Below are 57,671 nucleotides of genomic sequence, written 5' to 3'. Positions count from 1 at the left end.
TGCACGCACTACTTCCTGTTGCACGACCTGTCCCGGTCAAAACGCAATCCGTTTTGAAAATGCTGGAAGAATATCTACCCCAAACAGTGACACTCAAGTCAACCAATTCAATTTAGAGAAACGGAAACTGGATGCATAGCAGCAAGAGTAATCTGGCGTAGCCGTGACGGCCCTATCGATATAGTGAGAAGGTCAGGTGCAGGCTCGTCAAGGCCTGCGAGCCGCCTTGAAACGGGATGCTGCTAGGTCGTGCCCCTGCCCGATTGCCTGATGTCTGGAGGCGGAGCGGTGACAATCGACTTCAGCGCGGGGACCGCCCGAGATAACTTCGCGAGATCCGGACGTGGTAGCCTCGTCTCGGCGTCACAGGAGAAGGCCAACTCAATCGCCTGGGCGATGTCGAGCAGGTGCCGATCGCCTCGAAATGCCCCCACCAGTTGCAAACCAAACGGCTTACCCGCGTGATCGAGCCCACATGGCAACGACAGCGCGGGATTGGTCGTCATCGTGATGACGTAGGTAAGTCCCAGCCATCGATAGTAGTTCGCGAGCGGCCGTCCATTTATTTCGGCCAAGTAGGGCTACTCCCATGGAAAGGGGGAGATCGGTGAGGTTGTCGACACGATCAGGTCGTAGTTCGCGAATTGCGCCTGGAAACGCCGGAACAGACGCGTCTGTGCGGCATGCGCCCACGCGACGTCGGTAAGCGACAAAGGGCTCTGGTGCGAATTTTCCGTTGAGCTACAGTGGCGGTTTTGAGAGTGAGCAGTTGCGATGGCGAAGCAGCTCGAAGATCTGGACGCGTTGTTCAAAGGCCGGCACGTTGAACGTGAACTGATCATTCTGTGCGTGCGCTGGTACTGCCGCTACAAGCTCTCATACCGGGATCTCGTCGAAATGATGCTTGAGCGCGGCCTGCGTGTTGCGCACACCACGATCATGCGCTGGGTCCAGCGGTACGTTCCCGAGTTCGAGAAACGCTGGGCCCGCTACGCACGCAAGACAGGTCGGTCCTGGCGTATCGACGAGACGTACGTGAAGGTGCGCGGCCAATGGGTGACCTGTATCGTGCAGTTGACCGTGACGGCAACACCGTCGATTTCCGGCTCAGTCCGAAGCGCGATGTGGCGGTGGCCAAAGCGTTCTTGCGCAAGGCGCTGCGTACCCAGGGCCACGCACCGACCTGCGTCACGCTCGACGGTTACGCGGCATCGCACCGGGCCGTGCGCGAGCTGCCCGATGAGAATCCTGCGTGGCGCCGCACGAAACGCCGCTCGTCGAAGTACCTGAACAACCTGATCGAGCAGGACCATCGCGGCCTCAAGTCGAGGACCGGACCGATGCTGGGGTTCAAGAACTTCGACAGCGCAGCGATCACAGTCGCTGGCGTCGAACTCATGCATCGCATTCACAAGGACCAGTTTGACATCAGTCGGCTGCACCTCAAAGACCGGACTCCGGCTTCTATCTGGAATGCGGTGCTCGCCGCATGAAACTGGTCCGGCAACAGCTTGAGTGCCCAGCGGTGAACCGTCGAATGATCGACCGCAATCCCGCGCTCGGCCATCATCTGTTCGAGCTGACGCAGGCTCAGCGGATACGCCACGTACCACCGAACGCAGAGCAACATCACGTCCAGTGGATAATGCAACCGCTTGAGCACTTCTGCTACCGCCGGACTCAGATTCCGATTCATCGATCATGTCACGCATTCAGGGCCTGTCAGCATAGCAGGCTGCCTTATTGCGACAGATCCATAATGTAGGCCACCGGCTCGGTGATCGTCTGTTTGATCGTGTTGTCGAGCATCGCTCGTAGGAACGCTGTCTCGGAGAGATCGTCCAACGCCAGCGCTCCCACCAGAAACATCCCGCCAATCACGAGGACACGGTCCTGAAAACTCGTCATCAAGAGCAGAATCAAGGCACCAAGCAACACTGTCTCTTCGACGCGATAGCTGATCATGATATTTTCCGGCTTTCCTACGCGATAACGTGCAGCGCCAGCGCTGCCTGTCGGATTCGATTCGCGGCATCTTCCGGCGTATCAGACACCGAAGCCCAATCGTGATGCCACCAGTCAATGAGTCCAGCAGCCTCGTTCACCGATCGCGCCACAACCACGTCACGAATCTCATCCGCTACTTCATCCCACCGAGCCTCGCCCTCGTCGTCGCTCGCGCGTGCGTCGATAGCCTCACGATAGATTACTTTCGCCGCATCGATTGAGATTGCCATCGCTGTTTTCCTCTGCCTCAGCGCCCTGCTGACGTGCGATCGCGGCGCGAAGCTCGGAACGCTACTGGGACTATCAACAATCCGATGCCTGCAATTAGGAGCAAGAGCGGCAACCGGAGTCCAAGGGTGACATATCCGGACAACCATTGAAGAACCGACTCGAACACCGCGTCAGATCCAGACGGGCCGACCACGAGCAGCAAAACACCGAAGTAAATCACAGGACTGCAGGCACGAGCCAGAGCCCGAACAGGTGGCCAATGTCTTGAAGGAGTCTGAGGACAGACCACACTAAGACTATCGGTATCAACAGCACCGACAAAAGCAACTCGATCATTTCTAGTCCCTGTTTTCCTCGGTTACAGCGATGCCGGCGCCGGCACCTTTGGAGCGTCACTATCTTTTAGCCAGTCGTAGTCGCATTCCGCGCAGTAAAAATCGCTCAGCGCGCTCACCTCGTAACGCAGGTGCGCTCCACACGATGGACAGGTCACAGCGGTGTGTCACTCTCGCACATCGTCCTGCCACTCGAGGTGCCAGCTCGGAAGCGGTCCAATCGCGGTCAGCGTCGCTTGCTCTTCCGTTGTTAATCCGTCCGCTTCAGCACGCATCGCGTCTTCCTATTTGTGGGCGCTTTGTTCCGCGGGTCGTCAAATTGCCATCAGCGGCCAGCACAACGCAAGCATGAACGCGCGCCAGGATCGGGTCAGGGTCGTCACATCGGGCCATCCGTCGAACAGGCGTTTGTACCCGTAGGTTGCCCAAAGCAAGACGAAGATCAGCGCGAGCAGCGTAAGCCAACCGGGCGCGACCCCGTGAATAATAGAGCACACCCCAATAGCGACGAGGAAGCTCACACACTTGATTGTGAGAACCCGCTGTTCGTCCATTCCCACGCCTCCCAATTTCGATACGTTCACGAAGCGCTCGGGCCAACGTAATACGAGCACATACCATACGATAAAGTACAGCCCGCACGCTGACGCGACTAACGCAGCGCAGGAGAACCAGAACACGATTCTTCCTTGAACCGCTGCGGCCAGTCCAGAGAGGCCAGTGGCAACGTCGGTGTCCGGAGTGAAGTAGAGGGCGAACCCGCAGAGGATCGCTGAAGCAACGAGTGACAGGGTCATGCCTCGTGTAGCGTGTCTTTGCGCCGCAATCACGGGATCAGCTGATCGCGCATCGGTAGCAACGATGCACGACAGTACCACGTCGGCAAACCATTCGAAGAAATTCCTCATAGCCATTTTCCTGCTTAGACTTGTCGATACATTGTCCGGCCGCCGACGAGCCCGACGGCGATCGCCTTGCTCCGTCCGAAGTTGCGAGGCTCGTCACGGAGCTCGTAGCCGCCCTCATCCAACGCGAGACGGGTCATATGCTCCGCAACCGTCGCGACCTCATCGCGCACCGCGGCGAGGTCGCGCATCATTAAGTCGGCAGGCAGTGAGCCGGAGCGGTCGCTATGATGGTCACCCGCAGCACTTCTCCAAGCTGGTTGTCGTAATGCACCCCAAGACTGGTAGCAACGTTCGCTGGAGCGTTGGCATGAACGACATCCGCGACATCCACTATCTCCCGGAGCCTCAGCAGACGCGAACCCGCGACGAGGATCATGATGCCGGAAGCCCGCCGGATCCTTGGCACGCCAATGTTTGCCATCGCCATATCGACAGCATGGTGTCCGCGATCCGTTCGGTCGGAGTATCCGATCCCGATACGGGCGAGAGTACGTCCGGCGAATATTTCCCGCACATCGAGGAAGTCCGCTCCAATCGGAGCAACCGGCCCGAAATTGCCCGCGATCCCGGAAACGGTTGCGTGGATATAGGCATCGAGCAGGCTGCGCATGAGAGACCCGTCGGGGGCGGGCGGGAGGATAACAAGCGCGTCAACGCTGTAATTCATCCGGGCCATCAACGCCTGCTGGTCGACGGGCAACGAGGCCTCCAGTTCCAGCATGCCCACAACAAGCGCGGCGGCCCGTTGGGCAGCGCTCGCTACGCGCCCCGCCATCAGCAGCGCCTGTGTGTCGTCCGCGCCGGCGAGAATCAACACCAGATCGGAATCTGTGAACCGCGATGATAGCGGCGATGCGACATCCACCGTCCCGGGAAACGCCGCGTCGGAACTGCCGTTCGCCCCCGCTTCGTCCAGGTTACTTGCCCAAATGAATTCCGTATTTCCGTTGATACGTTCCTGCTCGAGCGTATGAAGCAGTCTCATTCCAGCCGCACCCGCACCGACCACGCTGATGGTCGGGTATCTGATCGATCAGATACTGCGCGTTTTCGAGCACACGGGTACCGTCGATGACAAGCGCGATCGAATGTTGCTTGAGCAGCGCCTTGACCTCGCGCAGGTGCTCGATGGATACCGGATGCCCTCCACTCGCGTTATTGCAAACTTCCATGCAGACGAAGGCGATCTCGTTCGCACGCCGCGCGATGTACTCCTTCAGTGCATCCAGATCGATGTTGCCCTTGAAGGGCTCACTCGACTCCGGACACAGCGCCTGCGGATGAGGCAGCTCGCGCGGCGTGAAGCCCTGATCGATCTGATGGAAGATGCCTGAAGGAAACAACATATTCTGCGGCACGAGGCCACGCCTGGGCCAGGCTTTGCAAAGCAGTTGTTCTGCGGTGGCACCAGCGTCGGTCAGCAAATAGTAGCCAAAGCCAAACACATCCTTAAGCACGCTATCGACGTCGAGTGGCTGATGCAGCTGTGCGCGCAGATTGGACATGCGTCGTGCAACGTACCCGGTTTCCAGCTGCGCCCAGGAGTCCGTTTTCAGATCGAACTCAACCTCCTGCGCGGCAACATTGAGCGGATTGAAACCCGCCTCGGCCAGGACGCGTGAGCGAGCCATATCTTCGATCATCATCGCGTTGCCGGTCGGCGAGCCGGCCGATAGTGGCCCGCCTGCCAATGCGCGCAGCGCACCCGGCACCGCCTGGGCCGCGGCAACCGCCACACCAACGTTATGGTTCTCCTCATCGGGGGTTTGCGCTTTCGCCGGATCGGCGACCATCAGAATGATGTCGATGACGTTATCGGCATTGCCGCTGCCGACCGGTCGGCACAGGTAGATCGTGCGGTTCTCCGGGCGGAACTTGTTCTTGAACTGCAGATTGCCTTCGTCGTTGAAGATGTTCTGCTTATGCAGGTCGTCGAGCACGCGGTCCACGTCCTCGTCCGCATTCGCACATGCTGTCAGACGGCACCCGTAGGTGCCGCCGAGGCTCAATACCTCGCATCCCTCGCTCGCAAGCGTGCCGATGATGTTGACGATCGCGTACTCGAGGCCGCCGAGCGGCATATCTGGCGGATAAAACTCCAGATCCATCAGATAACCGTTGCAGGTCGCCGACGCGATACGCGAGATCAGGATCACGTTCTGCAGTACGTCGTCGAGATAGGTCAGGAAGAGCCGGTGCTGCGAATCGAGCTGTCCCGCCAGAATCTCATCCCTGACGATGTGGATCAGTGGATTGACCATCGGTCTGGTCTCACACCAGCGGTCGATCACGTTCGCAACGTCGCGATCCACGTCGGGCGTGCTGCCACAGCGATATTCGACCGTGCGGCAAGCCCCCGCCTTCTCGAATTTCGACACCCGGTAGCGCAGCCTGCGCATCGAGCCGCCTTCGAGTGAGAAGGCACCGATGTCGAGCACGCGTTGCACCACGCCGAACGGCGTCGACGAAAACCTCACACCGCCAATCTCTTCGACGACCTCGTCGGTCAGGATGTTCAACTGGTATTGCCGCTTTTCGCAGTAGTGGTTGAATTCCGCCGCGGCCTCGGCAAAATAGTCCGCCGGGCCGGTGTACGCATAAGCCAGCACCAGATCCTTACAGCGGCTGTAGTGAAAATAGCCGCGGCGTGCACTACCGATAAACAGATTCGGCGCGATGCTGCGAGTGCCCCGCGACACGCTGCCCTCATTCCGGTGCACGGCAAACAATGATTCGATCTGCGCGTGCAGGTCTGGGAATGCGGGCAGATCCCTGGCGAGCATTCGAATGCTTGCTGGCGCGTTTGTGACTGGCATCTCGGGGTTGGCAGACCACGGCTGCGCCGCCGCGGGCGTGTCGTTGCCCATCAGCTTCTGGTCGAGTTTCGTGCCGAGCTTCGTGATCACCGCGTCACGATGCCTGTCGACGAAATAGCTGGCCAGCGTTTCGATGTTGAAATACTCGAACAGCAGGGTTTTAGGCAGCGTGCCGAAATCCTCTTCCAGCTGCTTGATCATCTTCAGGACGCGGAACGAATCGACTCCCAGTTCACCAAACGGCGTGGTGATGTCGAAATCGGCTGGTGGTACCGCGGCATCCGCAACGATCCCGGTCGCAAGCGACTTCAGATAAGACTCGGTCGACTCCAGCAAACAGTCGCGATTGAGACGATCATGTTCAGTCATTGCATAAGCCATTTAGACTATTAGGAATGCATATCGTCAGAATGAGAGCCGATGGGAACGCAAGCACTTTCTGGAAAACTCGAAATTCGGCACGCGTTAGCCCACCGCACGGACTATAGCAAAGGGGTTTTGAGACTCTTTGGCGTTCGGCGAAGCCCAGCAGGACGCTGCGAACTCGCAACGCTTCGCGTGCTACCGCAAGGCTTCGTCAGCGTTCTCATCGTCCGTCCGGGCGATCGATATAGTCCATGCGATGCCTTGACGGAGGCAGCACGACGTTTCGCCGGATGCCTCACGGTCCGGCGATTCAGCCGAATCGAACCGATATATACGGTGACAGGCCATGCGTCGCGCATAGCCAACAGCGAGATGCGAAGGTCAGCCCTTCGGTATGCGTAACAGACCTGCGTTCTGAGCCGCTTACCGTTGGCAGCGTCTTCATCAACACTGAGCCTATCTGATATGTATAGAGGCGCCTGAATGATCGAAGGTTCGCGATACCCCGCGGGCTCGACGATCCGGCTGTGGGGACCGCTTGCGTCGTGTACGGCGTTAGTCGCCGCGATGCTGTCCGCGTGCACCGTCGGCCCTGATTTCCGGGCACCAGACGCTCCGCAAGTTGCCCGTTACACAGCGGAACCGATGCCCGAACACACCGTCGACTCGCCAGGACCCGGCGGCGCGTCGCAACACTTCACGGTTGCCGGCGATATTCCCGCCGCATGGTGGACGCTGTTCCGCTGCGAACCGCTCGATATGCTGATACGCAGCGCGCTAACGGAGAGTCCGAACATTGCCGCGGCGCAAGCCGCGTTACGCGAGGCCCGCGAAAACTACCGTGCGCAATTCGGCAACAGTCTGCTGCCGAGCGTCAGCGCACAGCTAGGCGTCCAACGCGAGAAGATCAACGGGATCTCGTTTGGGCAGCCGAACTTCAACGAGGATCTCAACCTGTATAACTCGTCGGTTAACGTTTCCTACAACCTCGATCTATTCGGTGCCTCGCGGCGCACGCTGGAAGCGTCACAAGCAACCACCGACCAGCAGAACTACCAGCTACGCGCCGCATATCTGACGCTCACATCCAATATCGTGACCGCTGCGATACGCGAAGCATCGCTGCGCGCACAGATCGCCGCAATCGAACAGATTGCCAGCGATCAACAAAGCCAGTTGGAGTTGCAGCGCAAGCAGTTCGCCATAGGCGGTATCGCGCGTAGCGCGGTGCTGTCGCAGCAGACCCAAGTCGCGCAGACGCGCGCAAGGTTGCCGCCGCTACTGCAGCAACTCGATCAGATACGGCACCAACTGGCCGCGCTGGCCGGCCGGTTGCCGGCAGACGGCCAGATCCCCGAATTCCGGCTCGACATGTTCACCCTGCCGGATACGCTGCCCGTCAGCACTCGTGCACCAGCGGCCCGACATTCTCGCGTCCGAAGCACTCCTGCACCAGGCGCGCGCGCAGGTCGGCGTTGCGACCGCTGCGTTGTTTCCGCAGTTTTCGCTCACCACGGCTTATGGATCGCAAGGCGCGACGCCTGCCGATATGTTCACCGCGGGAGGCATCGTGTGGAGCCTCGGTGCAGGGCTTACCCAGCCTCTTTTTAACGGCGGCGCGCTGCGCGCAAAGAAACGCGCTGCCGAAGCCGCCTATGAGCAGGCCAGCGCCCAGTATCGCGAGTCGGTGCTGCAGGCATTCCAGAACGTCGCCGACTCGCTACGCGCGCTCGACCACGACGCAGCGGGTCTGCGCGCGCAAACCGGCGCGTGGTCATCCGCGCAGGACACGCTCACGATGACGCGTGAGCAATACCGGCTTGGCGCGGTCGGCTATCTGGATCTACTCGACGCGCAACGCCAGTATCTCAACACCACGGTCGATGTCGCACAGGCTCGTGCGGCGCGCTTCGCCGACACAGCCGCCCTGTTCCAGGCGCTTGGCGGCGGCTGGTGGAGCAACGACGAACACTTGCAGGCCGTCGCCAAACGGACCGAGGAGCATCCCCAATGAACACCACGCCTCTTCCGCAACCCCGCTCGCTCAGGAAAGGCATGATTGTGATGCTGATCAGCCTCGGCCTGCTGTTTGCACTGCTAATTGGCTTCAACGCCTTCAAGAACAAAATGATCGCGAAGTTCGTCGATGGCATGGCCACTACGCCCGCCACCGTCAGTGCAACGCATATTACGTATCAGACCTGGCAGCCGCAGATTAACGCGGTCGGTAGCGTACGTGCGGCGCGTGGCGTCGACGTGACGACCGAGGTCACGGGGATCGTGCGCACGGTGCGCTTCCACTCGGGTGACGAAGTGAAGGCAGGTGACGTGCTCATCGAACTGAATGACGATGCCGACGTCGCTCAGCTGCAGTCGTACAAGGCAGCCGCGGAACTCGCGCAGACCGTCTACAGCCGAGATACCGCGCAATACGAGATCAAGGCGATCGCGAAGTCGGTGCTCGATGCCGATGCCGCCGACCTGAAGAGCAAGAAGGCTCAGGTCGCGCAACAGCAGGCTCTAGTCGACAAGAAGACGATCCGCGCGCCGTTCGGGGGTCGCCTCGGCATCGCGACGATCAATCCCGGCCAGTACCTGAAACCCGGCGACCCGATCGTCACGCTGCAGGCAATCGAGCCACTGTACGCAGACTTTAGCGTTCCTCAGGAACAGATCGGCCGGCTCGCGACAGGCCAGACCGTTACCGTCAAGACAGCCGCCCGTGCTGGCGAATCGTTTGCCGGCAAAATCACATCGATTAACCCGATAGTCGACAGCGCGACCCGCATGGTCCTCGTGGAAGCGCGCCTCGACAATCACGACGGGAAGCTCTTGTCCGGCATGTACGCGAACATTCACATCGACGCAGGTGTCACCCAACGCTATTTGACGCTGCCGCAAACGGCGCTCACCTACAACGCGTATGGCACTACGCTGTTCGTCATTCAGCCCGGCAAACAGGCGGACGAGCAAGGCAAGGTACTCCCGGTCGCACAACAGGTGTTCGTGACGCCCGGTCCGACGCGCGGAGACCAGATCGCGATCGTCAAGGGCATCGCGGAAGGTACGCAGGTCGTGACGAGTGGTCAGTTGAAGCTCAGCAACGGCACGCCGCTCATCGTCGATAACAGCGTGCAGCCAGAGAACGACGCGACGCCTGCGCCGCAAGAACAGTAGAGGAAACGCAATGCAACTCACCGACATCTTCATCAGGCGTCCGGTACTCGCAACGGCGTTTAGCCTGCTGATCTTCGTGCTTGGCATGCGTGCGCTGGCAATGCTGAAGGTTAGCGAATACCCTCCGACCGAAAACGCCGTGGTGACGATCAACACCGCATACTACGGCGCGGCCGCCGACACCGTCGCCGGTTTCATCACGCAGCCACTCGAAGTGGCAGTTGGCCAGGCGCAAGGGATCGATTACCTGTCGTCAACGAGCCGTACGGGCATATCGACGATCATCGCGACGTTGCGGCTAAATTACGACGCGACCCGCGCGCTGGCCGAGATCAATACCCAGATCCAGTCGGTGCGCAACCAGTTGCCGCCGTTGGCGCAGCAGCCCGCGCTGACGGTCCAGGTCGGGCAGACCACCGATGCGATGTATCTGGGCTTTTACAGCGACGTGCTGCCGGGCAACGGCATTACCGACTACCTGCTGCGCGTCGTCAAACCTAGGCTCGATTCCATCGAAGGCGTGCAGACCACCGAAATGCTCGGTGACCGACAGTTCGCGCTGCGTGCCTGGCTCGACGCCGACCGGCTCGCTGCGCACAACCTGACCGCCACAGACGTCTACAACGCGCTCAACAACAACAACTATCTCGCCACGCTTGGAGCGACCAAGGGGCAAATGGTGAGCGTCGATCTGAATGCAGGAACTGAACTGCACTCGGTCGACGAATTCAAGAAGCTGGTGATCAAACAGCAGGATGGCGCACTGGTCCGGCTCGAAGACGTCGCCAACGTCGAACTGGGCGCCGATAACTACGATTCAAGCGTGTCGTTCGATGGCAAACGTTCCGTGTTCATCGGCGTCAAGGTTGCACCGGGCGCGAACGCGCTCGACGTCGCGAAGCGCGTTCGAGAGGCTTTCCCCGAGTTGCAGAATCAGTTGCCTACCGGGCTGACCGGAACGATCGTGTATGACGCGACCGGTTTCATCGACACCTCGATCAAAGAGGTCGTCAAGACACTCGTCGAAGCGTTTGCAATTGTCACCCTGGTGACCTTCCTGTTCCTCGGCAATCTGCGTGCGGTCATCGTGCCGGTGATCGCGATGCCGTTGTCGCTGATCGGTACGTTCTTCGCGATGCAGATGCTCGGCTACACGATCAATCTGCTTACGCTGCTTGCACTTGTGCTCGCGATCGGGATGGTCGTCGATGATGCGATCATCATCGTCGAGAACGTCGACCGGCAAATGAAAGAGCGTGGCCTGTCGCCGCTCGATGCGTCGCTCTTTGCCGCGCGCCAGCTAGGCGGCCCAATCATCGCGATGACCCTCGTGCTGATCGCGGCGTACATTCCGATTGGCCTTCAAGGCGGTCTCACCGGCGCGCTCTTCTCCGAATTCGCATTCACGCTCGCGGCCGCGGTCGCAATGTCGGGCATTGTTGCGCTGACGTTGTCGCCGATGATGTGCGTCCAGTTCCTGCTGGTCGACAGCAAGCAGCGGCGTCTGTCCGGTTTCATCGATCGCACGATGGAGCGGATCAAGAACCGCTACGTGAAGATGCTGAAGAAGTCACTCGATACGTGGCCGGTGTTCGTCGTGATGGGAGGACTGATGCTCGCCGGACTGGTTTACCTGTTCAACACATCGATGTATGAACTCGCTCCTCAGGAGGATCAGGGAATCGTGCTTGCGCAGGTACAGGGACCGCCGACGGCCACGATCCAGCAGATGCAGACCTACGCCGACCAGGTGTTCGCTCTCACGAAGGATATGCCTGAATATGCGCAAATGTTTCAGCTCACCGGCACACCGACCCTGAACCAGAGCATCGGCGGGATGCTGCTCAAACCGTGGGACCGGCGCAAAAAGAATTCCAGCGCGTTGCAACAGGAGATGCAGAAGCGCTGGTCGGCAATCGCGGGCGCGCGGGTTGCGGCATTTCAGCTGCCTCCCCTGCCCGGCTCGCAGGGACTGCCGATGCAGTTCGTGATCAGCTCGACCGGAACGATCGCCAACCTCAACGAAGTCGCACAGGCCGTATTGCACAAGGCACAGGCGAGCGGCAAATTCTTCTTTATCGACTCCGACCTCAAGATCGACAAGCCGCAATCGACATTCGTCGTCGATCGTGACAAGGTTGCAGCGATGGGGCTCACGCAGGACGATGTCGGCCGGATGCTTGGTGCCGCACTCGGCGGCGGTTATGTCAATTACTTCTCGATCGACGGCCGCTCGTACAAGGTCATTCCCCAGGTCAAGCAGAGCGATCGCCTGAATCCGTCACAGGTTCTCGACTACTACGTGCGCACACCGGGCGGTGGACTTGTACCGGCGTCGGCGTTCGCGCACATCCGTCGCGAGATCGTGCCCGAATCGATCAACCACTTCCAGCAATTGAACTCGGCAACGATCGCCGGCGTGCCTGTGATCGGCCTTTCGCAAGGCGAGGTGCTCGACTTCATGCGAAAAACGCTTGCGGAGGTCGCACCGACCGGTTATTCGGTGGACTACTCGGGTGCCTCCCGCCAGTTTATTCAAGAGGCCGGTACCTTCATACCGACGCTGCTGCTCGCCACGCTCATCGTCTACCTTGTTCTTGCCGCGCAATTCGAGAGCTTCCGCGATCCGTTCGTGATTCTAGTGACGGTGCCAATGGCACTTTTCGGCGCGATGGTGCTCATTAACGTCGGTCTGACCACGCTCAACATCTATACCGAAGTTGGGCTCGTCACGCTGATGGGGCTCATAAGCAAGCACGGCATCTTGATTGTCCAGTATGCAAACGTGTTGCAGCGCGAGGGCCACTCGAAACGGGAAGCGCTGGAAGAAGCAGCGAGTGTACGGCTGCGGCCGATCCTGATGACAACAGCAGCGATGGCGCTCGGCTCACTGCCGCTCGTCATCGCCTCGGGTGCGGGTGCGGCCGGACGAAACGCAATGGGGATTGTGATCTTCTCCGGACTGTCGATCGGCACGCTCTTTACTTTGTTCGTGGTGCCGGTCAGCTATATTCTCCTCGGCGTTGACCACCCGCGACGGGCACGCAAGACATCGATCGAAGGTGTCCCCGCAGTCGAGTGACCCTGTCTCGTTTCCACGTACAGCAAGTCATGCGGCGATCAACCGGGCCTCGTAGTCGACAGGGGTATGGAAGTCGATTGAGGTGTGCAGGCGTTGTCGATTGTAATAGCCTCCGATCCAGTCGACGATGTCCAGACGAGCCTCGGCGCGTGTTTCGTAGTGGACCTGATAGATTCTTTCGACTTTCAGCGTCTTAAAGAAGCTCTCCATCGGGGCGTTATCCCACGCATTAGCGCGTCGGCTCATCGAGATGTTTATCTTGAAGTCCGCGGCCAGTTTCCGGTAGGTCCGGTTGCATATTGGCTTCCGCGGTCGGAATGCAACAGCAGCCCCGGCGCCGGCTTGCGTTGCCAGCACGCGCTGCGCAGTGCCTGGCAGACCAGGTCGGCGTTGATTCTCCCGGACATCGACCAGCCTACAATGCACCGGCTCGCCAGATCCAGGATCGCCGCCAGATATAACCAGCCTTCACCGGTCCGCACGAACGTGATGTCGCTGACCCACGCCTGATTGGGCAGCCAGCCGTCGAAACGACGATCAAGCAGATTCAGCGCCACCGGCAGACGATGCGTCGAATCCGTCGTGACCCGATACGGACGCTTGTAGACCGGGCGCAACCCCTGGCGTTGCAAGCTACGACGTACGCGTTCGGCGCTCGCCGGCTGGGCCCTGGGCACGCAACTGCCGCACGATACGAGGACGCCCGTAGCTGCCGCGACTCGACCGGTGGATGGCGGCGACGGCGGCGTCCAGCGCTGCATTGGCCTGAGCGCGTTTGCTTGAACCTCGCTGACGCCACTGGCAATAGCCGCTGCGCGATACATCAAGTATTCGGCACAAGCGACTGACGCTATACCGGTCGCGGTAGATATCGATCCGGGCGTACTTCACCGCGACCCCTTCGCGAAGTACGCCGTTGCTTTTGAGAGAATTTCGATGTCGAGTTTCGCGCTGGCCAATTCTTTGCGCAGCCGGCTGTTCTCCGCTTCCAGTTCACTAATCGGGCGAGTTGCTCGTACCGCGACCGCTTCACGACCACTTGCCTCGCCAACGCCTTCGGCGCGGCGGCTACGCCGCATCCAGTTCCCTAATGTCCCCACCGGCACGCCGAGCCGGCGCGCAGCTTCATGCTGACCGACTGATTCGGCAAGCCTGATAGCCTCGACCTTGAATTCGTCCGTGTATTGCCGTTTCGGCACGGACCTTTCTGACATGCAACCCTCCGTACACACAGGAAATTAACAAAATTCCTGCTGTACGTGAAATCGTGGCATGGTCAAATACCACCAGTTCAACCTGACGTTCGACTACCTGCTATCGAAACGCACTGACGTCTACGTGCAATCGATCGTCATGCATGCGACCGGTAGCTCGGAAACGGCGGCAGTGATCGGTTTCCCCCAGGCTCGTCCAATGGAAACCAGGTGGTATTGCGCGTCGGGACGCGCCACAAGTTTTGAAGGACCTTTTCACCATGACGAACCACATAAACGCACCTATGCAATCGAACATAAACAAAACGCCAGGCCTATACGACGGCTGGCTCATGTATCACTCGGTCGGGTTGTTTCCCGATCAGGAGGCCGTGGTCCGCGGCGCACTCGCAGGGTTCGCCGAAAGCTGGTGCGCGCCGAATCACCGGCGCTGGGATGAAGGTCTGGCTGCACGCCAGCGCGTACTCGACGGGTGGGCACACCTGATCCACGCGAACCCACGCAATGTATTTGCCGCGGAAAACGTGACCGAGGCGTTCGGCAAATTCATTGGCGCAGTGAGCCCTCGCCTGAAAGGCCGCAAGGTCCTGATCGCTGCCGACTGCTTCCCGAGCCTGCATTTCCTGTTGACCGGTCTTGCCCGTACCTGTGGCTTCACGCTCGAGACCGTACCACTCGCCCAAAGCGCCGCGTGGGTTACCGACGATGCATTCATCGACGCATGGCGCGACGACGTCGCTCTCGCCGTGATTACGTGGGTTACGTCTACGGCATCGAAGCGTGCGGACCTCGGACGGCTTGTTGCGCACAGACGGAAGCACGACAGCCTGATCGCGGTTGACGTCACCCAAGGCGCTGGCATTCTCGATCTCGACGTGACGGCACCCGCAGTCGACTTCGTCGCAACGACCACGCTCAAGTGGTTGTGCGGCGCGCCGGGTACCGGCCTTGGCTATGTGTGCCCCGGGTTGCTCGATAGCGATCTCGTGCCGCAGATGACCGGCTGGTTCAGTCAGCCAGACCCGTTCAACTGGGACATCACACGCTTTTCGCTGGCGGACGAAGCTCGGCGCTTCGACACCGGCACGCCGTCGTTCCTGCCTTTTGTCGCATCGGAACCCGGTCTCGCGTGGCGGCTTTCGGGTGCCGCCGCAGGTTTGCGCGACCACAACCTGCGTCTGTCGCACGCACTGATCGACGTGTTCGACAGGAAAGGCTACGCACTGCATTCACCGCGCGACGACGCATCCCGTGGCGGCAGTGTCATGGCGACGCTGCCCGCGCACGTGGATCCGAAATCGCTGGAAACGAAGCTCGTGGAAGCCGGTGTCGTCACCGATACGCGTGGCCGTGTGATGCGTTTTTCCCCAGGTGCGCTGACACACGATTCGATCGCAGGACGCCTCGCCTCGCTGTTGCCGGATTGATCCGGGTGTCCTGTCAACGTGCCAAGTTTTCTTAAAGGGGTTTCCAGATGGAAGTCACACTCGCTACAAACCGCGAGGCCGGCCTCGAAAAGGCGCTGAACCAGCGGCAGATCACGATGATCGCCATCGGTGGAGCGATCGGCACGGGTCTGCACTATAGCGATCGGCTACGCCGGCCCGGCCGTCCTGATCAGCTACGCGATTGCCGCGATCATCGCGGTGATCATGGTGTTCAGTCTGGCGGAGATGGCCATTGCCCACCCATCGGCCGGATCCTTCGGCACGTACGCCGAGATGTACCTGAATCCATGGGTCGAGTTCGTCACGCGCTACACGTACTGGATCATGGAAATCGTCGCGGTAGGCGGCGAGGCGATCGCAGTCGGCACATACATGGGTTACTGGTTTCCAGGCATACCGGTGTGGTGGTGGTCCCTCGCGTTCGGTGCTGTGCTCCTCTACATCAACTGCCGATCGGTCACGAACTTCGGTTCGTTCGAATACTGGTTTGCGCTGATCAAGGTGGCCGCGATCATCACGTTCATTGTGTTCGGGCTTGCGGCGATCTGCGGTTTTGGCGGTCTTGCCACGTTCGGCTCGTGCGGTCATGCGGAACCGGTGAGATTACACAATCTGATCGGCCTAGCCGGCGGGTTCATGCCGCACGGCTTGAGCGGTGTGTGGATGAGCGTGCTGATTGCGGTCTTCTCGTTCTTCGGCATTGAAGTGATCGCGGTAACGTCAGGCGAAGCTCGCGATCCGGAGAAGGTGATTCCCCGCGCACTGCGCTCGATGGTGCTGCGGCTCACCCTCTTCTACATTCTCGCACTCGGCATCATGCTCACGTATCTGCCGTGGACCGAGGTCGGTGCGAAGATCGTCCAGCAAAGCCCGTTCGTCAAACTGTTCGAGCACGCTGGTGTGCGCCAGGCTGCAGGATTGATGAACTTTGTCGTCATCACGGCGGCGCTGTCCAGCATGAACACGAACCTGTATCTGTCGTCCCGGATGATGTTTGCGCTCGCACGCGGCAGGTTTGCGCCGCGCTGGCTCGGCGCGCTGACGGCACGCGGTACGCCGCTCGCCGCCACGCTGGTGTCGGGTCTCGGTGTTCTGATTGCGTCGCTCATCTCGCTCCTGAGCCCGCTCGCGTATAACTACCTGTTCGAGATCGCGCTCTTAGGCGCTGTGATGATATGGATGGTGATTCTTGTCACGCACGTCCAGTTCCGACGTGCATGGCGTGGACGCGTGCTTCCGGTGCGCATGCCGTTCTTCCCGTACGCGCAGATCCTCGGTATTGGGCTGCTGGCGGCAATTCTGATTACGATGGGTTTCGACGCAAACTGGAATATGTCGTGGATCGTCGGGGTGCCGTGGCTGTTACTGGTGTCGCTCGTGTACTTCCTGTTCCGCAAGCGGCTGGCGGCTCTTTCGGCGGTGTCGACCTGAGGGGTTCTGAGCGGTACTCGTGATACTTAGTGTGATTGCGGGCAGATGCGATGGTCGGGCATCTGCCCTTTACTTTTTTGTTACCCATTACCCGCTACAAATCATGAGCATGATCGCGATGTCACCGAGCGGGATTTCGAAGCGCGACTAAAGTGGCTTCAGTCTTTGCAGACTTTTAGATGCCGAGCAGAACGATGCGCTTCGCCGTGCGACCGTTGGACGGTTCTTGCGATTAACGGCGCAACGGGCACAGCAGTACGCATCAGGTGTGCGTGGTGCTTTCGGTCGGCCCTTCGAGCATCAGCATGATCTTGCGCAGCGCAGCCGCTGACTTCACGATTTCACTCTCGCCCAGCTGAGCAGCAAGTTCGGCCAGACGTTCAATGCGTGCGTCGAGCGCCTCGTCAATGAGCTTCTGCCCTGCCCGGGTCAACTCGACCCGTACGCCGCGACGATCGTCGGGGTCCGCGAGCCGTCTGACCAGTGCTTTTTCCTCAAGGCGGTCAATCAGCGGCGTCATCGCGCCTGAAGTGAGCAACGTTCCGTGGTTGAGTTCAGAAGGCGTGAGCGTACGTGGATAGGCGCGGCGCAATGTCGCCAACGCCTGAAATTGACCGGGCTTCAGGTTGTAACGCGCGCAAAGCGTGGAGAGCTCGCGCTCGAGTATGCCGCCGATGCGCATGATGCGCAGCAGGAGCGCCACACTGGCGATGGGTCTACCGGTGCCCTGGGCATCCCACTCTTCTACTACCGCGTCGATGTAGTCACGCTCTTTCATGGTCAAAGCCTTTAGTGTGCCCGGCGCTTTCATACGTTGACAGACGGGTCGCGCTGCAAGCGAAGATGCAGCACGACCCGCCTGTTCAAATAAGGGGCTCATGATATCAAAAAGAGCGACGCGACCGACCTAGTTGAGGTCGGCCCGCGCGGATGAAACGTGCCGATCAGCGCATCGAGTCGAGTAGCGCCCGGACGTTTCCGGCAAAGACGCGATGCCGGGTTTGCTCAGACAAGCTCGCGCATTGCTGATCGGGATCGATGAAACCCATCGGGAACGGCCAGTCCGAGCCGAACAGCACGCGATCCTCCCCAAAGGTCGCGCATGAGCATTGCAGCGCCGCGGCGTCGTGCGTGATGCAATCGACCCACAAGCGCCGTAGGGCGGCGCGAGGCGCCTCCCTGCCCAGATCCACGCCGGGGCGAGCCGTGTCGAACCCGCGCTGCCAGCGTCCAGTGACTGCTGGCACAGTCCCGCCGCCATGCGCAAGACACACCTGTACCGCCGGATAGCGTTCGAGCACACCGCCGAACACGAGCGCGCCAGCCGCCACCGCTGTTTCGTGCGGATTGCCGAGCAGATTTTGCAAATAGAATGGCTTGAGACGCGGGTCGGCGCAATCGCCCGGATGCAGGAACAGAAACGCACGCTGCGCGTTCAGCGCGGCCCACACCGGATCGAGTGCCGCATCGGCGAGGGTTCCCTCACCGACCGTCGTTGACGCCGCGTAACCTGCCACCGCAAGGTCGCCGGCGTCGCGCGCGTTCAGTATCTCGAGTGCGGCATTCGGTTGTTCCAGCGGCAGGTGCAATAGTGCCTGCAAGCGCCCACCGCTTTGCACAGCGACCTCGTGCAAGCCATCGTTCAGATAGCGAGCCCAACGCAACGCCTCGGCCTCGTCCAGATGTGGCCGGTAAGCCGGGGGCGGCACCGACACCCACGCACGAGCAATGCGTCGCATATACATCCAGCGCAGCAGCTCGCTGGAATCGAACAGCGACGACATCCCGACCGTGTGGCCGTCTACGCTTAGACGCCTGTTCGACGCGTCCCACAGCACACCGTCGAATGCCGCGAGCGCTTCGGCGCGGACAGGAAGCAGATGCGTGTGTACATCAAGCGAAATGGCATCCATTGTCGTTCACGCCGGTTCAAGGTTCGCGTTCATTTCATTGCCCCAAAACTCAGGCGACCAGTCAGGCCCCCAGATGTAAGGGCGATTGTTCCAGTCGCGCGCCACCCAGGCCTCGGTGATCTTGTCCATGTCCGAGTAGTACTCGATCCAGCTTCCCCACGGATCGCGCACGTAGTGAAAGACGTTCGATGAGATTGCATGACGCCCGGGGCCGAACGCTTCCCGGTAGCCCGCGTCGCGCATCCGGCCGGCATTCATGCCGATGTCGTCGAGAGTCGGCACCTGAAAACTCGCATGCTGGAAACCGCGGTGCGAGCTGCGGATCAACCCAAAGCAGTGGTGATCGGTCAACCCCTCGCCGGCTGCCATGAACGCAACCTTTCCAGCAGTGCGATCCGTCGTACGCAATCCGATCACGTCCGTATAGAAGCGTTCGGCCGCTTCCCAATCTGCGGTGAATATCAGCACGTGACCGAGCCTCAGCGGCAAGCATGTCTTCGCTTCCTGCCACATCGCAACGTCGATGCGCGCAGGTTGCGTACCAAGGTTCATCGGAATGCTGCCGACCTGGGGGGCGGCCTGCAGAATGCGCGGTACCAGATTGATCCAGGTGTCCCACGGATCCTTGAACCAGACGCCATCCGGAAATGTCGGGTCCGGCGGGCTTTGCTCCACGATGCCGCACGCCGCCAGATGCTGGCGGAATGCCGGCTCGCTACCTGGTGCGATCACGAACGACAAGAAATTCAATCGCTTCGTCGCACCCGTCGACAGAAACACCTCAGTCTCACGGCGCCCGGGGCTCTTCATTTGCGCGACCGAACCCTCTGTCCCGCCTTCCAGTCCAAATGTCTCGTAGAACCGCATCGCGGTCTCGAGATCCTGCACCTGCAAACCAAAGGCCGCGAGGCCCACTGCTTTAGGCGAAGTCATGGGTGCTCCAGTTTTGCTGGGTGGGCGGCAGGCTGCCAGTCGCTGCTTTGTAGAGGGCGTCCACGGTAGTACTAGCCATCGGACAGATTGCGGCAATGTGATCGTCAGGGCGAATCAGCACGAGCGTATCCGCTGGAATACCTAGCCGCTTGAAGAGCCGGCTGCCAGGATCGAGCAGCGAACTCTCCCGCAAGCCCGAATCGAGCGGTGCATCCCAACGCGATACAAGAAAATTCTGCAGCGCGGGCGACGTATTGGCTGCAATGGCCGGACGGCGCCGCGCATCCGTGAAATAGAGTGCGACAAAGCTGTCGTCAGTCAGATCGTGCAAACGCAGCGCGCGGCCACTCGCATCGTGCAGTTCCCAGTCGGGAAAGCGGTCGCCTACCTGGATTGGGGATGCAGTCGCGCCGCGCTTCACCATCGATCCGCCACCGTTGCCGGTCACGTCGAGCGACACACCGAGCATCGTGCGCGTGCACGCATTGCCCCATTTGTTGTCGCCACTCGCGCCAACTTCGGCCTGTCCCTCGCTCGACATTGCAAGGCGCGCCGACTCGGCCAGTTCACCCGATCCGTTCGCGGCAATCGGGTGCTGCTCGCGCTCATAGCCAGTGAGCAGCTTCGCATCGGCCCAGCCACGCAGCACCCATGCGAGCCGCCACGGCAAATTGATCGCATCGAGTACACCCGTGTTCAGGCCGAGGGCCCACATCGGTGTGATCAGGTGCGCCGCGTCGCCCATCAGCATCACACGTCCATCCTTCCAGCTCGACGCGATCCGGTGATGCACGCGATAGACGACCTTGCCGAGATACTCGATGTTCGCCACATCGCCGATAAAACGCCGCACCTTGGCGCGCAACTGCTCCTCGTCGGGCTCGAGGCCTGTGAGGTCGATCGGAAACAGAAAGCGCCAGCAGTGCGGATGCCGCACGAGGATCATCCACTCCTCGGGGTCCGAGAAATAGGCGAGATAGGGGTAATCGCGCGCGTTCTGCACGTCGAAATCGACCTTGAAATCGACCAGCAGATAGCGGACGTCGAGCGTTTTCCCTTCGACCTCCACACCCATCTGCTGACGCACGACGCTGCGACCGCCATCGCACGCGAGCAGATACGAGCCCTCGACTTCGCGCGGTCCATCGGGCGTGTCGAGGTGCACAACCACGCGATCGGCCTGCTGATCGAAGCGGGTCAGCCGATGCTGCTTGTGCATCTGTCCATACGGACTCGCCTCGACTTTTGCCGCGAGAATCGGTTCGAGATGATGCTGTGGCAGATTGATCACGAACGGGTAACGCGTCTCGTCACGCAGCACGTCGGTGCGCACCGAGTCACGCGCGATGTTGGTCGCGCGCTCGATGGAACCGATCTCGTCGATGCGTAGAGCGCGTGCGAGCACGTCGTCTGCTACGCCGTAGCGGCGAAATGCTTCGAGTGTACGGGTGAGAATCGTACCGGCCTTGGTATCGAGCGACAGCGTGCCGTCCTCTTCGAACAGCTGAAACGGGATCTTGTAGAACGAAAGGGCCAGCGCGGTGACCAGCCCGATCGGACCGGCACCGACAATCAATACAGGAAGTGAGGGTTGGGTAGACATGGCTTGGCTGCAAAACCAGCGCGGCGTCGACGGTCGACGCCAGCACTGCGGTTGAAATCAGGCGTCGTCGCGCGACGCATAGGCGAAATCCCGGCTCACGAGCGATGCGGTCATGCTGGCGGCGTCCGAGAGCAGGAACATCAACGGGCCTACGACGTCGTCGGCCGCGCCGACACCGAGCGTCTGCTGCCAGTGCGCACCGTCGTTGCCTTCGTTGGCACGGCGATATTGCGGCGTATCGATCACACCTGGTGCGATCAGATTGAAACGCACGCGATGCGCGGCGACTTCTTTCGCCGCGCTTTTGACGAACGCAGTCAATGCGGCCTTAGTCGTCGCATACGCGGAAGCTCCCAGCCAACCGGATGACGCCAGCCCCGACGAAAACGCAATGACCGAACCGGCACGGCGCGCGATCATGCTGGGCAACACAGCCTGATAGCACCACACGACGCCGTTCAGATTGACGTCGAGCACGTGCTGCCAGGTATCTGCCGGCGTGTCCTGCACGGGTATGCGCGGCTGGATTGCTGCGCCCAGTACGAGACCGTCGATCTGTCCATGACGCATCAGCACGTCAGCGAAAACCCGGCTGACCGCGGCACGATCAGCCACGTCCAGATGACGGTATTCGATATGTGCGTGTTCGCTCTGCAGCGCTTCGCCCTCGCGATCGTCGACGTCCAGCGCAATGACTTTTGCACCGGCTTTCGCGCACGCCAGAGCGAGCGCCCTGCCGATGCCGTTAGCCGCTCCCGTGATCGCGATCACGCTGCCTGTTGCATCGAATTGCGCCTTCATGCTTTCGCTCCACCGATGATGACGTCCGACGCACCGTACAGATCGGCACGCACGAAACGGTTATGCAGTTCGCCCATGCCTGTTGCGCTGACCACCACCTCGTCGCCTTCGACGAGATAGCACGGCGGCTCCATCGCATTGCCGATGCCTGCAGGCGTGCCCGTCAGCAGGACATCGCCCGCATACAGGGTCATGCCGAACGACGCTTCGGCGATCAGCTCGGCAATTGAAAATGCCATCAGTTTGGTGCTGGCGTTCTGGCGCAGTTCGCCATTCACGACGCAGCTCAGTTGCACGTCGTCGGGCGTAAACGTGTCGGCCGGAATGATCCAGGGTCCGAGCGGCATCGTCGCGTCGATACTCTTGCCCTTGAACCACTGGCCGCCATGCCGACGTTGCAGATCACGCTGGGAGACGTCGTTCGCGAGGCAATAGCCGAACACATACTCGAGCGCCGCATCGACCGGCACGCTGCGGCAGGTCTTGCCGATGATCACGGCGATCTCGGCCTCGTAGTCCCACTTGACGGAAATGCGCGGGTCCCAGCCAATCGGATCGGTTGGTCCGATCACCACGTCGGGAGCTTTCGTGAAAAACGTAGGAGCATTAGGCTTGTCCACGTCCTGACCTTCACGCTTGCCCTTGCTCTCCTCGAAGTGCGCCCAGTAATTCCAGCCTGCGCAGATGACGTCGCGACGAAAGCGATCGATCGGCGCCAGCAGCCGCACTGCGCTCAGCTCGACCCCGATTCGACTCGCACCGCGAGCCAGCTCACGCGCTTCGTTCAGACGATCCGTACCGCCAACGATCAGATCGACCATACTGCCGTTGAATTCCGGCAGTGGCGTCGCAACGCCATTCTCGACCAGCGCCACGTGAGCGACGTCGTCGACGCTCACCCGCGCGAGCCCCACATGCAAGGTATCCGCCATCACGCACCCTGCACTACGGCGATCGCGTTGATCTCGATCAGATACTCAGGCGAGACCATCTTGGTCACTTCAACCATCGTCGAAGCAGGAAGCGGCGCCTGGAAATACTCGCGACGTACTTTATGGATCCGGTCGAAGTGCTCCATGTTGCGCACATACACGTCGACGCGGCAGATGTCTTCGAGTTTCCCGCCGGTGGCTTCGACAGCAGCCTTCAGGTTCTCGCACACCTGGCGCGTCTGCGCCTCGATGTCCCCGATACCCGCGATCGATCCGTCGGGCTTGCGGGCCGTCATGCCCGAGATGAATACGAGGCGTCCCGTGGCTTCAATGGCGGTCGCCTGCGAAAAATGTCCGTTCGGTTCGCGCAGATTCTGTGTCGAGATCTGTTGCTTGCTCATAGTGATGTTGCTCCTGGTTATTCAGTCAAGGAAGGAGGCGCTATGCCGACCGATCGCGCGCTCTGATCGAGTTCTCCGAGCAGCTCGACTGGCAACGTCACGAAGTCGCAATTGAGTTGCGCCTGGTGCGCAGCGATGTCGCCCGGCATGTACAACTGTTCGACGCCCGGCGCCCGCCGTGATGAACGGATCTGCGACGACAGCGCACTTACCGTCGTGCGAAACTGCTCGATTGGCAGGAAGCGGTTGACGTCGATAGCGAGGAAGAAATGCGAGCAACCGTACGGATCGGTGGCGTCGCCGTAGAGAGGCTTCACCGCATTGCCGACACCGCCATTCGCGAGTCCACCGCACAGCAGGTCGACCATGACAGCCAGTCCGAAACCCTTCGGCCCCGCCGCGGGCAATAGCATTCCCTTGATCGCCGCTGCAGGGTCTGTGGTGAGCGCACCGTTGGCATCGGTGGCCCAGTCGGCAGGAATGTTCTCGCCGCGTGCCTGCGCAAGACGGATCTTGCCCATCGCGCTCGCGCTCATTGCCATGTCGAGCACCAATGGTGCACCCTCTTCTGCCGGCAGGCCGATTGCGAGAGGATTGTTACCGACCACCGCCTGCGCACCGCCCGGAGCAGGCATCAACGGGCGTGTGTTCGACATCGCGACGCCAACAAGACCTTGTCGTGCAAGCATGCCTGCCCAGCGGCTGCCGGTACCGAAGTGAAAGCCGTTGCGCACGGCTACGCTGGCCATGCCATAACGCGTAGCACGCGAGGAAGCCAGTTCGACGGCAAACGTGGAACTGATCTGCCCGAGTACATGTTGTGCGTCGATCACGATCGCGTTGTCGCTATCCGAGACAATCGTGGGCTTCGCGCCAGCCGCCACCGAACCCACCAGCAACCGCTTCACATACAGCGGTACCAGCATCACCCCGTGCGACGAAATGCCTTCCTGGTCAGCTGCGACGAGTGACGAGGCTACTGTGCGCGCATCGTCGTGAGCCACTCCTGCGCCCTGCAGAATTCGCGCTACCCCGTCAACGAGGCGCGGCACCGAGACGGAAACATTCGCTCCCATGTCAGTGGGCATCCCGCTCGTCGGTGTACCAATCTGGCTTCTGCGGATAGTGTGGGCCGTCGTAGACCTCGACTACCACTGTCTCTTCATGCGCGAGCGTCGGTCCGTGTACGAGCCCCTTCGGATTGCAGTAGAAGCTACCCTGCACCAGTGTTACGCCAGTCGATGTGTATTCGTACTTCCCGTACAGGCAGAACATGAACTGATTCGACGCATGCGAATGCGGCTGCGGAATCCCGACACCCTTATCGAAGCGAATCAGCGCAATCGACGCACCTGTCGCATCGTCGCGCCAGAGCATCTTTTCATGCACACCCTTCAACGACTTGGGGCGCCATTCGAGGTCGTCACTCTGGATCAGGATCTCGGCGAGATCCGGTGCACCCGGCTGATTGATCATCGTTCGACTCCATTCAATTCTGGTTTGGCCCGCAGGAATGCCCCGACGGGCGACTACCCTGCATGAAATTTATTATCTACGTATTGTTTCTTTATATCAATGTATATGACGAAAATTCTGACCACCCGACTGCCGCCCGGCAAACTTGACAACCCTGTCTGCGCGCGGCTATACCCTGAAGTATGATCAGCTTGCTGATGCGCAGCCCACGCGGCTTCAGTACGCTCAGGCGGAGCAACGGATAGAACACCGCGCACAACACCAGCGTCACGGCAAATTGCCCCGGGATGTAGGCGCTCAACACAAAGTGCGAAAGAATCGGTGCGCCAACGACGGTTGTTACGCAAAGCGTCTACGCCGCCCACCCTGTCAGCGATTGCGCGGTTTGAACCTGTGGCTCGGCACCGCCATCATGCTTGGCGTGGTGTTATGCGCGCTGTTTGCGCCATGGCTCGCGCCGCACAATCCGCAAGACCAGGATCTCCTGCACATGCTCTCGCCGCCGGCGGCGACTGGGCATTTCCGCTCGGCACGGACAGCCTCGGCCGCGATGTCCTTTCGCGCCTGCTGTACCGCAGGCGTATTGCACTAACAGTGGCCGTGATTGCAGCGCTTGGCGCGGGACTTTTCGGCAGCGTGCTGGCGATTCTCGCCGGCCATTTCGGCGGCTGGGTAGATCGCACGATCAGCTATCTGGTCGATCTGTGGATGTCGTTCCCACCCGTCGTGCTTTCACTGGTGCTCATGGTGAGTCTGGGCGTAGGCGTCGAAACGTCATCCTGTCGATCGTGCTGGTCGACTGGACCCGCTTTTGTCGCGTGGTACGCGCCGAAGTCATGGTGGTGCGCCAGCGCGACTATGTTCTGGCAGCTCAGTTGATGAACTTCAGCCACCTGCGGGTGATGTTTTACCCGCCGCACTATCGATGATCATCACCCTGTTGTCGCTCGAAATGGGGGTGGCGATCTCTGTCGAACCGCTGTTGAGTTTCATCGGACTCAGTGTGCCCGCCAATGTCGCGGGCCTAGGGCGTGATGATCGCAGACGCGCGCATCTCGATGCACGAATCGCTGTCGGGCTTGCTGTTCCCGGTGCTCTCTATCGTCGTTACCGTGCTCGGCTGCAACCTGCTGGGCGACGGTCTGCGTGTCGCGCTAGACCCGCGCATGCGGGCAAGAGGAGACTGATCCATGCGGACCGAGGACCCGGTACTCTCGGTCGACGGTGTCACGTTGAGCACGACGATCGGCCGACAGTCGGTTGCCGTTCTACGCGACTTGCGAATCGATCTGCGACGAGGACGCATGCTCGGTGTGGTGGGCGAATCGGGCACAGGCAAAAGCATGCTGGCGCGTTTGATCTCGGGCCTGCTACCGCCTGGCTTCGAGGTGACGAACCGGCAGATGCGCTTCACCGGCCGCGACATGCTCGCGATGAGTTCGCGGGAACATCGAGACATGCTCGGTCGTCAGATCGCTTTTGTTCCGCAGAAACCACTGACCGCACTTAATCCGCTATGGACGATTGGTGCCACGTTTACCGAGCATCTGAAACGACTCGGGGTGCCCGCGCGGGAGCATGCCGACATCGCACGCCGTTACCTCGAATCCGTACATCTGCCCGCGCCCTCCGAAATGCTCTACCGCTATCCTCATCAACTGTCCGGTGGACAGTGTCAGCGTGTCCTTGCCTGTCAATGAGAATTGCTGTCCCGGCGTTGGGGGTCATGAGGAAAGGGTGCCTCATCATTCGCTGCCCTCGCACAACAGTAGATGTCACGTATCATTTACATCAAGATACTTTTCATATAGCTTAATACTTCTGGCAGAGCGGCACAGGGGTTCATCGTGCAACGCCCTCCTCTCAAAGCCTGCGCTGTTAGGTGACGCACTCGAGCATGAGACGGATTTCCCGAGAACGTTTGACAGACGTACCAGATCGTCTGTTTGCATATCGTTAATACGTGAGGCGGCGCAGTCAAGCTGTCGAACAGGAACTGAACATGTCCACTTCGCAGATATTCGCTTTTGATAAATGGATCAGAAGCCGTTTCAAGGACCTGAACACTGAACTCGAGGAGTTCTACTTCGGGCTGGAGAATCCCGCTGCCGTCGAAGGCCACTGCGAACAGACGAAAACTGCGTTGTGTGATGAGGGCCGAGCGCTAATTGCGTCGGCGCTCGAAGCAGCCACCCTTCCGACGGATGAGGAAGCTGCCTACGATATCCTCGGAAACATTGGTTTGTACATGGCAGCACTTCGCCGTCATGAGATGACCAATCCTGATCGCGAGCAACGCTCTCCTTTTCCGGAGGCAAGTGCGCTCGCGCAAAAGCTCGCCGTGGGGCTCGGCGTCATGCCCCGATTTGCGACCGCCCACGTCAACCTGCGCAACCTCGCTCACAGCGGCTATCACAAGAGCTTCACCTGGCTGAAGGACGAGCAGATATTCATCACCTACAACTGCTTGAGCATCCTTGGATACATCCGGGCCGCCGACGTGCTTCGTCGGATCGTTCCGCTAGGCGTGACTCATCCGGTTTCCGTCTATCTGTTGCAGGAAGCCAGGCGCGCGTTGCTGGACGTTGCTGCGCACAACAAGGAACTGGACGAGAAACTCGACGTGCGGCGGTTCTTCTACAACATTCGCCCCTACTTCAAAAGCTACCGCGTTGGACGCACGGAATATCGTGGCGCCAACGCAGGCGATTTCGCTGCGATCAACGAGATTGATCTTCAGTTGGGTTTGTGCCGGACATCGGATGCCAGCTATGCATCCGTGATGCTCGAAAAAATAGCGTTCATGACAGCAGAGGACCAGCAAATCCTTCAGCGCGCGAGTCGACGCACGAGTCTGCTTGACTGCTGGCTTGCCCAGTTAGATCAAGGACCGATAGGACGGGCACTTCAACCTTCGCTCTCCGCATTCATCTCGGTCTGCGAGGCACACGGTTTCACCGCGGCTCAGCACCACGATCTTTTCGTCAAGCGTTTCATCGAAGCGCCAGCCGTGGCCTTGGAGGAGCGCGATCTAAAGCAGATTACCGCGAGCGGTCCGCCACTGCAGGTTGTTGTCAATGCGCTCGCGGCACTTCGCGACAGGCGTCTTGCCGTAGATCGGGACGACATCGATACACGTCATGCAGATCTTGAGCGACTACGCGCTGCAAGTCGGCAAGCAGTTATCGGTCGATAAGTCTGATAGTCGTGTAGCAGGTCTGGCACAAAGCCATCCATATATGAAACAAAAGAAGTGTATTAAATGAAAAGAAACGTTCGGAACGGTGGGGCAATATTGTTGTTATGCGCGCTAACCTCTTTGAGCGGAGTGACAGCGTACGCCGCCGGCATGCAGCAGCAGGAACCACACAAAGCTTCTGGCCGACCTATGACGCCCTGTTCGCCAAAGCGAAGTACATCGATCTGACACACGCCTTTAGCCCTCGAACACCGCTAGGCCCTGACTTCGGTCCGTTGGAGTTCAAGACCGCGCATCTCCATGGCTCCGACAAGGATGTAGCGTTTGATTATCCAACGGTAGACGCGGCAATCACGGCCTATGAGTTGAGCACGGATCAGGTTGGCACCCAACTCGACCCGCCCGCGCACGGCAATGCTCACGGAGCAACAATCAACGAATTCCCGGCGATCGTACGTCGCGGCCTCTGGTTGTCACCAACATGGTCGATAAGGTCAAGGCCAATCCCGCTGTCGTCGCAACGATGGACGACATCCGCGACTGGGAGAAAAAGTATGGCCGTATTCCTGCAGGTTCCGTGGTGATGTTCAGAACGGACTGGTCAAAGCGATGGCCCGATCCGGCGAGCTTCAATGCGAAGCCCTTCCCTGGCATCGGACTCGACGTGCTCCAGTTCCTTCACATGCAGCCACATGTCCTGTTTCATGGTCACGAGACATACAGCCCGGACATGAGCCCGACGTATGAGACCGAGAAATGGCTGTTCAAGCACAACTTTGCTCAGGCCGAGGGTGTTGCCAATCTCGATCAGGTACCTGAGAGCGGTGCACTGATCGCCATCGGCTTTGCAAAGCCTGAAGGTGGAACCGGTGGTTTCGCTCGCTATGTTGCGATTGCGCCCGCAAGCTGGCCACACGGTGTCACTATCGATCAAGCGTCAGGTGCGCCGATGCCGACTCACACCAAAGCATTGGCTCGCGATGCCGATGGGATTCTCGACGAGCCACGATAGTCGCGGATTTAACTCACCCGCGGACACCGTCGATCTCGCGGGCAGCCACGTCTTCGTGCCATGCCGAAGGGACATATTGCTCTCGCTTTGGAACCCCGAGATGAAGCTCAATCGGTATCGTACTGTGTCATTTGTCGAGATGAATTCAATGAAGGACGTTCATCAACCCGCGGAGTTCGCGTATCTCATCACGTCCGGCGTTCGTCCGCCACCTCAGCGCTCACGCTTTCCAATGGGCGGTGTTGCGCGTTCCCTGCGAACCCCCGCGTTACCTTTCGTCCGCGCGTTGTGGAGTGCTATCGCCCGTGGGGGCGCTGTCACGTTGTTGCGCGCGCAATGAGAAACTGGAAAGGCAGTATGACTTTGCGTGAGGTAGGGGCTGGCCCGCGGTGGGGAAACTGAACGCGGGTTAGCATTGCTGCCAGAGCCGCACGGACGTGGACTGGGCCGCGTCCCGGCGATTTCCTCCATGGAGGCCAGCATGCGAAACGATAGCACGGTGTACGTTGGACTGGATCTTCACAAGGACTCGATCACGGTCGCCTACGTGATCGACGCGGGCGAGGTCGAACTGCTGGGCAAAACCGGCACGAGTGGGGCCGACATTGACCGGCTGTGCACGCGGCTGCAATCCAAAGCGCCGCACGTACGCGTCACGTACGAGGCTGGTCCGTGTGGCTACGGGCTGTACCTTCAGCTCGTCCAGAAGGGTTTCGACTGCATGGTCTGCGCACCGTCACTGATCCCGCGCAAGCCGGGCGAACGCGTGAAGACTGACCGGCGTGATGCCATCAAGCTGGCGCGCTCGCTGCGCGCGGGCGACCTGTCGGCCGTGTACGTGCCTGGAATTGAGGACGAGGCATTCCGGGATCTCGCCCGCGCATGGGCGACAGCCCGTGAAGATCTGCGGCACGCACGGCAGCGACTGAAATCGTTCCTGCTCGCGCATGGCGTTCGCTATACCGGCAGCGCAAACTGGGGCGAGGCGCACCGTCGCTGGCTGGGTCGCTGTTCGTTTCCCAGCGCCTGGCAGCACCTTGCCTTTGACGAACACCGGCGCACGATCGAGGACCGGCTCGCACAGTGCGCTCGTCTGGAAACAGCCCTGCGCGAAGCAGTGATCTCCTGGCGGTTCTATCCGGTGGTGCTGGCCCTGCAGGCCATGCGGGGTGTCCAGTTTGTTACTGCCATCGTGATGCTTTCTGAACTCGGCGACCTGTCCCGCTTCGAACATCCGCGTCAGCTGATGGCCTGGCTTGGTGTGACGCCATCGGAACATTCGTCGGGAGGCAAACGCCGGCTGGGCAGCATCACCAAGATCGGCAACAGCTACGCCAGAAGGTTGCTGGTCGAGGCTGCATGGAGTTACCGTCACCCCGCCCGCGTCAGTCCGGAAATCCAGGCCCGCCTTGAAGACCTGCCCAAGGCCATCATTGACCGGGCCTGGGACGCCCAGGTACGGCTGTGCCGACGATTTCGCCGGCTGAGCGCACGCGGCAAGCCGATCAACATCACGGTCGTGGCTATTGCACGCGAGCTGGCTGCATTCATGTGGGACATCAGCCGGCTGGCCATGTCGCTCGCCATACCACGCAGCGAATCGCCTGCATCCTGCCGGTGACTGTTTTGAAAACTGAAGGAATTTCCTGAAGGCGGCGCAGCCCGACACCCGGACAACCCGCGATGGTATTTCGCAACGAGCATCACCGATTTGCGGCGAAAGTTAGCGGCAGGCTCATGAGGCGGACCTCTGTAATGCGGTACCCAACCCGCGCATATCAGTGTGATTCACCGTTGACGTTACTGCTGCGCCGCCCTCAGGAAATTCATGCATCGATACAACAACCTGAAAACCAACTCCGATTGACACGCAAAGTCATATCAATACCACCGAACCGCGTGACTGATGATCGACCCGGGGAAACGATGACCATGGTAAAGCGATTTTGGTGTCTTCATCACGCGATCTTAGCCGTCTGCGCTGTGAATTTGACAGCGCCCCGTCCCCGTGAATGCGCCCGCTCAAGCGATGATGTTTCTGATCGCCCGGGACACCTGCACTGTTCCAGCATTTTCGCCGATCTCTGTACATCGACACCACGAATCAGGCCTCACATAATCCGGCAACCCATCCTCGGTTGCCTGTCATGAAAACATTCCCGGCATTTCGCGCTGCAGCTTGCCACGTGGCACCCTGTTATTTCGATTCCGCCCGCACGATCGACAAGGCTTGCGCACTAATTGCGGAAGCGGCTCATCACGGCGCGGAACTGATCGCGTTCCCCGAAGCGTACGTATCAGCGTTTCCGGTCTGGTCCGGCGTGTATGCGCCAGTCGACGTGCACGATTTCTTCTTCAATCTGGCTGCCAGTGCCGTCGAAGTCGACGGCGCGGAGGTCCGTCGCATCCAGGATGCTGCACGCCGTCACCGTGTGTTTGTGTCGATCGGCATCAACGAGGTGTCGCCGGTGAGTCCCGCCTGCATATGGGACACGAACCTGCTCATCGGCGATGACGGCAAGTTGCTGAATCGCCACCGCAAACTGGTACCGACCTATTGGGAGAAGATGACGTGGGCGAACGGCGACGGCAGCGGTCTGCGCGTCGTCGATACCCGCATCGGCAAAATCGGTGCGCTGGTGTGCGGCGAAAACACCAATTCGCTCGCGCGGTTCTCACTGCTTGCGCAGGGCGAAAACGTGCATGTCTCGTCGTTCTCACCGCGCTGGCCGACCCATCCGCCCGGCGAGGCGGGTTACGATCTCGAGGCCGCCATCCGTCTTCGTGCCGGCGCGCACGCATTCGAAGGCAAGCTATTCAACATCGTCGCCTCGGGCTTCCTGCCGCCCGATGCGATCGATCTCATTGCCCGGGACAACAGCCGCGCGAGGCAACTGCTCGATGAGTCGCCCAAAAGCGTTTCGATGATTTTTGGGCCGGATGGACGCGTGATCAGCGATACGCTGCGCGATGACGAAGGCATCGTGTATGCGGACATCGATCTCGCCAAATGCGTCGTGCCCAAACAGTTTCAGGACGTCGTCGGTTACTACAACCGCTTCGACGTATTTCGCCTGAACGTCAATCGTCGGCCGCTTACGGCAGCCGAATTCGACGACGGCGACACGCCGGTTTCGCCTCCTGACCATTCGCTCGATGCGGGTCCACTCGACGACGTCGCGCTTCGACCCGGACCGGAGCGCTGAATCATGCGCGTCATCGATCTGTACAGCGACACGAAGACGACACCGACCGACGCCATGCGCGCCGCGATGGCGCGGGCCGAGGTCGGCGACGAGCAGGCCGACGAAGATCCGACTACGCGCGCGCTGTGCGATCGGGTGAGCGCCGAACTGGGTTATCCGAGCGCCGTATTCATGCCGTCCGGAACCATGTGCAATCTCGTCGCGACGCTGGTTCACACGCGTCCCGGCGACGAACTGATCGCCGACGCCGAATCGCACATCTGCACGACGGAAGCAGCGGGCGCCGCGGCAATCGCCGGTGCGGCCGTCAATCCCATCAGGACCGCGGATGGCGTTTTCACCGCCGACGAATGCCGCTCCGCGATCCGCGCTCCGAGCAGAACTGCGCCGCGTTCCGCGATGGTCTGCATCGAGCAGACCACGAATTTCAGCGGAGGCGCCATCTGGCCGCTGGACACGTTGCGGCAGGTGCGCGATGTCGCGCTCGATGCCGGACTCAGAACCCACATCGACGGAGCCCGGCTACTCAATGCTAGTTGCGCGACAGGCATCGCGCCGCGCACCTACACAGAGGGCTGGGACTCTGCGTGGATCGATTTCACGAAAGGACTCGGCTGCCCGGTCGGCGCGGTGCTCTGCGGCAGCGAGTCGTTCGTGCGCGACGCGTGGGTCTGGAAATACCGGCTGGGTGGCGCAATGCGGCAGTCCGGTGTGCTGGCGGCCGCCGCGCTGCATGCACTCGATCACCACGTCGAACGTCTTGCTGACGATCACGCGAATGCTCGACTGCTGGTCGAACTCCTCGAAGCGCAACCGTACTTCTCGTTTTCCGCAGCGAAGCCAGCCACCAATCTGATCCTGTTCGCCCTCCGCGGCCTGTCTGTCGACGCCGACCAGTTTGTCCGCCACGCGACGCAGGCAGGGGTGCGCATCCGGGCGCTGCCGAACGGCAAGCTGAGAGCGACCACCCATCTCGGTGTGACGACCGACGATATCGCCCGCGCGGCAGCGATCCTGATTGCGACCGCGCGGCGCTACGCGGCATAGCTAGCTAGCGATTGGCGCCGGTCGTCACGACAGGTGCCCGCTACCGTTTCATGCAAAGGATCGACCACGTGAGCACCTCCGCCCAATTGTTTATCGTCGACGTATTCACTCAGCACGCGTTCGCAGGCAATCCGGTTGCCATCGTGATTCCCGACACGATGCCGTCCGACACTCGCATGCAGGATTTCTCGCGATGGATCGGCATGCCGGAGACGGTGTTCGTGTTGCCCACCACGCAGGACGAACGGGCGGCCTACAGCGTGCGGATCTGGTCGCCGCGGTGCGAGCTGCCGTTCGCCGGTCATCCGTCGATAGGCACCGCACACCTGTTGCTGGACCACAATCGAATCGACGTGAGCCGCGGTCGATTCATCCAGGCGTGCCCTGCGGGGCTGATCGACATGCGCACGGAGGAGGTCGTCAGTGGGAAGCGGCGCGTGTGGTTTACGACCCCACCGGTCACGGTGCGGCCCCTCCGCGACGACGACGCGGAGGCGATCGTCGCGGCCCTGGGTCCGGTCGCGGAGTCGTCACGCGTGTTCATAGTCGAAGCCGGAGCGAAGTGGCTGGTTCTGGAGCTACCGGATGCCGTCGACATCGATCGTCTTGAGCCGGTTCCAGACGAACTGGACAGGCTGAGCCGGCTGCACGGCGCGATCGGCGTCACGGCTTTCGGCAAGACGCGATTCGACGCCGCCACTGACTACGAAGTCCGTTCGTTCGCCCCTTCCATCGGTGTGCCCGAAGATGCAGTGTGCGGCGGCGGCAACGCGTGCGCCGCCGCGCTGTGCGCATGGCTGAACAACTGGCGTCCCGGCTCTGCAACGCAAGTCGCAAGCCAGGGCATGCATCTGGGGAGATCGGGGCGCATCTTCTGGAAAGGTCCGGACGCGGCTCATCGGATCGAGATCGGTGGCTGTGCGATCATCGTCTCGGAAGGCAGCCTCCGGCTATGACCCAGTTGCTATTGCAACGCCGCGTCGCATTGCGGCCTGCGCGACAGCCGCGTTTCTGGACACGGCTCGCGCGCGCATCGATGTCCGCTCGCTTCCCATCTGTTCTATCGAAAAGGGTGAGTGCTGTTCATAGACGCTCGCTTGCCTGCGGCGCAATATCGGATGCAACAGGCAAGCGCTGTTCGTGTGAGCGTGGTGATTCAGCACACACCGGACTTGCCTCCGAATAGATCAAGCAGGACTACGTCTTATGAATTTGTTTCGTGCTTCACGCATCATTTCTTTGCGCCGTGCGTTTCGCCGCTCCAGCCTCGCGTTGACACTGTTCTGTTCGCTGGCAGCGCACCCGGTCGACACACTCGCCGCCCCACTCGCATCCCGCTTGCCGCTAATCTCGACCCTGCCGCTCCCGAGCGTCAGCGCGGCGGCGTGGCTGCTCGTCGACGGCGAATCCGGGCAGATCCTGCTCGCTCACAACCCGGACCTGCGACGCGAGCCGGCATCGCTGACCAAGTTGATGACCGCTTACGTCGTGCTGAAAAAACTGAAGCAGGGCTACATGGACTGGGACGCGATGCTCGTCGTTCCAACCGACGTCGATCGCATGGGCGCCGACGAATCGCGCATGTATCTGCGCGGTGGGCAGTACATCAGCGCGAGGAACCTGCTAAACGGATTGATCGTCGTCTCTGCGAATGACGCGGCGCTGACGCTCGCCGACCGGTTCGCCACCAGCGAGTCCGCCTTCGTCGACGAAATGAACCGTACCGCGCAACAACTCGGCATGACCGGCACGCATTTCAGCAGCCCGTCTGGCGTAGGCGATAACTACACAACTGCACGCGATATGGCGATGCTCTCGCTGCGACTTATAACGGATTTCCCGGACTTCTTCCGGATCTCGTCGCAGCAGCGCTTTTCGTTCGGGCAGTTTTCGGCGCCGAACCAGAACCCGCTCGTCAGCATCGATCCATCGATAGACGGGCTGAAGACCGGTCACACCGTAACCGCGCAGTACTGCATCGTAGCCACTGCGAACCGCGCGCAGCCGGCAGCACCGTTCAAGCGCCGGATATTCGCCGTCATTCTGGGCGCGCCGACGCGGCATCTGCTGATGATGTCCGCACGCACGATGCTCGACACCGGCTTCAGCGCTTTCGACGACGTCGAACTGGCCGGTGCCGGAACCACAGTCGGATCGATTCCGGTCGCGCAGGGGGAGACGTCGACGATGCCGGTCGTGCCGACCGTGCCACTCGTCGTCACTGTCGCGCACGGTCAGCCGGTCGGGAAACTTACGATTCGCAGCGACAACCCGCCGGTCGCACCGGTCGCAGGCGGCCAGGTCGTCGCACGTTATCTGCTGCGTACGGCCTCGGGCGAAACAATCGGCGGCGATCTAGTCGCCGCGATGGCGGTCCGTCGCGGCTCGCTACTCCGGCAAATGATCGACGGTGTGTCGATGCGAATCACCGCATGGAGCCAGCTCGTCAGCAACGGCCTGGCCGGACTGCTGGGTGTAACCGGCGTGCGGCCATCACCTCACTAGGTCGGCGCACTGGAAATGACACCCCAGTCGATCTCATTTCATCGCTCGACGGTAACAAAGCCTGCGCTGCCGGCATGGCGCTCGCATGTTGTCCTGTTCCTCATCTCTATGGGTTTCATTGCGTTGTTCGTGCGCGCATTCTGGGTGCAATGCATCAGGAGCGATTTCTACATACAGCAGGGGCGCAAGCGCTACGAGCATGCGGTCGAAACAGTCACGGTGCGGGGCCGCGTGCTGGACCGCAATGGTTCGATTCTGGCAATCAACGAACCGGTTCAGGATATCTGGATCGTCCCGTCCGAGTTCCGTCAGGCGACCGACAACGATCGCAGATCGATTGCCTCTCTACTGAACATTCCGGAATCGGAACTGTCGATCAAAGCGCACAGTGACAAGAAATTTCTATATCTGCAGCGCCAGGTTGGAACCGAATCTGCTACACGGATCGCTACGCTCTCGGTGCCGGGGGTGCATATGACAGCGGGGGTACGGCGCTATTATCCGGGCGGCAGCGATTTCGCACAGCTAGTCGGTTTCATCGGCCTGGATGGTCATGGGCTGGAGGGAGTCGAAATGGCGAGCGATGGCACGCTGACAGGAACGCCCGGCAGGCGGGACATCATCGTGGATCGCCTGGGACGTCCAGTCGAAAACGTATCGCCCCCTTTGCCGGGTAAACCAGGTTCGGACATTGCATTGTCCATCGACCGCCGCATCCAGCATCTCGCGATGATTGCCGTGCAACGCTCTGTCACGCGTTTCGCGGCCGCTGCGGGCTGCGCGATCGTACTCGACGCGCGAACGGGCGAGATCCTCGCGCTGGCCAACGTGCCCACCTTCGATCCAAACCAGGAGTCCACGGCGTACGACGACCGTTTCAGGGATCGCGCGCTCTCCGACGTCTTCGAGCCTGGCTCCACGATCAAGCCCGTTACGGTAGCACTCGCGTTGGAAGAACACGTCGTGACTCCCGATACACATTTCGACACGTCGCCCGGAGTCCTGAAGATATACGGCAGCTTGATTCACGACACGTCAGACCACGGAGATATCTCGGTCACGCAGATCGTCGCTAAATCAAGCAACATCGGCATGGTGAAGATCGCGGGGAAATTGTTACCGAAGGACATGTGGCAAATGTTTCGATCGTTCGGTGTGGGAGAGCGACCTATCGCAGACTTCCCTTCGGCTGAACGGGGCACCCTGCGTCCCGCGCTCCGCTGGAAGCCGATAGAACAGGCAACCATGGCCTATGGCTACGGGCTTTCCGTCTCCCTGTCCCAGCTTGCCGACGCCTATACGGTGTTCGCACATGACGGCGTGCGCCAATCTTTGTCACTGCGGCGTATCCCATCGCCACGCGAAGGCGTCAGTGTGATCTCTCCGGACACTGCGCGGGAAATCCGAAACATGCTGGAGGCGGCTGTTGCGCCGGGCGGCACGGCCGCCATCGCGCGGCTTCCGGATTACCGGGTCGGCGCCAAGACCGGTACAGCGCGTAAGCAGTCCGGCATAGGGTATGCACGTGGCAAGTATCGTGCAGTGTTCGTCGGAATGGCTCCTATGAGCGATCCGCGCCTGATCGTCGCCGTCATGATCGATGAACCCTCCCGCGGTTCCTACTATGGCGGCCCGGTCGCAGGTCCGGTATTCGCGGAAATCATGGAGAACTCGCTCCATCTGCTCGGCGTCCCGCCTGATCTTCCGCTTGCGAAACACCCCTGATCAACGCTATTGCGCCGACAGACGGGTACACGCACGAAAACTTCAACGATCTGGATGTTTATATGTTGAAACGACGCTTCTCTCGACGTGATCGCGACACGCGATCCACGGCACCTCCCCATTCAAACGTGTCCGACACGGATCGCGAGCAGACAGAACGTCCAGCCATCGCAAAACCGCGGGCCTCGCGATTGCGCCGACACTCGCTCCAGATCGCGGGACTGTGTGTCTCGTTCGCGATGGTGGTTGCTCTCCTGCTCTGTTATGTCGTCATCGTTCTCTATCCGCAGTTGCCGCCCGTGAACATCCTGACCGAGTTCCAGCCGACGGAACCACTGCGCGTCTATACCGCAGACAACGAGCTGATCGCACAATACGGGATCGAGCGGCGAATTCCGCTGGATCTCGGGCAGATTCCCACTGTGATGCAACACGCAGTTATCGCGACCGAAGACGCGCGTTTCTACGAACATCACGGCGTCGACTTCATCGGACTGGCACGTGCCACGCTCGCCGATCTAACGCGGGGCGGCAAGGAACAAGGCGCCAGCACGATCACCATGCAGCTCGCCCGCAATTTCTTCCTGTCGAGCAACAAGACCTACACGCGCAAGGTCTACGAGATCCTGCTGGCGATCAAGATCGAATCGATACTGACCAAGCAGCAGATCCTGCAGCTGTACATGAACCAGATCTATCTCGGTGAACGCTCGTATGGTTTCGGCGCGGCGGCGAAGGCCTATTTCGGAGAGAATCTCGCCGACGTGACGGCTGCACAGGCAGCACTGCTTGCCGGTTTGCCGAAAGCACCGTCGGCCTACGACCCCGTCGAGAACCCCGAGAGAGCCCGGCGCCGGCAAATCCTGATTCTCGGACGAATGCATGAACTGCACTACCTCGATGATGCGCAATATCAGGCGGCGCTAGACGAGGCGCCCTACGCCGGCCCCCCGCCCTCCGAGTTGCCCGTGCACGCGGACTACGTCGGCGAGATGGTACGGCAGGCGATGTTTGAGCAGTACGGAGAGGCCGCATACGAGCGCGGCTTCCGGGTGTGGACGACCGTCCGGGCTGCAGATCAGCGCAGCGCCTATGCGGCGGTGCGCAGCGGTGTGCTCGACTACAGCCGCCGTCGTGGATACACGGGACCGGAAGGATACGTCAACGCCGAATCAGTTCCTCCTGGCGCTCCCGGTACGACGGCATTCGCAGTCAGCGTCGAGAACGCATTGAAAACGCGTCCCACCATATCCGGTTTGGTCGCCGCAGTCGTCGTGTCAGCAGGTGAACATCAGGTGATCGTGCAAGCTCGCGCCGAACAGAAAATTGTAGTTGCAGGCTCCGGACTCGACTTCGTCAGATCCCGGACCCGGTCGAGGTCCGTTCTCGCGGCCGGACTACGTCCCGGCGCGATCGTGCGCATTGCCACCGATGCCAAAGGGCAAGCAACCATCACGGAGCTCCCCTCCGTCGAAGCCGCGCTGATTTCACTCGCCCCGCGGGATGGTGCCGTGCTCGCACTGGTGGGTGGCTTCAGTCTCACGCGTAACAAGTTCAATCACGTCACGCAAAGCTGGCGGCAACCCGGATCGTCGTTTAAGCCGTTCATGTACTCGGCCGCGCTGGAAAAGGGCCTGGCGCCCGCCACCATCGTCAACGATGCGCCGTTCGAAACCGTCGGTGCAAGCCCGGGCGCGCGCGTGTGGCGCCCTAGGGAGGACGGTGCGCTGCTGGGGCCGATCACGCTGCGGGAAGGTTTAGCCAAGTCCAAGAACCTCGTCGCGATACGCGTGCTGGATGCGATCGGCCCTGACTACGCAAGACAGTATGTCGTCGACCGCTTTGGTTTCAGCCCGGACAGGATCGTTGCGGATCTGCCGATGGCACTGGGCGCGGGCTCCGTCACACCGCTCCAGATGGCGATCGCCTATTCCGTGTTCGCGAACGGCGGATATCTGGTCCGTCCGTACCTGATCGAACGAATCGGCGATGCAAGCGGCAAGCTCCTGTTCGAGGAACATCCACTGGTTGCGGGGCAAAACGCACCGCGCACGATTTCGGCCGCCAACAGCTTCATCATGACAAACCTCCTTCAGTCGGTCGCGCAGCATGGAACGGGCTCGGCAACGAACGCGCTGCATCGAACCGATATCGCGGGCAAAACCGGTTCTACGAACGACTATCACGACGGCTGGTTCGCCGGATTCCAGCATTCACTCGTCACCGTAACGTGGATGGGGTTCGACGAACCGCGAACTCTTGGACCGCACGAATACGGGTCGCACACCGCACTACCGATCTGGATGCAGTATATGCAAGGCGCACTGCAATCCGTGCCTCCATTCTCTGAAGATTTGCCGGCTGACGTGGTCGCCATCGACGGCGAGTTATTCGAGGCAGAGCATGTCCCCGGCAACGGTTTCGTCCCTGGGATCGGCGTCCCTGGGATCGGCGTCACGCAGGCCGCGGCGCCTCCAGTGGCCGCCGATGGAGTCGCGGCGCCGGTGCCTAGCAATCCTTCCGCGTTGCGGGTGAGTGCGGCCGAACGCGACAGAATCCTCCGGTATTTCGACGCACCCTAGTTCCTCCGCCATGTTGGCGTACGACCAACAGACGTCCGGCACCGGGTACGATGCATACATATCGCTCAAACTAGCCCACGCTCCTCCGCCATGCTTCCAACGGAACATTTCCTCCATGTGTCGCTGGCCGCTACGCTCGAAGCAGAAATCGAGCGCGGCATGTGGTCGCCCGGCCAGCGCTTACCGTCGGTCCGGCAACTCAGCCATGCGCAGCGCGTCAGCGTCACGACTGCGCTGGCCGCCTATCGTCTGCTCGAGGACAAACGGCTCATCGAAGCGCGTCCTCAGAAGGGCTTTTACGTCCGCGCCGAAGTCCGTCCGCTGACCGCCCCGGAACGCATCGCGCTGCACGCGGAACGCGCGGACGAGTCGCTGACGCGCGAGACGCTGAACTGCCTTGATACGACAGCGAATCTGGTGTCCTTTGGCACCGCGCTATGCGGAAAGGAGCTTTTCCCGATCGAGGCGCTCTCGCGCTGCATTTCGTCAACCGCGCGCAAACATTGCGAACTGCTGGCCGAAGTTTCTTTTTCTCCCGGATCGAGGCGCTTGCGCGAAAGTCTCGCCACCCATGCGTCCAGCTGGAATTGCCAGTTGAGTGCCGACGACGTTCTCGTGACCAACGGCTGCGTCGAGGCATTCGGCCTGTGCCTGCAAGCGGTCGCGAGAGCTGGCGATGCGATCGTTGTCGAATCGCCAGCTTACTACGGGTTCCTTTCGACCATCGAACGGCTCGGCATGACCGCACTACCACTTGCATTCGCGCCCGATCCCGCGCGTGCTTTTTCCGACATCGCCCGGTTATCGAAGGAACGTCGCATCGGTGCGTGCTTGATGTCGACCTGTGTCAGCAATCCGGGGGGCACCGGACTGACGCTCGATATGAAACGCGAGCTCGTCGATCTGCTCGAGCGTAGCCAGATCCCGCTGATCGAGGATGCGACATTCAGCGATCTACACTTTGAATCGACACAGCGCGCGGCCAGATCGTACGATCGCACCGGCAATGTGCTGTTGTGCAGTTCGCTGTCGAAGACGTTGTCGCCCGGATTGCGGATCGGCTGGGTCTCCGGCGGCCGCTATCACGACGCACTCGTGTCGCTCAAGCGAACCATGAGCATCGGGCAGCCGTTGCTGATCCAGGAAGGCGTGGCTGAGTATCTGCGCACCGGTGGCTACCACCACCATTTGCGTCAGTTGCGCAAGCACTGTCAACTTCAGGTCGAGCAGACTGCACAGATCGTTCGGCGTCACTTTCCATCGGGCACGCGATTCTCGTTACCGAACGGCGGATACCTGCTTTGGATCCGTCTGCCTGACACCGTCCTCAGTACCTCGCTTTATCGGCGCGCGTTCGACGCAGGCGTCACCGTTGCGCCCGGGCCGATGTTTTCGCCCGATGGAAAATATGAAAACTTCATCCGACTGAACTGTGGAGAGCGGCTAGACGCCAGCAGACAGGGCGCACTGCTGAGACTGGGAGAGTTAGCGCACGCGCTGGTCGGCAGCCCTCCTGGGCAGGGGGGACACATCGTTCGGTAACGGAACGTCGGCGCTGGGCGGCCGCGTCCAGTCGCAACCAGCAGCGTCGAAGCGCGGCAGTTTCTTGGCGTGCGTTTCGTCCCGAGTCGGGCAGTCAAAAAGCGGAAGATTCAACTCTGTTTTACGAACGTTTGACACTCAAATGCCCCGGCGCATCAATTGAGCCCTTCATCCGCTATGACGGCACTGTCACGTTCGCAAAGCGGTAGGCTAAGATGGCGTCATGAAGAAAACGAAATTGCTTTATCACGGCCACCGGTTTCCGGCATCGGTCATCAGCCACGCGGTGCGCGTGGTACTACCGCTTTCAGCTCAGTCTGCGCGACATGGAGGAATTGCTGTTCGAACGTGGCGTGACCGTGAGCCATGAATCGATCCGGCGGTGGGTAGACAAGTTCGGTGCCGGCTTCGCGCATCAAGTCAAGACTGCCCGCCGCAAGGCCGGCACTACGTGGCATCTCGACGAGGTGTTTGTGACGCTGCGCGGCGAGCCTTACGTGCTGTGGCGCGCCGTCGACCAGCATGGAGTCGAACTCGACACACTGCTGCAGAAACGGCGCGACAAGGCAGCAGTGAAACGCTTCTTCAAGCGGGTTCTGGCGAGCAGTGCTGAGGTCCCGAAGAAGATCGGGACCGATCAGCTGCGCAGCTACCCGGCCGCAAAAGCGGACATCCCGGAACTGGCGAACGTAAAACACGTGTTCGTAAAAGCCTGCGCGCGCGTCAACAATCGCGCAGAGAACAGCCATCAGCCCACACGTGAACGCGAGCAGCGCATGAAGCGGGTCCGGCATCCCGAACGCACGCGGGTCTTTCTTTCGTGCTTCGGACTGATCCGGCAACACTTCGCACTCAAGCGGCATCTGCTGCGCGCTTCGCTTTGTCGCAAACAGCTCGCCGCGCGATTCGATGCATGGCGTCTTTTCACTGGCATCGCCCAAGCTCCGTCCAGTGGGTTCTGAGCGCCGTATACGCTTGCCGATCTCTCATCTCTCCAGCGGCAACGTGACAGTGCCGGCTGCGGGCCAAGCTCAAACAGCAACGCTTTGATTTATATAAATATAAGACCGGGACCGGACCGCTAACAATTGTCACGCTTGGAGGCCGCTACCGCCGTAAACGGAATCAAAATCACGGGCCCCTCTGTTCTATCGATTTTTTCCACCACTGTCTATAGACGCGCACACGTCCGCAACCCAGTATCAGGTCTGCCTACTGAACAGATCGTATAGGATTACGAAATATGACTTTTCCTCATGAATCGTTCGTGCCGCCGCTGAGACAGGCAATCCTCCATGCCGACGTCGCGTTAATGCTGGTAGGGTCGCTAACTGCTTACTCGACCTTCACTCGCGCCACCGCGCTTACGTCCTACATGCCTCCAGTCTCGAAGTCGTCGCTGCTCGATTCACGCGCCGGTCGAAGGGTAATTCGCCAGTCCGTGGAGCGAGTTGGAAGTATCGGCGAATGAGCTGGTCGTGGACCAATGCGGAAGCCGTCGAGGAAATTCATAGTTAGTTTGCACTCCAGAAGTTGCACCGAAAAATGCGGAAATGCACCGCAGGACAGATGTCCGTAACCGAGGATCACAACATGTTCAAATACTCAGACAGCATCGACAAGTTTGACGATGCGCTATGGGCGGCACTGGAAGGCGAACGTGAGCGCCAGGAGGCGCATATCGAGCTGATTGCATCAGAAAACTATGCCAGTACACGCGTGATGCAAGCGCAGGGCACCGTACTTACCAACAAGTATGCCGAAGGCTACCCCGGCAAGCGCTACTACGGGGGCTGTGAGTATGTCGACATCGTCGAGCAGCTTGCGATCAAGCGAGCCAAGCAACTGTTTGGCGCAGACTGGGCCAATGTCCAGCCACACTCAGGCTCTCAAGCCAACGCTGCAGTCTATTTGGCGCTTCTGCAGCCAGGCGACACCATCCTTGGCATGAGTCTCGCCCATGGTGGTCACCTGACACACGGTGCAAAAGTGAATTTTTCCGGCAAAATCTTCAGCGCAGTGCAATATGGCGTCGCCGATGACGGTGTGATCGACTACGACAAGCTCGAGGTGCTTGCGCTCGAAAGCAAACCGAAAATGATTGTTGCCGGCTTCTCGGCTTACGCCCGCCATCTCGAATTCGCGCGCTTCCGCGCGATCTCGGACAAGGTCGGAGCGCTGCTGTTCGTCGACATGGCTCATGTCGCCGGTCTCGTCGCCGCAGGCTTGTATCCCAATCCGATCCCGTTTGCCGACGTCGTCACAAGTACGACGCATAAGACTCTGCGCGGTCCACGCGGCGGCATCATTTTAGGCCGTACCAATTCTGACATCGAGAAGAAGATTGCGTCGATGCTGTTCCCCGGCACCCAGGGGGGGCCTCTGATGCATGTCATCGCCGCCAAGGCCGTAGCTTTCAAAGAAGCGCTGGAACCCGAGTTCAAGGAATACCAGAAGCAAGTCCTCGCCAACTCCCGCGCGATGGCCAAAGTGTTTATCGAGCGTGGCTTCAAGATCGTTTCCGGCGGCACCGACGACCACCTGTTCCTCGTGGATCTGATAGCTAGAGGTATGACTGGCAAGGCCGCTGACGCTGCGCTCGGCGCGGCCAACATCACGGTCAACAAGAACGCCGTGCCGGACGATCCGCAATCGCCCTTCGTCACTAGCGGTATCCGTATCGGCACCCCCGCAGCGACGACGCGGGGTTTCGGCGAAGCCGAGGTCAAGGCCGTCGCGGGTTGGATCTGCGACATCCTTAACGACATCGACAATCCGGCGGTGATCAATGCGGTGCGCGTGAAGGTTATCGATCTGTGCGCCCGTTTCCCGGTATACGGTTACTGACGAATGCTGAGAATGTGCCTACTGGTGTCTGCGTCGGATGGATACTCCCCATTCGGGGAATTTACGAGCGACGTTGACTGGCGCTATTCCCGCTGCCATGGCAGCCGCAGCGCCGCGATCAGCGGAAAGCACCTGCGCAAAATAGCGCCAACCCGAGCACGCGGCATGTCCTGCCCTCAACTCAGCGCGCCAATCGCGAACAGCACCGTGAGCGCGACAAGCGGCTCGCCGCGAAAGTCGAGCGCTCAATAGTGCGCTGTGCGGCGCGAGCAGCAGCTTAGCGATCGTGCGCCCCAGCATCAGCAACCGGTAGCTGAATCGTCACAAGCGAGAGGGGGAAGCCGGGCTGTGCCGGCCGCTCGCTCTGTCTGCCGAATACCTCCCCCATTTCCGCTCGTGCGCCGACCGGCATGCTGCGAGCCAGCCAGATACCGTACACCGACCCAGCAAGCACCGCCGCCGGCAACCCAACGACGAGACCGAGCAGCAACGTGACAGCAGGGGAATCTAGTCGTCGACAGCACAAGCTATGTTTACGATGCATGCTCACATGCCCTCTTTGTTGACGGGCGTGATTGATCATTCAGGGATCCGTTTGTCCACCTGGCAATACGACGCAGGGGGCAGGATTATCGCGGCTCAGCATGCCAATGGCGTCGACGGTATCAGCTTGTCGTATTCATCGAGCGGCTCCTCTCTTCTGCAAGCGGTCACGAATGCATTAGGAAAACAAACTACCTACACGTTCTCGGCATCTTCGCCCGCCCGGGAACCACTGTTGATCAGCGTGGTGGGAAATGCCAGCGCCCATTGCCTTGGGACAATCGCCTCTCTTATCTGTGATCAAAACAACCGTCGGTCGTCGACGACTGACAACGCCGGCAATGTGACGACTTACACGTATGGCTCAGACGGTCGTGCCCAGACTATCACGGAGGCTCGGGGAACGGCTCAGCCGCGTATCAAGTCCGTCACGTGGAATGCGACATTCGGTGTTCCAACCCAGATCGTTGAGCCGGGGCAAACTACGACATTCACCTGCGATACGGCAGGACGGCTGCTGACCAGGGTACAGACGGACACCACGCAAAACCTTGTGCCCTATTTAACACAGGGGGCACACGAGAACGTGGAGTTACACGTACAACGCACAGGGCCTGTTGAGCAGCGTTGATGCGCCACCCGGCGGCGGCACCAACGTCACCACTTTTAGTTACGGGACACAAGGCTGTGTTTCAAGTGTCACCAACGCACTGGGACAAGTTACACAGATCACTTCGGTGAAGCGCTACCCGATGACTCCGCCGCCACGGTCGCGAAACGTGCTTGCTTACGTGACGCAGCATCGGCAGTGCGAACGAATCGCGTGGCATCAGCACCATCGTGGACGACGGGTATTTGAGTTACGCGGAGTGGTGCGCATCCTGACGCCCTCGCACACCTTGGCCTAGGAACGAGTCGCTGGCGCTATCGGCCTTTCCGTTGCTGCGAAAGCGTGTCGAGCCGAGCCCATCGGTCTCAGCAAGAGCGAGCCGCAAACAGCGGCCCTAAACCCTACCCAACATTCTCCGCTTCAAATCGAGCCGCTTCTTCCCGCGCCTGCCCAGCCGTCAGTAACCTCGATTCCCCCCCTATCTGCAGGTCGAGCACCTTCGTGTGATACGACAGCAGCGACGCGCGGTGCCCCACACTCACATATGTCGCCCCGCTCGCCGCCAGTGTTCCATACAACCGCTGCTCGGTCGCGAGGTCCACCGCACTCGTCGCCTCATCCAGAAAGACATAGCGCGCGCGCGCCGCGAGTGCGCGTACAAACGCGATCCGCTGCTGCTCCCCGAGCGACAGCACGCGAGACCAGTCAATCACCGCATCGAACCCGCCATGCAGCTTTGCTAGATCGGGGAGATTGACCTGTTCCAGCAAGACCTGAAGCTGCGCGTCGCTCAACGCGCTCTCCGTTGCCGGATAGCAAATCTGCTCATGTAGGCTGCCTAACAACATGTAAGGGCGTTGCGGCAGGAACAATACCTCACTCTCCGCCGGCATCGTAATTGTCCCCCGGCCTTCAATCCAAAGGCCGGCCATCGCGCGCAGCAGGGAGCTTTTCCCGACCCCCGTTTGCCCGGTGATGAGCAGGTGTTCGCCCGGATCGACATTTAGGTTTAGCCCATGTAGCAAGGTGCGCTCCCGGCCGGGCGTCTGCAAAGTGACATTGTCGAGCTGGATCGGATGCCCGGAACGTAACTCAATTGTGGTGGTTCTGTCGTTTCTCTCGGTATTTACCGCCTCCGACTTTTCGTCGATCTGGGCTAGACGCACCACGTGCGGCGCCCCCGACGCAAAGATCGGCACGAAGCCCGTCAGGCGCTGAAAGCCTTGTAGCAGCATGGCGGCCGACGCCGTGCCCTGAGCAATGACGCCAAAGCTGATTTTGTCGGAAAAGTACAGTGGCACCAGCACAACGACAGGCAACAGGGTCCATATCACACCCAAGCCGGTTTGAGAGGTCCGCATCACGAAGCCGTAACGCAACTTGGCGAGCGCGATGCGCACCGCTCTGGTCAGGCGATCGTCTACGCTGGATGCCTCTGCCATTTCCCCCCGGTAGAGTGCGATCGTTTCCGCGTGGTTGCGAACATGCAGAATGCCGAAGCGCAGATCAGCCTCCGCTACCGTCGAATCGAAACTCAAGCGGATGTACGGGCGATAAAGCCACCAGGTAAAGACCGCGGTAACGAGGCCATAGACAAGTACGCCATAAAACAGCACGGGTGAAATCGAACGCAATATCCACCCCTGCACACTCATACTCGAGACCGCAGAAAGCAGTACGCACGGTAGCATCGCCGCCATCTCGCAAAACGGCCCCGCTTCCTGCTGAATGCGTTGATCGACGTTGTCGAGATCGCCGTCCTGCTCAACCCGGTAGTAAGTCCTCCCTCGCAGGTAGCGCCGCATCAGGTCCCTCGTCAACCACGACCGCCAGTGCAGTGTCAGCCAAGAATAGACAAAATCCAAAAACCCACTCAGTACACCACTGTTGATCATCAGGCCAATCAGCGTGACCCACAGGAACAGATGCCAATAGGACACTTCATGACGTGTCACCAGCGCATCGCTCATCTGCCTGGTGAGAAGCGACAGCTTTGCGCCGAATGCAGTCTCGATCAGCGAGAGGTAAGCTAGGTACGCAATGAACACCAGCCAGGAGCGCCACGCGCCTGGTCGCGTCCAGTATGGGCGTGAGAGCCCGACCACGCGTTTGAAAAAGCGCCCATTGATGCTGTAGTCCTTCGGGTCCCTGAGTGTGCCAACGGGTAGCATGTCGTCAATCATCCTGAAATAAATGGAATTCCGCGTTGCTTCCACGGCCGAAGTAATTCGGCTTACTACATGATTCAGGCGATTCCGCCAGCCGCCATCTTCTCCAGGCGCAGCATCGGCTTTCCAACGCCCACAGGCATGCTCTGTCCTTCCATGCCGCATCCGCCGATGCCAAAATGGAGCATGATGTCGTTCTCAATCGCGAGATTGCAGATGTCTGGTTCGATGATGTTCACGGTCAAGCGGATAGCGACAAACGGATATCACTGCGCTTGCACGGGATAGGTGCGCAGGTGGGTCAACAAAGATTCGATTACATCCGCGACAATCCGGTGCTGAGTCCGTTGCGCATGGTGGGCCCAGGCATCGTAACGTGCCCACAGAGCGGGCTGTTCCTTGCAACGCTGGCGCTTTCGGACCTGTCTGCGCTCGATGAGGCATTGGAACCACACGTCGCTCGCCGCACCACGGTCTTTCGGCGGCTCGCCCAGCTCATCCCTGACTCGATCGTAATCCTCCTGCTGCATCGCGGATATGTGCTCCGCCTCGTCCTGGCTCCAGTCCGGATAGCGACGATAATCGTTGATGGCCAGTCGCACAACGGCGGACAGAGTCTCGGAGACCGGCCAGTCGACCAACGGCGCCGCTAGCGCCTCGACGGTTTTACTCGCCTCCCGTTCGTTGCTGTTACCGTCCAGCATCACCGCCTCGCGCTGAAGCGCCTGCCAGTCAGGTGGCGTTATCAGTGCGCCCACGCGTTCGCGCTCGTGTAGCACCTTGATCTTGGCGACGAGCTCGCGCACAGAGGCGTCAGCGAAAGATTGCGTGATTTCCCATGGCGAGGTGTAAACGAGGCCGTACAGGACATCATCCGTCACCGTGTGCAAATCAGCGCCCACGGGAATCGAGTCGGCCAACTCACGTATTCGCACGCGTGCATTCGCCATCGCCTGCGGGTCTGGGTCGGATTGATACAGCCATAGCGTGTCGAGCAATTCACCCAGCCTGGCGGGCGCGCCGACCACGGCCTCGAACCGGTCCTTGGCGCCAGCCAGTCGTTCCGACGGCCGATGTCGCGCCTCTTCCGGGGTATCGGACAAGCGCGCCACGCACGCCGCCTTGACGGCCGCGTCCCCACCGAAGCAGCGCCACGCGGGTTGATCCGCACTCGCAACCGGAGCTGTCGCCTGCAAGTCATTCGGCACACTTTTCGGGGCAGGCGCTTGCAGCCCTAGTTCGTCGAACCATTTCTCCAGCATCACGCGCAACCGCATTGTGGAGGGCCCCGTCAGCCGGCCGTATTCGTTGCCGTTCGCATAAAAAACCAGCGTCGGAATGGCACGCACGCCGAAGTGTTTCCATCCTCTGGGCGCTTCGTCGATATTCAGCTTCAACATCTTCAACCGCCCTTCGTACTCGTCGGCCAACCGCTCAAGGTAGGGTGCGAGCGCGAGGCACGGCCCGCACCATGGCGCCCAGAAATCCACCAGCACCGGCCGGCCGGCCTTCACATGCGCCGCGAACGTCCGCTCAGTCGTCTCCGTAAGTGTCATCTTTTCCTTTCCTTGCATCACTTCGGTTGGGGTTGCGTCAAGAAATCGATTTTGGTCAGGCCTGCGCGCTGCGCGGCCGACAACAGGTCGGCCACCGCTTCATAGCGCACCGCCCGATCTGCGTACAGTTGCACTTCCGGCTGCGGCTGCTGCGCGGCTGCCTTTGCGAGTCTCGCCTGTAGCAACGCGTGTGCCACCGGCTGTGCATCCCAACGGATCGCCCCGGCCGCGTCGATCTCGACCGTGACGTGCCTGTTCCGTGCGTCGCTCGGTATGTTGCTCGCGCTCGGCAAGTCGAGCTTTACCGCATGCGTGATCGTAGGCAACGTCACCATGAAAACGATGAGCAGAACCAGCATCACGTCAATCAGTGGCGTCATGTTCATATCGCTCATGACGTCGTCCTGGCGATCATCGAAGAATGCCATTTCAGTTCTCCTGTCCAGCGACAAGGTGCGGTTCGGACCGCTTCTCCCGGCTTGCGCCCGGGCTCCGTCGCTCGCCGCTCATCAGGTACGCGTGCAATTCGTGGCGAAAGCGCGCGAGCTTATGCATAACCCCGCGATTGCCGCGCATGACCGCGTTGTACCCAAGCACAGCCGGAATCGCCACAAAAAGTCCCAGCGCAGTAATCACCAGTGACTCGCCCACCGGCCCCGCCACCTGTTGCAAGCTCGACTGCCCAGTTATCTTGATATTTAGGAGTGCATTATAAATGCCCCACACCGTACCGAGCAAACCAACAAACGGCGCAGTGCTGCCGATCGACGCGAGAACGCCCAGCCCGCTCGTCATCCGGGCCACCTGTTCCTCGAACTCGACACTCAGACAACGTTGCAGCCATTCGTCCGGCGACAATGCCTCTTTCAAGTGTGTGTCGCTATGCAGCTCGCGTGCCTCCCGGGCAACTTCTACCAGGTTCTGATACGGATTACCCTCACCCGGCCTGCGCAACGTGGCGCCACCTATCTCCAGCGGCTGCGCTTTCCAGAAGCGCTGTTCGACGAATGTGCCCTGTCGTTTCAGACGCACGAGCTGTACGGCCTTGTAGACCATCACCGCCCAGGACATCACCGACATGGCGACCAACACTATCGCAATTCCGTGAGTGATTCCGTCACCGTTGGCCCAAACTTCCGGTATTTCATAGTTCATGATGAATTTCCTCAATCGACGTACGAGGTGCTCAGTTGTCCAATCGGAAATCGAGCGGTTGAAGGGCGTGAACGGTGATCGGTATGCCGTGGTCCACGTAAGGCTCGCAACGTCCGACGAGCATCGCCTGCCGGGCTGCCGCATCGAGTTCCTCGAAGCCGCTGCTGGCGGTGATGTTGGCTTGTGTTATCCGGCCCGCGGGGTCGATCGTCACGCGCAATACCACCCTTCCCTCCTCACCTAGGCGCCGCGAACGCGGCGGGTATGACGGTTGCCCGATATCGCATAAGACACGCGCAACATTTCTCACCGCCGGCGCATCCGGTAAATTCAGTGCGTGCTCGGACGGTGCGGAAGTAGGCGTGACGGCGGGCGCCAGTCCCGTAGGCGACGCCGACTGCAGTACCGGCTGCGGTTCAGACGGCTGCGTGAAGGCGGGTGTTGGCGAAGACACCCTGCGCGTTCTCCGGCTATGACGGGCGAGGACCGGAGTAGGTGGCGACGTGGTTGCGCGGCGCATGGCCGGTTGCAGCGAGCGTGTTTCGCCCGAAGCGGGCGCGATGAGCTGCGTGGGCTGTGTGGGTGCGGCTACCAGCGTGACGCGCAACCCCGAATCCGTGGAAGAGGCCTCGGCGGGATGCAACGCAAGCGGGGCATCGAAACGCTCGAAGGCAATTAGTCCCGCGACATGCAGCAGCACTGCCATGATCAGCGCCGCGACACAGCCGCTGCGGGGTCGTGCGCCGCGAGTGCCCGGCGGCAGCCGGAAATCATTCGCCAACGAAGGAAAGAGAGGGGCATTCATGCCTGTTCCTAGAAGTTGCATCGACCAGTCAGATACATGAGCCGGCCCGGCTGCAGAGAAACAGTGTTTCCGGCGCTGCTTTGATAAAGCAGGCGATCAAACAGATTCTTGATGCCCAACGTCATCGACCATTGCTTCGTCCGGTAATAGACGCTCAAATCGGTCTGCATTTGCCCAGGGACCTTGTAATGCAACCGTGCCAATTGATAGCCACTGCGCGCCTCCACGCCGATGCCAGCGCCCCAGCCCCGCCAACGTTCGTCCTGCAGGTCATACGTCATCCACAGACTGCCGCTATGGGGTGGCACCTCGCTACTACTAGAGCGCATCTGCTCGTTGCTGTAGGTGTAGCCAGCGCTGAGATTCAGGCCTGGGAACGGACTACCCTTCACGTTCAGTTCTGCACCGCGCACTACCTGCCCTCCCCCGAGGGTGTAGTAGTTCGTGCCAGGAACGCTTATCAGCGCATTCGTGATCGCGCTGCGGAACACGTCCGTAGTAACGTTCAGGCGGTCATCGAAAAAGTTCAACTTGAAACCAACTTCCATTGAACGGCCCGAAGTGGGGGGTGTCTGTCCACCACCCAGCAACAAGATCCCTTGCTGCGGGGGCTGAAAACTCCGCAAGGCGTTCGCGTACACTGCAACGCTGTCGGTCAGTTGATACAGCACACCGATATTCGGTGTCCACGCAGATTGCGACAACGTCGTGCTGCCCCACGATGTCCCGTGGGCGATACTTGCCAGCACATGCAACCGCCCCCAAGTCAGCTGATCCTGGAAATACACGTTACTGAAATAGCCTTTTCCGCCATCCGTCGCAACAGAACGTCCAGCGATCGGCGGCAATGCCGGACTCGGAAAGGGGGCAACGAACACCCCAGAGGTTGATTGGCTATCCGTCCAATAGACGTTGTAATCAAAACCAGCCAGCACGGTCTGCTTGACCGAACCGATCGCGAATTTCGCCCGCAAGTGGTTATCGGAATCCAGCCCATAGGAGTGTTGAATGCTATCTACCCCGGCATAGAACGTTGAATCGGGTGTTCCAGCCAAAGCAAAGTAAAAATTGTTGGCCTGATACCTTGATGCTTGGTATTGCGTCTTGCTCTCGAACAACCCGATCGTCCCTAGCCGCTGTTTCAGGTCGGCGTACATCGTGTCGGACTGATTGAGCATGTTGCCCAACGGCGTGGCTCGCGTCTGCAGAGGCAGTGGTCCGTTCGGACCGAGCAACGTTGTCTGTACTAGCGGTACGTCCTGGACGTCATGCTGATAGCCAACCACCAAGTTCGTGCCACCCGACTTCCAGCCGAGTGATGGCGCAACATAAAATGTTTTGCCGCCGTCATAGCCCCCGAAACTCTCTCCCTGGCGCTCGGTAGACAGGACGAACCGGTAGGTAAGCCGCTCGTCCTTCGTCAACGCACCGGCAAGGTCGATCGCCCCCAGCCAGTCACCGTACGAGCCTGTTTGTACGGTCAACGCGTGTACCGACGCCGCCTGTGGCTGCTTCGTCACCACATTCACCACACCGCCGGGAGCCATCACCCCCGACAGGATCGAATCGGCCCCCATGAGCACCTCAACCCGGTCTACCCCAGCCATCGGGATACCTAGCGACTGGCTAAAGCCCGTGTTGTTCGTGCCGTTGCTCATTGTGGGCGCCGAAAATCCACGGATGTACACGGTCGGCGCTCCATTTCCCGAGGCCTGCACCGTCACCCCAGCCACGTTGTTAAGCGCCTCCGTAACCGACTGCAATTGCTCGCTCTCGATCAGGTTCTGCGTCACCACCTGGATCGATTGCGGCGTCTGCGAGATCGGGGTATCGGTGCGCGTCGCCGTACTGGTCGAATCCGTCACGAACCCCGCATTCGCCGATGTCGCGCTGTCCGTCACCATGATGGTCGGCATAACCGTGTCGGTGTCGGTCTCGGCCTTTAACTTGGGCTTCGCCGCGGGCAGCACGGGCGTCCGGATCACATACGTCTTCTCGTCGCGCTGCTCCACGTCCAGCCCCGTTCCCCTCAGCAACTGGTTCAGCGCTTCGCGCACCGTTAACCGGCCCGACACCGCCGGAGCCGACCGGTTCACTACGAGCGCATCTGGCGCCAGGATGTTGACTTCTCCCTCCCGTGCCAGCGTCGAGAGCGCACGCGACAGCCGCTGCGCTGGCAAATCGATTACCGCGAGCTGCGCATACGCCCCCACGCTCGCCGTGCCAATCAGTGCCGATAATACGTACGCCGCCCACCCCGTCTTGTTTCTTCTCGGCTGCAACATGAACGCTTCCTTCGCCTGTGTTTTTATACCGCGACAAGCGATTGCGCTCGCCTACTGCTAAAGGCGAACGACTCGTGGATATGGTGGAGTCGAACAAGCGGAAATATTTTTATGATTTTCTATTTTTAATTGATTTTGACTATTTATCGAGCCAACACCCGTCTTGATGCGGCGGCTCATACGCGTGGAGTAACCCCCCGCCCGTCCAGGTGTTCGCCGCCGTTGAAATACAGAATCGGCCGGCAACGTTTGCCGGCGCATGGAACTTGGATGAAGCAGAAAGAGCAACGCGTGTGATCCCGCAGGTGCTCGTCAGTCGCGCCTTTATCGCGCGAAGCGGCAGGAAGGAAGGGCAAAAATAGCTAACGCGGCGCAATCACCGCAGTGCCGTCCGTCTTGAACGCCACAGTCACGGGCGCAATCTCCGGCAACGTTTTCAGCAAACGGTCAGGGTCGGCGTTCGATCCCCCTCCGCTGATCAGCGCCCAGCCCACGCGCGCATCGGTCAACACTATGGGCGCCGTCCGGTAACGCTGCAGTTCCCGCACGACCTCGGCCAGTGGCGTCCGGTCGAAGTCCAGGCGATGATCCTTCCATTCTGTGAGCATCCCCGGGTCGCGACGCTGGACCCTCTGCAAGCCGTCGGTGTGGATCGCTTCGTTCGCCGTCAATAGCACAGGCTCCGTCTGCTTCGGCAGCGTTATGGCCACGCGCCCTTCCAGCACGGCCACGTCTACCCCGGTGTCCCGCAGACGAACGCTAAATTGCGTGCCGATATCCCGGATGTGTGCAAAGCCCGCCTGCACATGAAACGGCCGCAGTGCATTGTGCGCCACCGAAAACAGTGCCTCACCCTGCTCCAGCACAACCTCGCGCGAACGCAGCCGATTCGCGAAATGGATCGCACTTCCGGTATTGAGCAACACCCGGCTGCCGTCATCGAGTGTCAGCGTCATCTGTTGTCCGACTGCCGACTCGCCGTCTTGCTGCGACAACTCAGGATTGGCGATCCAGAACGCGGCGGCCACACTCAGCGCAAACGCGCCAGACACCCACCCGCCCCATCTCCGATTCGTCCTGGCAGGTGCCGTTGGCAAAGAGGAAACGACGGGCCGGGGGTAGCGCCGACGCAACGCGGCAACACCCGAGTCGATGATCGCTTCGGCAGCTTCCTGTTCCTCGATGTAGTCGCGATTTGCAGCACTGGCGCGCCCCAACTTTCGAAGTGTGGCGCACGCCTGAGCCTGTTGCTGCATATCGTCATGTTTCCGGGACACGAATAGATCGTCAATCTGGTTCTTGTCCGGCGGGCCTAACCGCATAGCTCTCTCGTTGTTCTCGGGATCGTGTTATCAATCAATCTCCGATCGAACCGTTTGCCGGCACGCCCTCATCGCATCGACCAGATATTGGCGTACGACCGTGGGGCTTATGTCCATTTCGGCCGCAGCTTCATGATACGTCATGTCATGCAGCTTACACAGGACGAATGCCTCGCGTTGTCGCGGCGGCAGGCTGTCGAGCACTACGCAGAGCCGCTCCACCGTCTGTCGGCAAGCATATTCGCGCTCTGGCGTGACGTCCCAAGGCATCTCATTCATTTCGTCGAGCTCAACCGTGGCTGGCCGCCGGCGGCGACCACGGTCGATTTGCAGGTTGCCCGCGATCTGAAAGATGAGCCCAACTGGCGACACGACCACGTGCTCTCGCGCGTAACACAATGCCCGTTCGAACGATGCTTGCGCAATGTCCGCCCCCTCATCCGGACCGAACTCGCGCGCGAGCTTTCGCCGCAGATGGTGATATCCCTGTACGAGTTCGTCAATCATGGTCAATTTTTGCGATTCAGTTTTTTGAAGACGCGCCATCGTCATAGCACAAGTCAATTCCGTCAATCCGGCATCGCCGTGGAATCCAGCCGATACGCACGGGAACAAACGCCGACGATCGACAGATCCTGCCCAATCACCTGTTGGAATGGTCCAAGTACACCAACTTCACGGCTCCTTGCAAAAGCGGGTAATGCCGCGATGACCGCCACCGCGCTATATCTGTTGGATGCGCGGCACAATAGCAAGCGTTACTTCTCCAGTGAACGATTAAATTCGGGATTTCATATCGCTATCGGATGAATCGCCCTGAGGTTGCGGGTAATTGGCGGGTAAAAAACGGATATTTATCCATCCGGTATGGCTACGCCATTAGCTAGCAAGACGGTATTGTCACGTTGAGCGGGATGTTGCGAATAGAATGGGGCATGAAGAGAAAATGCCAACTCAATCAGCCGTCAGGCGACGCGGTGATTTCGTTCAAGGGTTACCGGTTTCCGCCGGATGTGATCAGCTACGCGGTGTGGCTGTATTACCGGTTCCCGCTGAGCCTGCGCATGATCGAGGAGATGCTCGCGGCGCGTGGCATCGATCTCACGTACGAAACGCTGCGCCGCTGGTCGACGCACTTCGGTCTGGCGATCGCGAAACAGATCCGCACTACGGCCTTGGGGCATGGCGACAAGTGGCATCTGGACGAGATGGTCGTGTCGATCAATGGCGAAAAGCACTGGCTGTGGCGAGCGGTGGACCAGCAAGGCGTGGTGCTCGACGTGCTGGTGCAGGGCCGACGCGACAAGGCTGCGGCGAAGCGCCTGATGCGCAAGCTGCTCAAGCGGTTCGGTCGCCCGCGGGTGCTAGTGACCGATAAACTGCGCAGCTATGCGGCGGCAAACGACGAGATCGGACTGAACGTTGATCACCGGCAGCACAAGGGGCTAAACAACCGGGCCGAAAATTCGCACGAGCCGACGCGGGTGCGCGAGAAGGTGATGCGGCGCTTCAAAGTCGGCGCGTCACCTTCAACGGTTCACATCAGTCCACGGGCAGGTTGCCAACCTGTTCATGAGCTGCAGCTACAATCGAAACGCTCAACACAAACGCGAGGCCCGCGTCCAGGCCATGGCGGCCTGGCAAAAGGCTTCGTGCGCCCGTTGGGCGGCGTAAGCCGTTTCATTCACGCTTTCAGCGCCTCTACTCGTCCGCTCACCGAACAAGTTGACAATACCTGCGCAACAACTTGACAATGCCGGTAGCGATGCCGCCAGCGTTACCACCAACATGTACACGTTATTCCCTGTCGGGCCATGGAAACAGTCGCTCGCCCTGCGCCAGGCGCAACATCCGTTTTCGTGCGCCGTCCATCAAATGGACCGGTGCTGCGGCGAACTGCTGGTCGTAAAAACACAGCAGCCTCGCGAGGATAGCTTCGTCGCCGGGTTCAATGGTCCAGGCATCACTGCTTGACGTGAGTCCGAGACAACGTTCCAGCGCACCCTGCACTTCACGATAGAAACAGTCGAGTTTACTGCCAAAACCCGCTTCACGCAGAAACCAGCTCAGGCTGGCTACGATGAACAGTTCACCCAGAAGCGCCGTGTTCCCGGCACTGCTGCGACATGAAGCAAGCGCAAGGTGGTTGCGCAGGGAAACCTCTCGCACCGATTCGACGGTCGGCGGCAAAAGTTTGTCCTTCGTCAAGGTAACGCGCACACCGTTTCCTGGCGTTTTCTTCTTTGCGGGTTTGGATCTCACGGGAAGCTATGAGGTGATGAAGGCGGAAGTGGTCCTGCGTTGCGGTCTGGATGGCTGCCGCAATAAATTGTATCAAGTCTGCGACGCTGCGATTTTCTGATTTAGTCGGCCCTGAAGAATTCATTTGCAGTCCAGATCAGGTGATCGCGAGCCATCGAACCCGCGAAGTGTCGAGAACATGAGCAAACCACTTCAGGACGAACAGCGCAAAGAAGACGGGCCGCAG

The 57,671-nt window shown here is 60.2% G+C and carries 50 protein-coding genes and 7 pseudogenes (1 of these 57 running past the window's edge); 27 read left to right on the top strand and 30 right to left on the bottom strand.

Annotated elements, in window-relative coordinates; all coding sequences use genetic code 11:
- Nucleotides 1-116, top strand: the 3' portion of a protein-coding gene (locus ACREXZ_RS27755) for a LysR family transcriptional regulator (RefSeq protein WP_431767334.1). Its footprint begins 802 nt before the window's first position; only the last 116 of its 918 coding nucleotides appear in the window; its start codon lies off the left edge, out of view; its stop codon occupies nt 114-116.
- Between the two features lie 126 nt (nt 117-242).
- Here ACREXZ_RS27755 and ACREXZ_RS27750 read toward each other — a convergent pair.
- Nucleotides 243-713: pseudogene (locus ACREXZ_RS27750) on the bottom strand (amidase family protein); the annotation flags it as partial.
- 61 nt (nt 714-774) lie between these two features.
- Here ACREXZ_RS27750 and ACREXZ_RS27745 point away from each other — a divergent pair.
- A protein-coding gene (locus ACREXZ_RS27745; protein ID WP_431767333.1) for an IS6 family transposase occupies nt 775-1,493 on the top strand; the annotation gives its coding sequence in 2 pieces (ribosomal slippage) (nt 775-1,057 and nt 1,057-1,493; 720 coding nt in all).
- 8 nt (nt 1,494-1,501) lie between these two features.
- Here ACREXZ_RS27745 and ACREXZ_RS27740 read toward each other — a convergent pair.
- The 7 genes and pseudogenes from ACREXZ_RS27740 to ACREXZ_RS27710 form a co-directional block, all read right to left on the bottom strand.
- A pseudogene (locus tag ACREXZ_RS27740) lies at nt 1,502-1,696 on the bottom strand (IS6 family transposase); the annotation flags it as partial.
- Between the two features lie 44 nt (nt 1,697-1,740).
- On the bottom strand, nt 1,741-1,965 hold the full coding sequence (locus ACREXZ_RS27735; RefSeq protein WP_431767332.1) for a hypothetical protein: 225 nt from the start codon (nt 1,963-1,965) through the stop codon (nt 1,741-1,743).
- 17 nt (nt 1,966-1,982) lie between these two features.
- Complete coding sequence (locus ACREXZ_RS27730) at nt 1,983-2,237, bottom strand: hypothetical protein (RefSeq protein WP_431767331.1); 255 nt, start codon at nt 2,235-2,237, stop codon at nt 1,983-1,985.
- A 650-nt stretch (nt 2,238-2,887) separates the two neighbouring features.
- A complete protein-coding gene (locus ACREXZ_RS27725) occupies nt 2,888-3,481 on the bottom strand; it encodes a hypothetical protein (RefSeq protein ID WP_431767330.1) in 594 nt (197 codons plus the stop codon).
- A gap of 14 nt (nt 3,482-3,495) precedes the next feature.
- A complete protein-coding gene (locus tag ACREXZ_RS27720) occupies nt 3,496-3,672 on the bottom strand; it encodes a hypothetical protein (protein WP_431767329.1) in 177 nt (58 codons plus the stop codon).
- Entirely contained in the window at nt 3,672-4,466 is a 795-nt protein-coding gene (locus tag ACREXZ_RS27715; RefSeq protein ID WP_431767328.1) for a hypothetical protein, read from the bottom strand. The genes ACREXZ_RS27720 and ACREXZ_RS27715 overlap by 1 nt, the downstream gene beginning before the upstream one ends.
- Nucleotides 4,399-6,678: a beta-eliminating lyase-related protein gene (locus ACREXZ_RS27710; RefSeq protein WP_431767327.1), complete on the bottom strand. Its 2,280-nt coding sequence runs from the start codon at nt 6,676-6,678 to the stop codon at nt 4,399-4,401. The genes ACREXZ_RS27715 and ACREXZ_RS27710 overlap by 68 nt, the downstream gene beginning before the upstream one ends.
- A 468-nt stretch (nt 6,679-7,146) precedes the next feature.
- Here ACREXZ_RS27710 and ACREXZ_RS27705 point away from each other — a divergent pair.
- The 4 genes and pseudogenes from ACREXZ_RS27705 to ACREXZ_RS27690 form a co-directional block, all read left to right on the top strand.
- A pseudogene (locus ACREXZ_RS27705) lies at nt 7,147-7,932 on the top strand (TolC family protein); the annotation flags it as partial.
- 139 nt (nt 7,933-8,071) lie between these two features.
- Complete coding sequence (locus tag ACREXZ_RS27700; RefSeq protein ID WP_431767326.1) at nt 8,072-8,677, top strand: TolC family protein; 606 nt, start codon at nt 8,072-8,074, stop codon at nt 8,675-8,677.
- The gene (locus ACREXZ_RS27695; protein ID WP_431767325.1) at nt 8,674-9,840 is read left to right on the top strand and encodes an efflux RND transporter periplasmic adaptor subunit; all 1,167 of its coding nucleotides are present in this window, start codon (nt 8,674-8,676) and stop codon (nt 9,838-9,840) included. The genes ACREXZ_RS27700 and ACREXZ_RS27695 overlap by 4 nt, the downstream gene beginning before the upstream one ends.
- 10 nt (nt 9,841-9,850) lie before the next feature.
- The gene (locus ACREXZ_RS27690) at nt 9,851-12,922 is read left to right on the top strand and encodes an efflux RND transporter permease subunit (protein WP_431767324.1); all 3,072 of its coding nucleotides are present in this window, start codon (nt 9,851-9,853) and stop codon (nt 12,920-12,922) included.
- Nucleotides 12,923-12,949: 27 nt separating this feature from the next.
- Here the strand turns inward: ACREXZ_RS27690 and ACREXZ_RS27685 are convergent.
- Nucleotides 12,950-14,136, bottom strand: a pseudogene (locus tag ACREXZ_RS27685) (IS3 family transposase).
- A gap of 332 nt (nt 14,137-14,468) precedes the next feature.
- Here ACREXZ_RS27685 and ACREXZ_RS27680 point away from each other — a divergent pair.
- Both ACREXZ_RS27680 and ACREXZ_RS27675 read left to right on the top strand, forming a co-directional pair.
- Nucleotides 14,469-15,563, top strand: coding sequence for an aminotransferase class V-fold PLP-dependent enzyme (locus tag ACREXZ_RS27680; protein ID WP_431767323.1), 1,095 nt, complete (start codon nt 14,469-14,471; stop codon nt 15,561-15,563).
- A 129-nt stretch (nt 15,564-15,692) separates the two neighbouring features.
- Entirely contained in the window at nt 15,693-17,015 is a 1,323-nt protein-coding gene (locus ACREXZ_RS27675) for an amino acid permease (RefSeq protein WP_431767322.1), read from the top strand.
- 262 nt (nt 17,016-17,277) lie between these two features.
- Here the strand turns inward: ACREXZ_RS27675 and ACREXZ_RS27670 are convergent, their stop codons facing one another.
- The 9 genes from ACREXZ_RS27670 to ACREXZ_RS27630 all read right to left on the bottom strand — a co-directional run bounded on the left by ACREXZ_RS27670 (nt 17,278) and on the right by ACREXZ_RS27630 (nt 25,074).
- Nucleotides 17,278-17,793, bottom strand: a complete 516-nt coding sequence (locus ACREXZ_RS27670) for a MarR family winged helix-turn-helix transcriptional regulator (protein WP_431767321.1) — start codon at nt 17,791-17,793, stop codon at nt 17,278-17,280.
- Between the two features lie 166 nt (nt 17,794-17,959).
- Nucleotides 17,960-18,799 (bottom strand): amidohydrolase family protein, encoded by an 840-nt coding sequence (locus ACREXZ_RS27665; RefSeq protein ID WP_431767320.1) that lies wholly within the window; start codon nt 18,797-18,799, stop codon nt 17,960-17,962.
- 135 nt (nt 18,800-18,934) lie between these two features.
- Nucleotides 18,935-19,843, bottom strand: a complete 909-nt coding sequence (locus tag ACREXZ_RS27660; protein ID WP_431767319.1) for a VOC family protein — start codon at nt 19,841-19,843, stop codon at nt 18,935-18,937.
- Nucleotides 19,844-19,847: 4 nt separating this feature from the next.
- Nucleotides 19,848-21,464, bottom strand: a complete 1,617-nt coding sequence (locus ACREXZ_RS27655) for an FAD-dependent monooxygenase (protein WP_431767318.1) — start codon at nt 21,462-21,464, stop codon at nt 19,848-19,850.
- A gap of 57 nt (nt 21,465-21,521) precedes the next feature.
- The gene (locus ACREXZ_RS27650; protein WP_431767317.1) at nt 21,522-22,265 is read right to left on the bottom strand and encodes an SDR family NAD(P)-dependent oxidoreductase; all 744 of its coding nucleotides are present in this window, start codon (nt 22,263-22,265) and stop codon (nt 21,522-21,524) included.
- The gene (locus ACREXZ_RS27645; protein ID WP_431767316.1) at nt 22,262-23,197 is read right to left on the bottom strand and encodes a fumarylacetoacetate hydrolase family protein; all 936 of its coding nucleotides are present in this window, start codon (nt 23,195-23,197) and stop codon (nt 22,262-22,264) included. The genes ACREXZ_RS27650 and ACREXZ_RS27645 overlap by 4 nt, the downstream gene beginning before the upstream one ends.
- Nucleotides 23,197-23,598 (bottom strand): RidA family protein, encoded by a 402-nt coding sequence (locus tag ACREXZ_RS27640; protein ID WP_431767315.1) that lies wholly within the window; start codon nt 23,596-23,598, stop codon nt 23,197-23,199. The genes ACREXZ_RS27645 and ACREXZ_RS27640 overlap by 1 nt, the downstream gene beginning before the upstream one ends.
- Nucleotides 23,599-23,615: 17 nt before the next feature.
- On the bottom strand, nt 23,616-24,674 hold the full coding sequence (locus ACREXZ_RS27635; protein WP_431767314.1) for an Ldh family oxidoreductase: 1,059 nt from the start codon (nt 24,672-24,674) through the stop codon (nt 23,616-23,618).
- Nucleotide 24,675: 1 nt separating this feature from the next.
- Entirely contained in the window at nt 24,676-25,074 is a 399-nt protein-coding gene (locus tag ACREXZ_RS27630) for a cupin domain-containing protein (protein WP_431767313.1), read from the bottom strand.
- A gap of 412 nt (nt 25,075-25,486) precedes the next feature.
- Here ACREXZ_RS27630 and ACREXZ_RS27625 point away from each other — a divergent pair, with 412 nt between their 5' ends.
- From ACREXZ_RS27625 to ACREXZ_RS27590, 8 genes are all read left to right on the top strand, one after another.
- Nucleotides 25,487-25,666 (top strand): hypothetical protein, encoded by a 180-nt coding sequence (locus ACREXZ_RS27625; RefSeq protein ID WP_431767350.1) that lies wholly within the window; start codon nt 25,487-25,489, stop codon nt 25,664-25,666.
- 8 nt (nt 25,667-25,674) lie between these two features.
- Nucleotides 25,675-25,953: an ABC transporter permease subunit gene (locus tag ACREXZ_RS27620; protein ID WP_431767312.1), complete on the top strand. Its 279-nt coding sequence runs from the start codon at nt 25,675-25,677 to the stop codon at nt 25,951-25,953.
- A 152-nt stretch (nt 25,954-26,105) separates the two neighbouring features.
- A complete protein-coding gene (locus ACREXZ_RS27615; protein WP_431767311.1) occupies nt 26,106-26,261 on the top strand; it encodes a hypothetical protein in 156 nt (51 codons plus the stop codon).
- Nucleotides 26,262-26,264: 3 nt separating this feature from the next.
- Complete coding sequence (locus tag ACREXZ_RS27610; protein ID WP_431767310.1) at nt 26,265-26,774, top strand: ATP-binding cassette domain-containing protein; 510 nt, start codon at nt 26,265-26,267, stop codon at nt 26,772-26,774.
- A gap of 302 nt (nt 26,775-27,076) precedes the next feature.
- Nucleotides 27,077-28,270 carry a monodechloroaminopyrrolnitrin synthase PrnB family protein gene (locus ACREXZ_RS27605; RefSeq protein ID WP_431767309.1) on the top strand — a complete coding sequence of 398 codons (1,194 nt, stop codon included), beginning with the start codon at nt 27,077-27,079 and terminating at the stop codon, nt 28,268-28,270.
- 107 nt (nt 28,271-28,377) lie between these two features.
- Entirely contained in the window at nt 28,378-28,857 is a 480-nt protein-coding gene (locus tag ACREXZ_RS27600) for a cyclase family protein (protein WP_431767308.1), read from the top strand.
- Entirely contained in the window at nt 28,755-29,285 is a 531-nt protein-coding gene (locus tag ACREXZ_RS27595; protein WP_431767307.1) for a cyclase family protein, read from the top strand. The genes ACREXZ_RS27600 and ACREXZ_RS27595 overlap by 103 nt, the downstream gene beginning before the upstream one ends.
- 481 nt (nt 29,286-29,766) lie before the next feature.
- Entirely contained in the window at nt 29,767-30,906 is a 1,140-nt protein-coding gene (locus ACREXZ_RS27590; RefSeq protein ID WP_431767306.1) for an IS110 family transposase, read from the top strand.
- A gap of 263 nt (nt 30,907-31,169) precedes the next feature.
- Here the strand turns inward: ACREXZ_RS27590 and ACREXZ_RS27585 are convergent.
- Nucleotides 31,170-31,244, bottom strand: a pseudogene (locus tag ACREXZ_RS27585) (IS6 family transposase); the annotation flags it as partial.
- 188 nt (nt 31,245-31,432) lie between these two features.
- Here ACREXZ_RS27585 and ACREXZ_RS27580 point away from each other — a divergent pair.
- From ACREXZ_RS27580 to glyA, 9 genes and pseudogenes are all read left to right on the top strand, one after another.
- A complete protein-coding gene (locus ACREXZ_RS27580; protein ID WP_431767305.1) occupies nt 31,433-32,491 on the top strand; it encodes a carbon-nitrogen hydrolase family protein in 1,059 nt (352 codons plus the stop codon).
- A 3-nt stretch (nt 32,492-32,494) separates the two neighbouring features.
- Nucleotides 32,495-33,538: a threonine aldolase family protein gene (locus ACREXZ_RS27575; RefSeq protein WP_431767304.1), complete on the top strand. Its 1,044-nt coding sequence runs from the start codon at nt 32,495-32,497 to the stop codon at nt 33,536-33,538.
- Nucleotides 33,539-33,549: 11 nt separating this feature from the next.
- Nucleotides 33,550-34,494, top strand: a complete 945-nt coding sequence (locus ACREXZ_RS27570) for a PhzF family phenazine biosynthesis protein (protein WP_431767303.1) — start codon at nt 33,550-33,552, stop codon at nt 34,492-34,494.
- Between the two features lie 250 nt (nt 34,495-34,744).
- On the top strand, nt 34,745-36,043 hold the full coding sequence (locus ACREXZ_RS27565; RefSeq protein ID WP_431767302.1) for a D-alanyl-D-alanine carboxypeptidase family protein: 1,299 nt from the start codon (nt 34,745-34,747) through the stop codon (nt 36,041-36,043).
- 15 nt (nt 36,044-36,058) lie between these two features.
- Nucleotides 36,059-37,768, top strand: coding sequence for a peptidoglycan D,D-transpeptidase FtsI family protein (locus ACREXZ_RS27560; protein WP_431767301.1), 1,710 nt, complete (start codon nt 36,059-36,061; stop codon nt 37,766-37,768).
- 62 nt (nt 37,769-37,830) lie between these two features.
- Complete coding sequence (locus ACREXZ_RS27555; RefSeq protein ID WP_431767300.1) at nt 37,831-40,350, top strand: penicillin-binding protein 1A; 2,520 nt, start codon at nt 37,831-37,833, stop codon at nt 40,348-40,350.
- A 90-nt stretch (nt 40,351-40,440) separates the two neighbouring features.
- The gene (locus ACREXZ_RS27550) at nt 40,441-41,892 is read left to right on the top strand and encodes a PLP-dependent aminotransferase family protein (protein WP_431767299.1); all 1,452 of its coding nucleotides are present in this window, start codon (nt 40,441-40,443) and stop codon (nt 41,890-41,892) included.
- Nucleotides 41,893-42,115: 223 nt separating this feature from the next.
- Nucleotides 42,116-42,854 (top strand): annotated as a pseudogene (locus ACREXZ_RS27545) (IS6 family transposase).
- Between the two features lie 631 nt (nt 42,855-43,485).
- Entirely contained in the window at nt 43,486-44,739 is a 1,254-nt protein-coding gene (gene glyA / locus ACREXZ_RS27540; protein ID WP_431767298.1) for a serine hydroxymethyltransferase, read from the top strand.
- A 277-nt stretch (nt 44,740-45,016) separates the two neighbouring features.
- Here glyA and ACREXZ_RS27535 read toward each other — a convergent pair whose 3' ends face one another.
- The gene (locus ACREXZ_RS27535) at nt 45,017-45,283 is read right to left on the bottom strand and encodes a hypothetical protein (RefSeq protein WP_431767349.1); all 267 of its coding nucleotides are present in this window, start codon (nt 45,281-45,283) and stop codon (nt 45,017-45,019) included.
- A gap of 6 nt (nt 45,284-45,289) precedes the next feature.
- On the opposite strand from ACREXZ_RS27535, the gene ACREXZ_RS27530 reads away from it, so the two are divergent.
- Nucleotides 45,290-45,913, top strand: coding sequence for a hypothetical protein (locus tag ACREXZ_RS27530; RefSeq protein WP_431767352.1), 624 nt, complete (start codon nt 45,290-45,292; stop codon nt 45,911-45,913).
- Nucleotides 45,914-46,293: 380 nt separating this feature from the next.
- Here ACREXZ_RS27530 and ACREXZ_RS27525 read toward each other — a convergent pair whose 3' ends face one another.
- From ACREXZ_RS27525 to ACREXZ_RS27485, 9 genes are all read right to left on the bottom strand, one after another.
- Nucleotides 46,294-48,075: an ABC transporter ATP-binding protein/permease gene (locus tag ACREXZ_RS27525; protein ID WP_431767297.1), complete on the bottom strand. Its 1,782-nt coding sequence runs from the start codon at nt 48,073-48,075 to the stop codon at nt 46,294-46,296.
- Between the two features lie 62 nt (nt 48,076-48,137).
- Complete coding sequence (locus ACREXZ_RS27520; protein WP_431767296.1) at nt 48,138-48,299, bottom strand: hypothetical protein; 162 nt, start codon at nt 48,297-48,299, stop codon at nt 48,138-48,140.
- 27 nt (nt 48,300-48,326) lie between these two features.
- The gene (locus tag ACREXZ_RS27515; protein ID WP_431767295.1) at nt 48,327-49,616 is read right to left on the bottom strand and encodes a thioredoxin family protein; all 1,290 of its coding nucleotides are present in this window, start codon (nt 49,614-49,616) and stop codon (nt 48,327-48,329) included.
- A gap of 17 nt (nt 49,617-49,633) precedes the next feature.
- Nucleotides 49,634-50,044, bottom strand: a complete 411-nt coding sequence (locus ACREXZ_RS27510; RefSeq protein ID WP_431767348.1) for an ExbD/TolR family protein — start codon at nt 50,042-50,044, stop codon at nt 49,634-49,636.
- 1 nt (nt 50,045) lies between these two features.
- The gene (locus ACREXZ_RS27505) at nt 50,046-50,774 is read right to left on the bottom strand and encodes a MotA/TolQ/ExbB proton channel family protein (RefSeq protein ID WP_431767347.1); all 729 of its coding nucleotides are present in this window, start codon (nt 50,772-50,774) and stop codon (nt 50,046-50,048) included.
- A 28-nt stretch (nt 50,775-50,802) separates the two neighbouring features.
- The gene (locus ACREXZ_RS27500) at nt 50,803-51,576 is read right to left on the bottom strand and encodes a TonB family protein (RefSeq protein ID WP_431767294.1); all 774 of its coding nucleotides are present in this window, start codon (nt 51,574-51,576) and stop codon (nt 50,803-50,805) included.
- An 8-nt stretch (nt 51,577-51,584) separates the two neighbouring features.
- The gene (locus ACREXZ_RS27495) at nt 51,585-53,861 is read right to left on the bottom strand and encodes a TonB-dependent siderophore receptor (RefSeq protein WP_431767293.1); all 2,277 of its coding nucleotides are present in this window, start codon (nt 53,859-53,861) and stop codon (nt 51,585-51,587) included.
- Between the two features lie 362 nt (nt 53,862-54,223).
- Nucleotides 54,224-55,183: a FecR family protein gene (locus ACREXZ_RS27490; protein WP_431767292.1), complete on the bottom strand. Its 960-nt coding sequence runs from the start codon at nt 55,181-55,183 to the stop codon at nt 54,224-54,226.
- Nucleotides 55,184-55,213: 30 nt separating this feature from the next.
- The gene (locus ACREXZ_RS27485) at nt 55,214-55,690 is read right to left on the bottom strand and encodes an RNA polymerase sigma factor (protein WP_431767346.1); all 477 of its coding nucleotides are present in this window, start codon (nt 55,688-55,690) and stop codon (nt 55,214-55,216) included.
- A gap of 428 nt (nt 55,691-56,118) precedes the next feature.
- Between ACREXZ_RS27485 and ACREXZ_RS27480 the strand changes: the two are divergent.
- Nucleotides 56,119-56,857 (top strand): annotated as a pseudogene (locus ACREXZ_RS27480) (IS6 family transposase).
- Nucleotides 56,858-56,980: 123 nt separating this feature from the next.
- Here ACREXZ_RS27480 and ACREXZ_RS27475 read toward each other — a convergent pair.
- On the bottom strand, nt 56,981-57,391 hold the full coding sequence (locus ACREXZ_RS27475) for a hypothetical protein (protein WP_431767291.1): 411 nt from the start codon (nt 57,389-57,391) through the stop codon (nt 56,981-56,983).
- Between the last annotated feature and the right edge of the window lie 280 nt (nt 57,392-57,671).

This window comes from Paraburkholderia sp. (genome assembly GCF_050742655.1).
Classification (GTDB): Bacteria; Pseudomonadota; Gammaproteobacteria; order Burkholderiales; family Burkholderiaceae; genus Paraburkholderia.
Note: the sequence above shows the minus strand (reverse complement) of the source record. Positions and strands in the feature narration are given on the sequence as shown.

What these genes read in the sequence shown, in the direction of transcription:
- ACREXZ_RS27735 (WP_431767332.1), bottom strand. Translation starts at nt 1,965, where the DNA reads ATGATCAGCTATCGCGTCGAAGAGACAGTGTTGCTTGGTGCCTTGATT.
- ACREXZ_RS27730 (WP_431767331.1), bottom strand. Translation starts at nt 2,237, where the DNA reads ATGGCAATCTCAATCGATGCGGCGAAAGTAATCTATCGTGAGGCTATC.
- ACREXZ_RS27725 (WP_431767330.1), bottom strand. Translation starts at nt 3,481, where the DNA reads ATGAGGAATTTCTTCGAATGGTTTGCCGACGTGGTACTGTCGTGCATC.
- ACREXZ_RS27720 (WP_431767329.1), bottom strand. Translation starts at nt 3,672, where the DNA reads ATGATGCGCGACCTCGCCGCGGTGCGCGATGAGGTCGCGACGGTTGCG.
- ACREXZ_RS27715 (WP_431767328.1), bottom strand. Translation starts at nt 4,466, where the DNA reads ATGAGACTGCTTCATACGCTCGAGCAGGAACGTATCAACGGAAATACG.
- ACREXZ_RS27710 (WP_431767327.1), bottom strand. Translation starts at nt 6,678, where the DNA reads ATGGCTTATGCAATGACTGAACATGATCGTCTCAATCGCGACTGTTTG.
- ACREXZ_RS27695 (WP_431767325.1), top strand. Translation starts at nt 8,674, where the DNA reads ATGAACACCACGCCTCTTCCGCAACCCCGCTCGCTCAGGAAAGGCATG.
- ACREXZ_RS27690 (WP_431767324.1), top strand. Translation starts at nt 9,851, where the DNA reads ATGCAACTCACCGACATCTTCATCAGGCGTCCGGTACTCGCAACGGCG.
- ACREXZ_RS27680 (WP_431767323.1), top strand. Translation starts at nt 14,469, where the DNA reads ATGTATCACTCGGTCGGGTTGTTTCCCGATCAGGAGGCCGTGGTCCGC.
- ACREXZ_RS27670 (WP_431767321.1), bottom strand. Translation starts at nt 17,793, where the DNA reads ATGAAAGAGCGTGACTACATCGACGCGGTAGTAGAAGAGTGGGATGCC.
- ACREXZ_RS27665 (WP_431767320.1), bottom strand. Translation starts at nt 18,799, where the DNA reads ATGTCGTCGCTGTTCGATTCCAGCGAGCTGCTGCGCTGGATGTATATG.
- ACREXZ_RS27655 (WP_431767318.1), bottom strand. Translation starts at nt 21,464, where the DNA reads ATGTCTACCCAACCCTCACTTCCTGTATTGATTGTCGGTGCCGGTCCG.
- ACREXZ_RS27650 (WP_431767317.1), bottom strand. Translation starts at nt 22,265, where the DNA reads ATGAAGGCGCAATTCGATGCAACAGGCAGCGTGATCGCGATCACGGGA.
- ACREXZ_RS27645 (WP_431767316.1), bottom strand. Translation starts at nt 23,197, where the DNA reads ATGGCGGATACCTTGCATGTGGGGCTCGCGCGGGTGAGCGTCGACGAC.
- ACREXZ_RS27640 (WP_431767315.1), bottom strand. Translation starts at nt 23,598, where the DNA reads ATGAGCAAGCAACAGATCTCGACACAGAATCTGCGCGAACCGAACGGA.
- ACREXZ_RS27635 (WP_431767314.1), bottom strand. Translation starts at nt 24,674, where the DNA reads ATGGGAGCGAATGTTTCCGTCTCGGTGCCGCGCCTCGTTGACGGGGTA.
- ACREXZ_RS27630 (WP_431767313.1), bottom strand. Translation starts at nt 25,074, where the DNA reads ATGATCAATCAGCCGGGTGCACCGGATCTCGCCGAGATCCTGATCCAG.
- ACREXZ_RS27625 (WP_431767350.1), top strand. Translation starts at nt 25,487, where the DNA reads ATGCTTGGCGTGGTGTTATGCGCGCTGTTTGCGCCATGGCTCGCGCCG.
- ACREXZ_RS27610 (WP_431767310.1), top strand. Translation starts at nt 26,265, where the DNA reads ATGCGGACCGAGGACCCGGTACTCTCGGTCGACGGTGTCACGTTGAGC.
- ACREXZ_RS27605 (WP_431767309.1), top strand. Translation starts at nt 27,077, where the DNA reads ATGTCCACTTCGCAGATATTCGCTTTTGATAAATGGATCAGAAGCCGT.
- ACREXZ_RS27600 (WP_431767308.1), top strand. Translation starts at nt 28,378, where the DNA reads ATGCGCGCTAACCTCTTTGAGCGGAGTGACAGCGTACGCCGCCGGCAT.
- ACREXZ_RS27595 (WP_431767307.1), top strand. Translation starts at nt 28,755, where the DNA reads ATGGTCGATAAGGTCAAGGCCAATCCCGCTGTCGTCGCAACGATGGAC.
- ACREXZ_RS27590 (WP_431767306.1), top strand. Translation starts at nt 29,767, where the DNA reads ATGCGAAACGATAGCACGGTGTACGTTGGACTGGATCTTCACAAGGAC.
- ACREXZ_RS27580 (WP_431767305.1), top strand. Translation starts at nt 31,433, where the DNA reads ATGAAAACATTCCCGGCATTTCGCGCTGCAGCTTGCCACGTGGCACCC.
- ACREXZ_RS27575 (WP_431767304.1), top strand. Translation starts at nt 32,495, where the DNA reads ATGCGCGTCATCGATCTGTACAGCGACACGAAGACGACACCGACCGAC.
- ACREXZ_RS27565 (WP_431767302.1), top strand. Translation starts at nt 34,745, where the DNA reads ATGAATTTGTTTCGTGCTTCACGCATCATTTCTTTGCGCCGTGCGTTT.
- ACREXZ_RS27560 (WP_431767301.1), top strand. Translation starts at nt 36,059, where the DNA reads ATGACACCCCAGTCGATCTCATTTCATCGCTCGACGGTAACAAAGCCT.
- ACREXZ_RS27555 (WP_431767300.1), top strand. Translation starts at nt 37,831, where the DNA reads ATGTTGAAACGACGCTTCTCTCGACGTGATCGCGACACGCGATCCACG.
- ACREXZ_RS27550 (WP_431767299.1), top strand. Translation starts at nt 40,441, where the DNA reads ATGCTTCCAACGGAACATTTCCTCCATGTGTCGCTGGCCGCTACGCTC.
- glyA (WP_431767298.1), top strand. Translation starts at nt 43,486, where the DNA reads ATGTTCAAATACTCAGACAGCATCGACAAGTTTGACGATGCGCTATGG.
- ACREXZ_RS27535 (WP_431767349.1), bottom strand. Translation starts at nt 45,283, where the DNA reads ATGCATCGTAAACATAGCTTGTGCTGTCGACGACTAGATTCCCCTGCT.
- ACREXZ_RS27530 (WP_431767352.1), top strand. Translation starts at nt 45,290, where the DNA reads ATGCCCTCTTTGTTGACGGGCGTGATTGATCATTCAGGGATCCGTTTG.
- ACREXZ_RS27525 (WP_431767297.1), bottom strand. Translation starts at nt 48,075, where the DNA reads ATGATTGACGACATGCTACCCGTTGGCACACTCAGGGACCCGAAGGAC.
- ACREXZ_RS27515 (WP_431767295.1), bottom strand. Translation starts at nt 49,616, where the DNA reads ATGACACTTACGGAGACGACTGAGCGGACGTTCGCGGCGCATGTGAAG.
- ACREXZ_RS27510 (WP_431767348.1), bottom strand. Translation starts at nt 50,044, where the DNA reads ATGGCATTCTTCGATGATCGCCAGGACGACGTCATGAGCGATATGAAC.
- ACREXZ_RS27500 (WP_431767294.1), bottom strand. Translation starts at nt 51,576, where the DNA reads ATGAATGCCCCTCTCTTTCCTTCGTTGGCGAATGATTTCCGGCTGCCG.
- ACREXZ_RS27495 (WP_431767293.1), bottom strand. Translation starts at nt 53,861, where the DNA reads ATGTTGCAGCCGAGAAGAAACAAGACGGGGTGGGCGGCGTACGTATTA.
- ACREXZ_RS27490 (WP_431767292.1), bottom strand. Translation starts at nt 55,183, where the DNA reads ATGCGGTTAGGCCCGCCGGACAAGAACCAGATTGACGATCTATTCGTG.
- ACREXZ_RS27485 (WP_431767346.1), bottom strand. Translation starts at nt 55,690, where the DNA reads ATGATTGACGAACTCGTACAGGGATATCACCATCTGCGGCGAAAGCTC.